Annotated in this window: 46 protein-coding genes, 7 tRNA genes and 1 pseudogene (1 of these 54 running past the window's edge); 33 read left to right on the top strand and 21 right to left on the bottom strand. The window is 47.7% G+C overall.

Annotated elements, in window-relative coordinates; translation table 11 throughout:
- The 5 genes and pseudogenes from KH703_RS07985 to thiD form a co-directional block, all read right to left on the bottom strand.
- Positions 1-72 carry the start of a hypothetical protein gene (locus KH703_RS07985; protein WP_304295357.1) on the bottom strand. 411 nt of this gene lie to the left of the window's left edge, so 72 of the gene's 483 nt are visible here — the first part of the coding sequence; its start codon is at positions 70-72; its stop codon lies beyond the left edge, outside the window.
- Positions 73-93: 21 nt separating this feature from the next.
- Positions 94-1,677 carry a tannase/feruloyl esterase family alpha/beta hydrolase gene (locus KH703_RS07980; RefSeq protein ID WP_304295356.1) on the bottom strand — a complete coding sequence of 528 codons (1,584 nt, stop codon included), beginning with the start codon at positions 1,675-1,677 and terminating at the stop codon, positions 94-96.
- Positions 1,678-1,796: 119 nt separating this feature from the next.
- Positions 1,797-2,045, bottom strand: a pseudogene (locus KH703_RS07975) (DUF1440 domain-containing protein); the annotation flags it as partial.
- A gap of 53 nt (positions 2,046-2,098) precedes the next feature.
- Positions 2,099-3,250 carry an MFS transporter gene (locus tag KH703_RS07970; protein WP_304295355.1) on the bottom strand — a complete coding sequence of 384 codons (1,152 nt, stop codon included), beginning with the start codon at positions 3,248-3,250 and terminating at the stop codon, positions 2,099-2,101.
- A 592-nt stretch (positions 3,251-3,842) separates the two neighbouring features.
- Positions 3,843-4,949, bottom strand: a complete 1,107-nt coding sequence (gene thiD / locus KH703_RS07965) for a bifunctional hydroxymethylpyrimidine kinase/phosphomethylpyrimidine kinase (protein WP_304295354.1) — start codon at positions 4,947-4,949, stop codon at positions 3,843-3,845.
- Positions 4,950-5,123: 174 nt separating this feature from the next.
- On the opposite strand from thiD, the gene KH703_RS07960 reads away from it, so the two are divergent.
- From KH703_RS07960 to KH703_RS07920, 9 genes are all read left to right on the top strand, one after another.
- Entirely contained in the window at positions 5,124-6,251 is a 1,128-nt protein-coding gene (locus KH703_RS07960) for an efflux RND transporter periplasmic adaptor subunit (RefSeq protein ID WP_304295353.1), read from the top strand.
- On the top strand, positions 6,251-9,409 hold the full coding sequence (locus tag KH703_RS07955; RefSeq protein WP_304295352.1) for an efflux RND transporter permease subunit: 3,159 nt from the start codon (positions 6,251-6,253) through the stop codon (positions 9,407-9,409). Before KH703_RS07960 ends, KH703_RS07955 begins: the two co-directional genes overlap by 1 nt.
- Entirely contained in the window at positions 9,396-10,853 is a 1,458-nt protein-coding gene (locus KH703_RS07950) for an efflux transporter outer membrane subunit (protein ID WP_304295351.1), read from the top strand. The genes KH703_RS07955 and KH703_RS07950 overlap by 14 nt, the downstream gene beginning before the upstream one ends.
- A 402-nt stretch (positions 10,854-11,255) precedes the next feature.
- Positions 11,256-11,343 (top strand) — tRNA-Ser (locus KH703_RS07945).
- 348 nt (positions 11,344-11,691) lie between these two features.
- Positions 11,692-12,645, top strand: coding sequence for a Dyp-type peroxidase (locus KH703_RS07940; RefSeq protein ID WP_304295350.1), 954 nt, complete (start codon positions 11,692-11,694; stop codon positions 12,643-12,645).
- A gap of 27 nt (positions 12,646-12,672) precedes the next feature.
- On the top strand, positions 12,673-13,287 hold the full coding sequence (locus tag KH703_RS07935; protein WP_304295349.1) for a hypothetical protein: 615 nt from the start codon (positions 12,673-12,675) through the stop codon (positions 13,285-13,287).
- Between the two features lie 79 nt (positions 13,288-13,366).
- On the top strand, positions 13,367-13,612 hold the full coding sequence (locus KH703_RS07930) for a hypothetical protein (protein ID WP_304295348.1): 246 nt from the start codon (positions 13,367-13,369) through the stop codon (positions 13,610-13,612).
- A gap of 49 nt (positions 13,613-13,661) precedes the next feature.
- Positions 13,662-13,952 carry a hypothetical protein gene (locus KH703_RS07925; RefSeq protein ID WP_304295347.1) on the top strand — a complete coding sequence of 97 codons (291 nt, stop codon included), beginning with the start codon at positions 13,662-13,664 and terminating at the stop codon, positions 13,950-13,952.
- 438 nt (positions 13,953-14,390) lie between these two features.
- Positions 14,391-15,107, top strand: coding sequence for a hypothetical protein (locus tag KH703_RS07920; protein ID WP_304295346.1), 717 nt, complete (start codon positions 14,391-14,393; stop codon positions 15,105-15,107).
- A 286-nt stretch (positions 15,108-15,393) separates the two neighbouring features.
- On the opposite strand, the gene KH703_RS07915 is transcribed toward KH703_RS07920, so the two are convergent.
- From KH703_RS07915 to KH703_RS07885, 7 genes are all read right to left on the bottom strand, one after another.
- Positions 15,394-18,120, bottom strand: coding sequence for a TonB-dependent siderophore receptor (locus KH703_RS07915; RefSeq protein WP_304295345.1), 2,727 nt, complete (start codon positions 18,118-18,120; stop codon positions 15,394-15,396).
- A gap of 327 nt (positions 18,121-18,447) precedes the next feature.
- A complete protein-coding gene (locus tag KH703_RS07910; protein ID WP_304295344.1) occupies positions 18,448-21,189 on the bottom strand; it encodes a pitrilysin family protein in 2,742 nt (913 codons plus the stop codon).
- Between the two features lie 714 nt (positions 21,190-21,903).
- Positions 21,904-21,991, bottom strand: a tRNA-Ser gene (locus KH703_RS07905).
- Positions 21,992-22,050: 59 nt separating this feature from the next.
- Positions 22,051-22,206, bottom strand: coding sequence for a hypothetical protein (locus tag KH703_RS07900; protein WP_005872732.1), 156 nt, complete (start codon positions 22,204-22,206; stop codon positions 22,051-22,053).
- Between the two features lie 20 nt (positions 22,207-22,226).
- Positions 22,227-22,300, bottom strand: a tRNA-Cys gene (locus KH703_RS07895).
- 16 nt (positions 22,301-22,316) lie between these two features.
- A tRNA-Leu gene (locus KH703_RS07890) sits at positions 22,317-22,403 on the bottom strand.
- A gap of 27 nt (positions 22,404-22,430) precedes the next feature.
- A tRNA-Gly gene (locus KH703_RS07885) sits at positions 22,431-22,505 on the bottom strand.
- A gap of 135 nt (positions 22,506-22,640) precedes the next feature.
- Between KH703_RS07885 and KH703_RS07880 the strand changes: the two genes are divergently transcribed.
- The 14 genes from KH703_RS07880 (at position 22,641) to KH703_RS07815 (ending at position 33,281) form a co-directional block, all read left to right on the top strand.
- A tRNA-Ala gene (locus tag KH703_RS07880) sits at positions 22,641-22,716 on the top strand.
- Positions 22,717-23,154: 438 nt separating this feature from the next.
- On the top strand, positions 23,155-23,292 hold the full coding sequence (locus tag KH703_RS07875; protein WP_304295343.1) for a hypothetical protein: 138 nt from the start codon (positions 23,155-23,157) through the stop codon (positions 23,290-23,292).
- Positions 23,293-23,324: 32 nt separating this feature from the next.
- Positions 23,325-23,519 (top strand): Imm40 family immunity protein, encoded by a 195-nt coding sequence (gene imm40 / locus KH703_RS07870; RefSeq protein ID WP_304295342.1) that lies wholly within the window; start codon positions 23,325-23,327, stop codon positions 23,517-23,519.
- A 122-nt stretch (positions 23,520-23,641) separates the two neighbouring features.
- Positions 23,642-24,031, top strand: coding sequence for a hypothetical protein (locus KH703_RS07865; protein WP_304295341.1), 390 nt, complete (start codon positions 23,642-23,644; stop codon positions 24,029-24,031).
- A 106-nt stretch (positions 24,032-24,137) separates the two neighbouring features.
- Entirely contained in the window at positions 24,138-24,893 is a 756-nt protein-coding gene (locus KH703_RS07860; RefSeq protein ID WP_304295340.1) for a hypothetical protein, read from the top strand.
- Positions 24,894-24,903: 10 nt separating this feature from the next.
- The gene (locus KH703_RS07855; RefSeq protein ID WP_304295339.1) at positions 24,904-25,041 is read left to right on the top strand and encodes a hypothetical protein; all 138 of its coding nucleotides are present in this window, start codon (positions 24,904-24,906) and stop codon (positions 25,039-25,041) included.
- Positions 25,042-25,293 carry a hypothetical protein gene (locus KH703_RS07850; RefSeq protein ID WP_304295338.1) on the top strand — a complete coding sequence of 84 codons (252 nt, stop codon included), beginning with the start codon at positions 25,042-25,044 and terminating at the stop codon, positions 25,291-25,293. It abuts the gene before it with no gap.
- Positions 25,293-25,838, top strand: a complete 546-nt coding sequence (locus tag KH703_RS07845) for a hypothetical protein (protein ID WP_304295337.1) — start codon at positions 25,293-25,295, stop codon at positions 25,836-25,838. Before KH703_RS07850 ends, KH703_RS07845 begins: the two co-directional genes overlap by 1 nt.
- 157 nt (positions 25,839-25,995) lie before the next feature.
- A complete protein-coding gene (locus KH703_RS07840) occupies positions 25,996-26,910 on the top strand; it encodes a DUF3137 domain-containing protein (RefSeq protein ID WP_304295336.1) in 915 nt (304 codons plus the stop codon).
- Positions 26,911-26,947: 37 nt separating this feature from the next.
- Positions 26,948-27,706: a response regulator transcription factor gene (locus tag KH703_RS07835; protein WP_304295335.1), complete on the top strand. Its 759-nt coding sequence runs from the start codon at positions 26,948-26,950 to the stop codon at positions 27,704-27,706.
- Positions 27,697-28,869, top strand: coding sequence for a PAS domain-containing sensor histidine kinase (locus KH703_RS07830; RefSeq protein WP_304295334.1), 1,173 nt, complete (start codon positions 27,697-27,699; stop codon positions 28,867-28,869). Before KH703_RS07835 ends, KH703_RS07830 begins: the two co-directional genes overlap by 10 nt.
- Positions 28,870-28,974: 105 nt before the next feature.
- The gene (locus KH703_RS07825; protein WP_304295333.1) at positions 28,975-30,366 is read left to right on the top strand and encodes a hypothetical protein; all 1,392 of its coding nucleotides are present in this window, start codon (positions 28,975-28,977) and stop codon (positions 30,364-30,366) included.
- Between the two features lie 10 nt (positions 30,367-30,376).
- Positions 30,377-31,528: an MBL fold metallo-hydrolase gene (locus tag KH703_RS07820; protein ID WP_004318461.1), complete on the top strand. Its 1,152-nt coding sequence runs from the start codon at positions 30,377-30,379 to the stop codon at positions 31,526-31,528.
- Complete coding sequence (locus KH703_RS07815; RefSeq protein ID WP_304295332.1) at positions 31,521-33,281, top strand: GTP-binding protein; 1,761 nt, start codon at positions 31,521-31,523, stop codon at positions 33,279-33,281. The genes KH703_RS07820 and KH703_RS07815 overlap by 8 nt, the downstream gene beginning before the upstream one ends.
- 207 nt (positions 33,282-33,488) lie before the next feature.
- On the opposite strand, the gene KH703_RS07810 is transcribed toward KH703_RS07815, so the two are convergent.
- From KH703_RS07810 to KH703_RS07800, 3 genes are all read right to left on the bottom strand, one after another.
- Positions 33,489-34,352: a TIGR01777 family oxidoreductase gene (locus KH703_RS07810; protein WP_304295331.1), complete on the bottom strand. Its 864-nt coding sequence runs from the start codon at positions 34,350-34,352 to the stop codon at positions 33,489-33,491.
- 229 nt (positions 34,353-34,581) lie between these two features.
- The gene (locus tag KH703_RS07805) at positions 34,582-36,954 is read right to left on the bottom strand and encodes a ribonucleoside-diphosphate reductase subunit alpha (RefSeq protein ID WP_304295330.1); all 2,373 of its coding nucleotides are present in this window, start codon (positions 36,952-36,954) and stop codon (positions 34,582-34,584) included.
- A 381-nt stretch (positions 36,955-37,335) separates the two neighbouring features.
- Entirely contained in the window at positions 37,336-38,784 is a 1,449-nt protein-coding gene (locus KH703_RS07800; RefSeq protein WP_304295329.1) for a DUF945 family protein, read from the bottom strand.
- A 137-nt stretch (positions 38,785-38,921) separates the two neighbouring features.
- On the opposite strand from KH703_RS07800, the gene KH703_RS07795 reads away from it, so the two are divergent.
- Entirely contained in the window at positions 38,922-40,553 is a 1,632-nt protein-coding gene (locus KH703_RS07795) for a CTP synthase (protein WP_304295328.1), read from the top strand.
- Positions 40,543-42,123, top strand: a complete 1,581-nt coding sequence (recJ, locus tag KH703_RS07790) for a single-stranded-DNA-specific exonuclease RecJ (protein ID WP_304295327.1) — start codon at positions 40,543-40,545, stop codon at positions 42,121-42,123. Before KH703_RS07795 ends, recJ begins: the two co-directional genes overlap by 11 nt.
- A 535-nt stretch (positions 42,124-42,658) precedes the next feature.
- Here recJ and KH703_RS07785 read toward each other — a convergent pair.
- From KH703_RS07785 to KH703_RS07765, 5 genes are all read right to left on the bottom strand, one after another.
- Entirely contained in the window at positions 42,659-42,988 is a 330-nt protein-coding gene (locus tag KH703_RS07785; protein ID WP_291939008.1) for a cupin domain-containing protein, read from the bottom strand.
- 66 nt (positions 42,989-43,054) lie between these two features.
- Positions 43,055-45,841 carry an NnrS family protein gene (locus KH703_RS07780; protein WP_304295326.1) on the bottom strand — a complete coding sequence of 929 codons (2,787 nt, stop codon included), beginning with the start codon at positions 45,839-45,841 and terminating at the stop codon, positions 43,055-43,057.
- Positions 45,834-46,523, bottom strand: a complete 690-nt coding sequence (locus KH703_RS07775) for an ATP-binding cassette domain-containing protein (RefSeq protein ID WP_304295325.1) — start codon at positions 46,521-46,523, stop codon at positions 45,834-45,836. Before KH703_RS07775 ends, KH703_RS07780 begins: the two co-directional genes overlap by 8 nt.
- A complete protein-coding gene (locus KH703_RS07770) occupies positions 46,523-47,320 on the bottom strand; it encodes an ABC transporter permease (RefSeq protein WP_304295324.1) in 798 nt (265 codons plus the stop codon). Before KH703_RS07770 ends, KH703_RS07775 begins: the two co-directional genes overlap by 1 nt.
- On the bottom strand, positions 47,314-48,273 hold the full coding sequence (locus KH703_RS07765; RefSeq protein WP_304295323.1) for an ABC transporter substrate-binding protein: 960 nt from the start codon (positions 48,271-48,273) through the stop codon (positions 47,314-47,316). The genes KH703_RS07770 and KH703_RS07765 overlap by 7 nt, the downstream gene beginning before the upstream one ends.
- 192 nt (positions 48,274-48,465) lie before the next feature.
- On the opposite strand from KH703_RS07765, the gene ilvD reads away from it, so the two are divergent.
- Complete coding sequence (gene ilvD, locus KH703_RS07760; protein ID WP_304295322.1) at positions 48,466-50,139, top strand: dihydroxy-acid dehydratase; 1,674 nt, start codon at positions 48,466-48,468, stop codon at positions 50,137-50,139.
- A 555-nt stretch (positions 50,140-50,694) separates the two neighbouring features.
- Here the strand turns inward: ilvD and KH703_RS07755 are convergent.
- Entirely contained in the window at positions 50,695-51,960 is a 1,266-nt protein-coding gene (locus KH703_RS07755; protein WP_304295321.1) for a 3-isopropylmalate dehydratase large subunit, read from the bottom strand.
- Between the two features lie 97 nt (positions 51,961-52,057).
- On the opposite strand from KH703_RS07755, the gene KH703_RS07750 reads away from it, so the two are divergent.
- The 7 genes from KH703_RS07750 (at position 52,058) to KH703_RS07720 (ending at position 57,420) form a co-directional block, all read left to right on the top strand.
- Complete coding sequence (locus KH703_RS07750) at positions 52,058-52,582, top strand: nitroreductase family protein (protein ID WP_304295320.1); 525 nt, start codon at positions 52,058-52,060, stop codon at positions 52,580-52,582.
- A 5-nt stretch (positions 52,583-52,587) separates the two neighbouring features.
- Positions 52,588-53,910, top strand: coding sequence for an NFACT RNA binding domain-containing protein (locus KH703_RS07745; RefSeq protein WP_304295319.1), 1,323 nt, complete (start codon positions 52,588-52,590; stop codon positions 53,908-53,910).
- A 49-nt stretch (positions 53,911-53,959) separates the two neighbouring features.
- Positions 53,960-54,724, top strand: a complete 765-nt coding sequence (locus KH703_RS07740; RefSeq protein ID WP_005872778.1) for a phosphatidate cytidylyltransferase — start codon at positions 53,960-53,962, stop codon at positions 54,722-54,724.
- Positions 54,718-55,803: a 1-deoxy-D-xylulose-5-phosphate reductoisomerase gene (gene dxr / locus KH703_RS07735; RefSeq protein ID WP_304295318.1), complete on the top strand. Its 1,086-nt coding sequence runs from the start codon at positions 54,718-54,720 to the stop codon at positions 55,801-55,803. Before KH703_RS07740 ends, dxr begins: the two co-directional genes overlap by 7 nt.
- A 187-nt stretch (positions 55,804-55,990) precedes the next feature.
- The gene (locus tag KH703_RS07730) at positions 55,991-56,446 is read left to right on the top strand and encodes a hypothetical protein (RefSeq protein ID WP_304295317.1); all 456 of its coding nucleotides are present in this window, start codon (positions 55,991-55,993) and stop codon (positions 56,444-56,446) included.
- Complete coding sequence (locus KH703_RS07725) at positions 56,431-57,183, top strand: DUF3137 domain-containing protein (RefSeq protein WP_304295316.1); 753 nt, start codon at positions 56,431-56,433, stop codon at positions 57,181-57,183. Before KH703_RS07730 ends, KH703_RS07725 begins: the two co-directional genes overlap by 16 nt.
- Before the next feature lie 161 nt (positions 57,184-57,344).
- Positions 57,345-57,420 (top strand) — tRNA-Val (locus tag KH703_RS07720).
- Positions 57,421-57,671: the final 251 nt, after the last annotated feature.

Genomic DNA, 57,671 nt, shown 5'->3' with positions numbered 1-57,671 from the left:
CTTTGCGTCGTGCGCCGCGCAGCCGCACAAAAACGCCGCCGCAAAGGCCGCGATTAAAATTTTGCCTCTCATCTTTACTCCTTTAAATAAATTTTATCTGCACTCAAAGCTACTCGCGCTGTTTTCGTCGCCGCCTACGTAGGTAGCCACTTTTGGATACGCGCAGACCTTGATCTGCTTACCGGTGCGGCTCGTGCTTTTGCCCAGCAGGCTAGATGGAGCCGTTCCCTGCTCGCGCCACGCTTCAAGCGCGCTTAGCGGATCGACGTCATCGATGCCGTTACCGCCGCCGCAGTGATTCATCCCAGGCAGTGCAAAAAATCGCGCAAATTCGTCCGCGTTCGCGTTGGTTTCCACTAGCTTTTTGAACCAATCGCGCTGATCCATCGCCGAAAATACGGGATCTGAGACGCCCGTTACGATAATGAGCTTACCGCCGTTAGCGCGGAAGCTATCTAGCCTGGTCGAAATCGCATCGTTTATCGCCGCGGTCTCGAACGTTCGCTCTACGTCCTTATCAAAATCAAAGCTCATCAGATCAAACTCCGGTTGCGGCGGCGTCAAGAAATAATAATTCATAGAACCCTTTGAGAGCACGATATTTCTAGCATTTGGCTCGGCGTTTTGCGAGTCGCCAAGCTTCCACATGCGCCAGCCGGGCTGATTTAGCCCGGCATCGTAAAACCAGCCGCTGTAAATTTGCTCGCCCTTGCTGTTTTTTGCGCCGTCAAAAATCGCCTTTATCGCAGAAATTTTATCTTTGGGCAGATCAAGGCCGCTAGGATCAAATTTACAACGCTCCCAAGCGCCGATGATTCCGTCTTTTAGCCCGTCTAGCGCGTCGCATTTATCTAAAACCGCCCTGCTTAGTTTATCCAAATCCTCCTGCGTAAGGGCGTTTGCGAAAATTTTATCTCCCGCGGCATTTTTAGGCGCGATCTTCATAAGCTGCCGGTTATCCCACTGCTCCGCGATCGCCGCGCGCGAAAGCCTAAAACCCGGATTTGCCGCGATTATGCCGTCAAATTCCAGCGGATACCTCTGCGCCGCCATCAGAGCCGAGCGCCCGCCGTTTGAGCAGCCCATAAAGTAGCTGTGCGCGGGCGCTTTTTTATACGCTGCAAAAACCAGCTGCTTTGAGACGCTCGCGACCTTGCCGATGGCCTGATAGGCATAGTCTAACCGCGCCTGCTGCTCAAGTCCGAACTCGGGCGTAGGCGTAGGATGTCCCGAATCGGTCGTGACTACCGCATAACCCCTCATAAGCGCAGGCGTTGCGCTGCTAGTGCGGATAGGCACGGCGCCAAGAGCCGGCGCTACGAAGCCGTCCAGACCGCCTCCGCCCTGAAATAGCAGCTTGCCGTTCCAGTCGCCTGGCAAGCGAAGCTCAAATTTTATGCCGTAATGCTTGCCGTCCGAGCCCGTGCGGGAGGCTATCTCGCCGTGAATTATGCAGTGCGGCGCGGCTTTTAGCGTCTTTTTGGCGCCTCCCGTTAGCGCAGACATCTTATCGGCGCCGATTTCGCCGCTTTGATTCCAGATCGCTTCGCTAATCTTTGTATCGTAAATTTTCGTGCCCTTTAGCGCCGCGCAAGCCCGCTCGTCAAAATCGCTCGCAAGCGCTCCCTGTAGACCCAAAGCAGCCGTAAAGGTTGCAACTAAAATTTTATATTTCATTGCCGCTCCTTTTGAAATTTTATTAAACATAATTCTAACATAAAAATTTATCGTGATTTTACTGCGTTTATAGAAAATGATGGAATTCCGCACTAAACAGGGCGAAATTCCAAATTTAGCTAGAAGAGCGAAGCGCCCGAGCGGTCCGCGGGATCGGGCTCACCCGTTACGCGATTTCGTAGATCGCGACGAAATACTTCGATCGCCCAAAACCAAACCGCGTGCCCGAAAAATTCCGAAACGTGCTCATACCACGGAAGCTGAAAAAGCGGCGGCGTAAGTCCTAAAAGCGGCAGCGTGATGCAATGTACCGCGATATTTACGACGATACCGAACGCGACGCCCTGAAATAGCGTGATTTTAGGAAATTTCTCGGTAGCGAAGTGTGCTTAATTTTAAATTTTTCTATTGTTGCAAAGAATTAAATTTCGCGCGTGCCCTTAAAGCTTGCACAGTAAAAAATCAGCAGTGCGGTAACTAACGCAGCAAAGCCGCAAAATAGCCCTTGGTAGCTTAAATATTCAAGTGCCTTGCCACCTACGGCGGTACCGATACCACCTCCGAAAAATATCGCCGTGCCTATGATCCCGGAGGATAGACCTTTGGCAGAGCCACAACGAAGCGCTGCACTTGCTAGGACCGACTGCGCGCAAACATAGCCAAATCCCAACAAAAATGTCCCTACATATGCAGTGACGGCGAAGCAACTCGCCAAAAGGCACAGCGCCGAAGCGGACGCCAAAAAGCCGAGGGATAGAATTTCTTTTGGCGGCAACTTCTCTTTTAAATATCTAGCAGCGTTTCCTGCCAAAAAGCAAGCGACGCCGTAAAGCATAAGGCAGACTCCGGCAAAATTTGAGTTCAAGCCCAACTCTTTAAGCAGATAAGCGCCTATGAATGAATACGCCCCGAGCACAATTACGCCATTACATAAAGCCAAAAAATAGCTTCTCAAAAGCGCAGCATCGCTGCGCAAGCTGGCTAGGGATTTTACGAAGCTTTCGCCTCCGCTTTTCGGAGCGTCTTTGAAATTTAGCGTAAATAGTGATACGAAAGATACCGCAGACAGCGCAGAAAAGGCTAAAAATATCTCCCTCCAAGAAAATCTAGCCACCGCCCATCCACCTAAAGCCGCACTCAGCCCCTGCCCTAAAAATACCGAGCCCAGAAATATCGCTACGATTTTTTGTCTATCCTTATCGTCATATGCATCGCCTATAACGCCGAGGCAGACGGCGATTATACCCGCCGCCGCACGTCCCTTGCAAAAACGAAATAAAACAAGCCACGCTAGACTTTTTGCAGTGGAACAAAGAAGCGTAAATATCGCCAAAAAGAGCATTAGCGAGATTAAAATTTTACCTCTGCCGTAGCGATCGCTAAGATGTCCGTATACCGGCTGAAGTAAGCCGTATGGAATCAGATATGCCGTCAAAACTGTGGAGGCGGCGCTTACCTGCACCCCAAACGTATCTGCGATGCTAGGCAGCAGTAGCGATGCGATCCAGTTATCTGCGGCAGAGATTATCCCTGAGGCGATGATTAAGAGTAGTAGTCCTTTTTTGCGGCGCATTTTAAATTCCTAAATTTACGTAATTTTAGCCATTATAACTCTTTTGCTAGAAAATTTGGAATTTTAGTAAGCTCAAAGAATATGAGTCGACAGGCATGGATCGCAAGTTTGCAGCTAGAGGGCACAATGCGGCAAGTATAGAGCAACAGTCGGCATACAATGATGCGTCTACCTTATAGGGGTGAAGGTAGACAGTAACGTGAGCAGTGAGTGCATGACCAGTTTTATATTTCTAACTCTCTTTTTTCGCGTATAAAGCCTTATGAGAAATAACGCAAATTTAACAATGCCACGAAGCAGAGCTGTAGCATAAGGCAAATAAGAAAAGCTCTAACTTGCAGCACGAACCCTACAATAAAATTCAAAAATTCTTTAAAATTCTACGCGGATTATGATGTCTAAAAATCAACCAAAATTTTAAGCGCACATACCCCATGCAACACACTTTTTAGCCACGTAATCTCATCGTTTATCACAAGTCGAGACGAGCCATTTGGACGATCTCTCGCCGCTAGGTTAAATAGGTTAAATTTAATAGCAGCGGAATTTTGGAATTTTAACGTATGAGAGACTTCAATGCGCGCTTGAACTTTTAGTCTCGAGAGATGATTTTGATTTCGTTCGCGCAAGATCCGTCAAAGTCCGCGCCGAAGGGATCTTGGACCGTGAAATAATGATCTATCGCTCCGCATCCGTGCCCGATCTGCTCACCCCAACCCAGCGCCATGCGCACGAAGCCCTTGGCATGGGCGACGGCTGCGGGCAGGCTAAGCCCCGCCGCCAGCGCGCACGCGATCGCGCTTGAGAGCGTGCAGCCCGTACCGTGGGTGTTGCGCGTAGCAATTTTAGGCGCGGAAAATTCGTAAAATTTGCCGTTTTCATACAAAATATCGACCGCTAAATTTCTCAAATCCTCGTCCTCGTCCTCGCCGCTCGGTTCAAAACCAGCGCCTAGGGAGGCTGCGGATAAATTTTGTTCAAAAGAGGGCTCCGCACTCGCCGTTAAAATTTTGCATTCATTAGTAAAATTTTCACTCGCGAAATTCGCTTGCTCCGTCAAATCTGCAAAATTTTCGCGTGCGCCATTTTCGCTCGCCTCGTGCCCAAAAGCTTTAAAATTTTGCGTCGTATCCGTATCCGCTGCGCCGCAAGCCTCACTCACGCCGGCAAGATCGCCGCCTTTAATCAAAATCGCGCCGCCGAAAAACTGCGAAATTTTAACCGCAGCGGCGCGCATATCGGCTAAACTTGAAATTTTCATCTCCGCCAAAACCTCGGCCTCGCGCACGTTGGGCGTGATAATCTCCGCCGCGGGGGCGAGCTTATATTTTATCGCATGCAGCGCGCTTTGTTTCATCAAAACTCCGCCGCTGGTAGCGACCATCACGGGATCTAAGACGACGTTTTTCGCGCCGTGCTTGCTCAGGCTCTTTGCGATGGCCTCGGCAACACCCTCATTGGAGATCATTCCGATTTTAACGGCGTCCGGAAAGATGTCGCTAAAAATCGCATCCAGCTGCGCCTCTACAAAATCTGGCGAAACGTCCAGCACGCCGAATACGCCACGCGAATTTTGCGCCGTAAGCGCCGTAATAGCGCTCATAGCAAACATCTTGTGCGCGCTAATCGTCTTGATATCGGCTTGGATGCCGGCACCGCCGCCGCTGTCTGAACCCGCGATAGTAAGAATTTTTCTCATAAAAAGCCTTTAAAATTTTAGCGCGATTATATCGAAATTCCGCTATAATTCCCCAGATATATTATTTTACGGGCTAAATTTAAGTTTTATTTATATAGTTTTTATTATAATTTACAATTTATTCGTAATAACTATTACAAATACAAAAATTTTAACCCAATTAGAGGAAATTACATGAAAAAAGTCGCCAGTTTGATTTTCGCAGCGTTTTTGGTTTCGGGCTGCTCCTATTTTGAAAAAAAGGAGGAAAGCGGCGCAAAACAAAGCGGTGAGGCTCCCGCGCTGCCGGTCGGCGTATTTATCGCCAAATCCGCCGACGTGCCGATAATTTTGAAATTTAACGGACAGACCGTGAGCGAGCTTGAGATAATGCTAAAGCCGCAGGTTTCGGGCACCATCGAAAAGCAGCTTTTCGAGCCGGGGCACAGCGTCAAAAAGGGCGACGTGCTCTACGAGATCGACCGCTCGCGCTACCAAGCGGCGTTTGACAGCGCAAACGCTAATCTGCAAAACGCCTCGGCGGACTACAAAAGAGCCAAGGCGCTAAAAGCTAGCAACACGATCTCTCAAAAGGATTTCGACACCGCAAAGGCCGCGTTTATGGTGGCTGAAGCAAATTTTAAAAGCGCAAAGATCGATCTTGACCACTCGCTCGTGACCGCGCCTTTTGACGGCATGGCGGGCGATACGCAAAAGGACGTGGGCGCGTACGTAAACGTGGGCGAGGATCTGGTGCGCCTTAGCAAATTTGATCCGATCGACGTGGAATTCGGCATCGCGGACGTCGATAGGCTAGAGCTTGATGCAAATTTAAGAAACGGGCAGTGGAAGCAGCTGGGCCGTCAGGTAAGCATAAATCTCGGCGGCAAGGACTACAACGGCACGTTAAGCTTCATCGATAGCGTCATCAATACAAACACAGCGTCAGTCAGCGCCAAAGCTCAAATTCCAAATCCAAGCTTAGAAATTCGCCCGGGCGTTTTTACTAAAGTAAGTGTCGAGGGCTTTTATCAGAAAAACGGCTTTAAAATTCCGCAAGTTGCGCTCAAGCAAGATCTTAGCAACACCGTAGTCTATGTCGTGCAAGACGGAAAGGTCGCTAAAAAAGTGGTCGAAATCGCAGCTCAAGATACCCGCACGGCGACGATCTCAAGCGGACTGCAAGACGGCGATCAGATCATTTTGGATAATTTTAAAAAGATCAACGTGGGCTCCAAGGTCACTCCGGTGCCCGCGAGCACCGATCCTTACGTAGCAGGGCAGCCTGAAGCGTCTCAGAGCAATGCGGAAAGCGGGAAATAATGTTTTCTAAATTTTTCATCAACCGCCCCGTCTTTGCCTGCGTCGTTTCGATCATCATCGTAATCGCGGGCGTTTTGGCTCTTAAAAATTCCTCCGTCGAGGAGTATCCGCAACTCACGCCGCCGCAAATCGTCGTAAGTGCTACATATAGCGGCGCGGATGCGCAAACGATAGCCGACGTCGTCGCAGCCCCTCTTGAAAACGCAATCAATGGCGTTGAAAATATGATCTATATGGAAAGCTCAGCAAGCTCCTCCGGCGATGTTCGTATCAACGTATACTTTCAAATCGGCACAAATCCAGCAGATGCGAAAGTCAATGTAAACAACCGCGTCACGCCAGCTCTTACGCTACTTCCCGACGAAGTGCGTAGGTACGGCGTAACCGTCACCGAGCGTAGCAGTACGATGCTCGAAGTGCTTGCGTTTTACGATCCTAGCGAACAGATGGATGTTGTAGAGATGCAAAACTACGTAGCTATCAACGTCGTAGATGAGCTAAAGCGCGTGCCGGGCGTCGGCGAAGCTCAAGCGCTGGGTACGAAAGACTATGCTATGAGGATCTGGGTTAAGCCTGAGCTACTTAAGAAATTTAACGTTACGACTGCCGAGATAATTGCCGCAATAAGCGAGCAAAACAGCCAATACGCCGCGGGTAAGATGGGCGAGCAGCCGATGAACTTAGGCAATCCCTACGTATATGCGATCAAGCCTGAGGGTCGTTTAAAAACCGTCGAAGAGTTTGAAAATATCATCATACGCGCGCAAAAAGATGGGAATTTCTTGCGCGTAAAAGATGTCGCCGAGGTCAAACTAGGCGGCGCAAGCTACAATATCTCGGCAAAATTTAACGGTAAAGAGATGGTGCCTGTGCTTATCTTTATGCAAAGTGGCGCCAACGCCCTAGCCGTAGTTGAAGCGGTAAATAAGCGCATAGACGAGCTTAAGCCTAATTTCCCAGGCGAGCTGACCTACGACGTCGCCTACGATACGACTAGCTTCGTAAAAGTATCGATCGAAGAGGTCATTCATACTTTCATTGAAGCGTTAATCCTCGTCATCATCGTTATGTATATGTTCTTAGGCAATCTTAGAGCGACTATCATTCCGACGCTTGCTGCGCCCGTATCGATCTGCGGCGCGTTTATCGGAATTTATGCCTTCGGATTTTCAATAAATTTAATCACTCTTTTCGCGCTTATTTTAGCTATCGGCATCGTCGTGGACGACGCCATTATCGTGATCGAAAACGTAGAGAGAATTTTGCACGAGGAACCGGATCTTAGCGTCAAAGAGGCTACCACAAAAACGATGGGCGAGATCGTAGCGCCCGTCATCTCCATCGTGCTCGTGCTTTCGGCGGTTTTTGTGCCGGTTGCGTTTATGGAGGGCTTTACCGGGGTTATGCAGAGGCAATTTGCATTAACGCTCGTAGCCTCGGTATGTTTTTCAGGCTTCGTAGCCCTTACACTAACACCCGCACTTTGCGCTCTAATCTTGCAAAAAAAGGAATCTGAGCCTTTTTTCTTTATAAGATGGTTTAATAATCTTTTTAGCATCTCAACTAAAATTTACGCCGCAGGCGTCGGCATGGTTCTTCGCCACGTACTAATCAGCCTCGTTTTTGTAGGCATCATCATCTATGCAATGATAGAGCTTCTTAAACTTACTCCGAGCGGCCTAGTGCCTAACGAAGACAAGGGCTCAATTATGGCGATGACTACGCTTCCGTCTGCATCTACGCTGCCTAGAACGGAAGCCGATCAGGATTTCATCGCAAGCATCGCTAAAAAGTATCCAAACGTAAAAGATATAACCCAAATCACGGGATACGATATGCTAGCCGGAGCGCTCAGAGAAAATGCGGGAGCTTTTTTTATGAAGCTAAAAGACTGGAAAGATCGCCCAGGCGATGAAAATTCCAACTTTGCCTTAGCCGCCGCGCTAAACGGGCAGCTCTACGGCGCCGATCGCAACTCTATGACTTACGTCGTCACGCCGCCGCCTATTATGGGTCTTTCGCTTACGGGCGGATTTGAGCTCTACGCGCAAAGCACGACGGGCAAGAGCTACGATGAAATTCGCGCAGATATGGATCGCGTAACTGCCAAAGCCAATCAACACCCAGCTCTAACGCTCGTGCGAACGACGCTAGAAACGGACTTCCCGCAGTATAAGCTCTATCTCGATAAAGAGAAGGTAAAGATGTTAGGCGTTAAGATAGCCGACATTTTCACCGTGCTAAATTCCACCATCGGGCAGTATTATATCAACGACTTTAACCTCTTGGGCCGCACGTTTAAAGTCTATATTCGCGCTACGCAAAACTATAGAGACGATCCTAACGATCTAAAATCGCTCTACGTCCGCGGCGGCAGCGGCGATCTGATACCGTTAAATTCTTTAGTGAGACTTGAGCGCTCGCTGGGTCCTGATTCCGTTAATAGATTTAATGCCTTCCCGGCAGCGCAGATTATGGGTGAGCCAAAACCCGGTTATACCTCGGGTCAGGCGATTGCAGCAATCCAAGAGGTTATAAAAGAGGAGCTTCCTAGCGGATATTCGATCGGCTGGGCGGGCTCCGCGTATCAAGAGGTCAGCGAGACGGGCAAAGGCGCGCAAGCATTCGTATTTGGAATGATCTTCGTGTTTTTGATCCTCGCGGCTCAATACGAAAGGTGGCTCATGCCGCTTGCTGTGCTTACCGCCGTGCCGTTTTCGGTATTCGGAGCGCTCGTATTTACGTATTTCCGCGGGCTGAATAATGACATATATTTTCAGATCGGACTTTTACTTCTAATCGGTCTGGCGGCGAAAAATGCAATTTTGATCGTGGAATTTGCGATGAACGAGCACCTAAATAATCATCGCTCTATCGCTGATGCCGCCATAGAAGCCGCCAGGATGAGGTTCCGCCCTATCGTGATGACGAGCCTTGCGTTCGGCCTCGGCGTGCTTCCGATGGTTATCGCTACCGGCGCGGGCGCTGCTAGCCGCCACGCGCTAGGAACCGGCGTCGTAGGCGGAATGCTCGCGGCATCTACGATCGCGATCTTTTTCGTGCCGCTATTTTTCTACCTGCTCGAAAGCTTCAACGCTTGGCTTGATAGACGCGGCAAAAAAGTCCAAACTAACGAGGTGAACGATGAAAATAAATAATGCTCTTTTAAGCGCCTTGACGCTTGGAATTTTACTCTGCGGTTGCAACTTCAAGCCCGTTACGCCGCAAAAGCAGACCGGCTTTAAGGCGGATTACGCGAGCACTAACGTTAGCACGCAGTGGTGGAAAAGCTTTAACGATCCGCAGCTAAACGCCCTGATCCAAAGCGCGCTGGAGCAAAATTCCGACCTGCAAACCGCGCTGAATAACGTCGAGTACGCGCGCGTAAATTTAGGGCTGAACAAGCTTGAATACCTGCCGAACGTAAATTTAAGCGGTAGCGCGGTGCGTCAGAATAATTTTGGCAACCAACCCGATCGCAACTCCCACGGATCGTATCAGATCGGCGCGGTGCTAAGCTACGAGATCGATTTTTGGGGGCGCGTGCGCAACAGCGTAGATTCGGCGCGATCGCGATTTAATGCGACGAAATACGACTACGAAACCGCTAAAAATACGATTACTAGCACGGTTGCGACGACCTATTTTACGCTACTAGCACTAAAGCAGCAGGAGAAAATTTTAAAAGACAGCCTAAAAAGCTATCAAGATACGCAAAACTACCGCAAAAAGCAGCTCGATGCGGGCGCGGTTAGCGAGATCGTATTTTATCAGGCCAAAGCTGCGGTGCAAAGCGCCGAGGCAAGCCTCATAAGCGTGCAAAATCAACTCTCCGCAGCTCAAACTTCGCTAAATATCCTAACGGGCAAGAGCTACGATGAAATTTTACGCGGCACGGCGCAGACCGCCGCGAAAATGCCTAGCGCTCCGCAGATTCCAAGCGGAATCCCAAGCGACGTGATCCTACATCGCCCGGATGTCGCAAGCTCGCTCGAAAATCTGCGCTCGAGCAACTTCTTAGTAGGCGTCGCCAAGGCGGGCTACTTCCCTACCTTCTCGCTTACGGGCTCGGCGGGATATGCAAGCGGCGAGTTTGACAGGCTGTTTACCACAAGCGCGAGCACGTGGAATATCGGCGGCTCGCTTGTAGGACCGCTGCTTGACTTCGGCCGCCAAAAAAGGCGCGTAGAGCTTGCAAATTTAGAGCAAAACGCGAGCTTCATCGCATACGACAAAGCTCTTAAAACCGCTTTCGGCGACGTTCGCGACGCGCTGGTGGGAGTGCAAAACGCCAAATTAAGGCAGGCAAGCCTCGCCGATCTCGTCGCTTCGCAGAGCAAAATTTATTCAAACGCCTCAAGCAGGTATCAGGCAGGCTACAGCGACCATCTGGAGTTTTTGGATTCGCAGCGAAACCTGCTTAGCGCGCAGCTAAATAAAGTGCAGGCAGATCTTGACGTGCTAAGCGCGACGGTAAACGCCTACAAGGCGCTCGGCGGCGGCTTTAGCATAGAAGATAGCGAAATAAAGGCGCTTATCGGCGCAGAGAAGGATGTGCAGCCCGATATGTCCACCTTCCCGAAGGATAGAATTTTTAATTAGCTTTAAATTTACGGGCGGCGCGAAATTTTAAAATACCCGTAAATTTAAAGCGCAGCTCGGTTTTTACGGCGCAAGCGGATGTACGAAAGAAAAATCTGCTTGCGCTTTTTAAATTTAGCCCCGCGGCGGGCGATAAGTCCAAATTTCAAAGATAATCTAAATTTTAAAATGGCCGCAGCAAGGTAACATCGTCGCTCGGCTAGAAAGCGCGAAGCGGACTGGCTTAGCGGCTCGATAGAATTTCTAGGCAGCACGGCAGAATTTTAAGCGGCACGATAAAATTCCAAACGCTGCGGTAAAATTCTAAGCGCCTCATTTTAAATTTAAAGATAAAACGGATTGCGCGCCGAGACAGAATTTGGCAAAATTTTAGATTTTCGCTATAATCGCGACTTTTAATTTAGATGGGTGTCCGAGCGGTTGAAGGAGCACGCCTGGAACGCGTGTAAAGTGCAAGCTTTCGAGGGTTCGAATCCCTTCCCATCTGCCACTACTTCAATTCATACTCTTAGACTCAAGCGCCTCAATCGCAAAAAAAGCTTCGAGACGGCAGCGCTCGTTGGCAGCAAACGGCTCTCATCCGCGCAAATAAAATTCCACGCTTTTAAATCATCGTTCCGTCGCTGAAATAAAATTTCGCGCGTTGCGCCTTAAAATTTCATAAAATTCCACTCTGCGGCATTCTACTCATTTCAAATTTAGATCTGGGGGCTACGCTTGCAAAATTCTATCCACAAAATTTCGTACCTAAATCCTGCGCAAATTCCACCCAAACGCGCGTTATTTACCGATATTTCGCTAAAATTCCTTTTAAAATTTCACTTTGAAGGAGAGAAAAATGAACGAAGAAAAAAGTTGCGCCTGTGCGCATGTCAAATCCCAAAACGTAACCGACGCACCAGGCAACAACACCGTATTTATGACCTGGCGTTTTAGCGCAGGCAAAGCCGCCTGCAAAAAGGCTTTCGAGAACCTTTGCACTATAGTGGCAAATTTAAATAAAACCGCCATTATAAGATTTGGTGCAAATAGCGAGGTCAGCTGCGTGCTCGGCGTGGGCTTTGAAGCGTGGAAAATGCTCGGCTTGCCGAAGCCTTTGCCGAAAGAGCTAAAAAATTTTGAAGAGATTAGAGGTGACAAGCACACTGCGCCCGCTACTGGCGGCGATATTCATATCCACATTAGAGCCCAAAATCAGGCCGTTTGCTACGATATGGCGAGCGAGATCAGAGCCGCGCTAAAGGATGTCGCGACGTGCGAGGAGGAGATCTGCGGCTTCAAATACTACGACGGGCGCGCTATCATCGGCTTCGTGGACGGCACCGAAAACCCTCAGGGCGCAGATCGCGACTTTTTCGCCAAGGTAGGCGACGAAGATGCGGCTTATAAGGGCGGCAGCTATCTTTTCGTGCAAAAATACATCCACGATATGAGCGCATGGAATGCCGCGGGCGTCGCCGAGCAGGAGCGCGTCATCGGGCGTAGCAAACAAAACGACATCGAGATGAGCGAGGATATAAAACCTAGCAACTCGCACTCCGCCGCAGCCAACGTCGGCGACGACAAAAAGGTCGTGCGCGACAATATGCCGTTTATGCAGGGCGGCGAGACGGGAACCTACTTCATCGCCTACGCAAGCACCTTTAGCACGCTGGAGTTAATGCTTGAGAGCATGTTTATCGGCCGCCCGCGAGGCAACTACGACCGGCTGCTTGATTTTAGCGTCGCAAAGACGGGCGCGCTCTTTTTTGCTCCGACCTTCGATATGCTGCAGGCTTATAGCGCAGAGTAAATTTAGCTTTAAATTTAAAGGCACGCGATGTTTTGCGATCTAAGCCCGTATCAGAGCAGGCGCTGCAAAGAGATCATAGAGGGCAAAGTCGAAAATAGTGAAAACATCAGGGGTCTGATAGAGTTCATAGACGCTAAATTTAAAACTCGAGCGATCAGCGCTTTTTACGGCGCGGGCAAGGACTCGGCGTGGCTTAAGATCGTGCTTCGCTTCGATAAAGATGCCGCAAAAATCACCGATAAAAAGTGCATCGAGCGCTACCTCGCCCGTACGCCGCTTTGCGCGAACCTAAACGGGCTAAGGAATTTTTATATCTCGGTCGAGTCCTTCGAGTCGCAGATTCGCACCGATCTGATCCAAGGCGCGGTAGAGGAGCTGCTTCGAAACCGAAGCGAGCTTTTAGCGCCGCTTAAAATTTGGTATATTGCAGCGGTGTCCGACGCGCCCGTAGTTTTTTATTTCACGAGACAAGACGCGGCACACCGCGAAGGGGGCGGAAAGATAGAGCGGCTGATAAGAAATTTTATAGAGAAAGCGCAGGACGCTAAATATCTGAGCCACATGGAATTTAAGCTGTTTTTTGACAGCAAGGAGTTCGTGGATCTTGAGTGCGGCGGAAATTTGTTCTATTATTTTAAATAAAATTTTGTAAAGGAGCGAAAATGGATGCGAAGCTTTACAGAAGGTAACGCAGCTCTCGCGAGGGCTTGAGGAGGGCGGCGTGCAGAGCCTAAAAGCAGCACTTGAGGGCGAAGGCGACGAGGTTAGCAAGACGCAAGCTCGCGTGATCTTAGGCGAATACTTCGTGATGAAGGGCGAGCCCGCGCAGGCTAGGGAGTGTCTAGGACCCGTGGCGCAAGACGCCGAGCGACTACGAGATCAATACGATGACCTACTGGACGATGAAATTTGCAGAGCCGATATGCTTTTGGATATGATCGAGCGCTTCGGGTTTTTGGCGAAATAAAATGGCTCGCGATATGCAGCGGCAGAGATAAAATTTTAAGATCGGAGCGATGCCAAAATACTCATTTGAAACCATAGAGAAAATGCTACTAAAATGCGTAGCCGAGGGCGGTGAGCCCGAGCTTGGCTTTCGCCTGCGCGGCACGGAATACATGATCATCGCCTATGCGGATCGCTGCTCGTTTCAAAGATGCGCGGACGAGACAGGCGCAAACGCAAGCGGCGAGCGGTATTTCGCCACGTTGCGAGAGCTCTACGGTGCACCGCAAATAGACGGACGCTCGCTAGAGGAGCTTTGGGGCGAGGCGGATGATTTTTATTGCTTTGATTTCGAGCTGTGAGATCGCGAGATTTTGTGCGGCGATACGGTAAGCGCACGCAGTGCCGATACGCGGCGCGGACAAATTTTAACGAAATAAAATTTTAAAAGGACACAAGCGCGCTCTACTTGGGATTGCATCGCTAAGGCGTACGGCGAGGTCGGTAAATTTAGTGCGAGATTTGAAGGTCATGAGATAGCAATGGGTGGCCGAGCCTAGGCGGGCTGCGGCTTTGTGCGAGCGCGGAGCTTTTGCGAGAGGGCAATTTAAATTTTCGCAGCGGCTTTGATGGCGATACAGACGTATAAGTGCTGCCGAATGATTTAAAATTTTAAGCGCAACGGAAGCGATAATGCGAATGAAAACGCGCTGTTTGACGATGAAATCAAAAGCTAAATTTAACAGCGCAAAACGCCCGAGCCGCTAGCGATAAATTTTAAAACAGGAACAAAAAATTTAATGAAAAATTTTAACGATGAGCCGAAAGAATCGCAATCTAAACAAGATAGCGCCGAGCGCCGAAATTCGCCGAAATTCGACAATAAACCCCTCGTCGTCAAAGACTACAACATAATAGTATTCTTTATTTATAACCTATTCTTCGCCCCTTTAGCGGTACCGGTGTTTCTGTATATAGGGGATATTTTCCCATACTATACGCCGTTTGTTCCTGTAGTATTCGCCGTCGTGTCCTATCTCAACAGCGCCCATACGCGCTTTGTTCATCTGACGAACAGGAACATCAGCTACATCAATAAAGGCAAAATCACGAAATCTATAAAATTTGATGAGATATCGCTCATAAAGCTCACCGCTACGCCGTTATTCGGACATATCGTGTCGGCTAGAAATTCCGCAGACATTGTGCTTTCATTTATCGTGATAGCCGTCGCATTTGCCGGATTTTTACAAAGCCTTAGAGGATTTATAATTTTTATTATGAGCCTGACGGCATTGGTTTTGCCGTTTTTCATCTCTAAACTGATTTTTTCAAAGATCACGGAGGGGAAATTTAGCTTCCGTGCGATCGATACTTTGATCATCTGTGATGGCAAGGGCGAATTTATCAGTTTTATGATGAGCGAGGAGGATTTTGAAAGAGTTTGCCGCTACATGCTAAAAGAGCGGCGGATCAGCCCGTCAAAATTTCAAAAGCAGTTTGTGATATTTCAATGAAAAGGCTTATTAAGCGATATCGGCGTTAAAATTTAAAAAGTTGTTTCGACTTCTTAGGTTTGGGCGTAAATTTTATAATTTCGCGTGCGTTAAAATTTTACGGCTTGCACGTTAAATAATACGATACGCACGCTAAAATTTTACAGCGCGGTGCGGAATTTTATGGCTTTGCGGCATGCGGCATACAGATAAATTTAAAATTCCGCAAAATGCCGCAAATTTCAGAAAATTTCACGAAATTTCGCGGAGCCGTGAAATTTTAAAAGCTCCGCAAATTTAGCTTACGCTACCACCGAATGCCCGCCTCCAGCCAAAACTGCCTGCCCGCCTCATAGACCAAATCGAGCGAGGTGTCGCTGCTAAGTCTTGCTTTGTTGCGCTTATTTAGGACGTTGTAGATGTCTAAATTCGTAAAAAATTCTACCTCGCCCGCCATCTTTTTAGCGTATCCGATGCGCGCATCCCAGCTGTAGCTTTTGCCGAGATTTACCTTTTCGTATTTATCGTATCTGGCAGGATACTTGCCCGCGGGCGTCCTGCCCGTGCGAGCGATTGCTTCTTGCGAGCCTTTAAATGATAGAAAGTTATTCACGCTGATGCCATAGCTTGGAATTTTCGTGATGATGTTTAGGCTCGCAGTCCAAGGCCTAGCATAGTCCTGCGCCGGCAGCTCCGATAACCTCATCAACTTTCCGTCGTATTCGACGATCTTTTCATCTTCAAGCGTTTCTCTATCAAGCGATATGTCATAAAGGGTGTTGTTCGTTTTCATCTTGATGTGTTCAAAGCCTAGCTCAAAGCCATTTAGCGTACCGAAGGCCTCATAATCATCGATCGTTTTAACGCCGAAGGTTAAAATTTTATTTTCGCTTCTGCCGTCATTAGTAAAGGTTTGATAGTTGTTTTGGTAGTTCGGATTCGGCGCTAGACCTAGATCTCTTCGCGTAGATTTGATGATCTGATCCCTGCCCTTGCGGCTTACATATTTGCCGAAAAACTCAAAATTCCCAAGCTTTTGCTTTGCCCCAAATACCAGCTCATCCTCATAAGGTACCTTTAGCTCGTTAAATTTAGTTAGAGATGGGTCTTTTGGCAGTTGCGTCCAGTTTTGCGTATAGGCATTGCGCGGGCGCGTGTAGGTAGTGGCGAGACCCTCTCGACCTTCTCTTAATTTATAGGTAAAGAGATTGCGTCCGTAGTAGCGGTTTGCGCCGAAGCTAATGATCGAATCGCCGTCGCCAAAAATATCGTAGTAGCTGTTAAATCTCGGCGCCGCAGTTGTTTGCTTCATATAATCGTCCCTATTCAATCTTACGCCCGGTCGTAAAGTAAGATCGCCTATTTTTATCTCATCTTCCAAATAAACCGCCAAGCTTTTCATATCCACCTTAGTATTGCCCTTGTAATAGCTTTTTCGCGTAAAAAACTGGCCGCTTCTACCACGCCTCGCAAAAGAATCGTCTATCGAGCAGAGCTCATCATCAGGATCGCAAACATTTACGCCCGCAGGTAGCGGTGCTATTCCGCCAGCGGTCATAAACTCTTTTCTTACGTTAAATTTAGCCTCTTGCTTTTTAAACTCAAAGCCTGTGATAAATCTATGCTTACTGCCGCCGAGATCAAATTCATTAAACTCCAGATCCGCGTTGTATGAAAGGCTCTTTTGAGTCTGATCGAGATCGCCGTAGCCACCCTCTATCGCCGAAGCAGATAAAATTTTACTGCCCCAATTCTTTACGTTTGAGTATTGCCAAGCCCTGTAATATTCATTCTCGGCATCGCGCGAACTCTCCAGCTTGCTGTAGGATAAAATTTGATTAAATCTAGCAAAATCGCCATCGTAGTCGGTTTTAAGCGCTAAATTTAAACCGCCCGATTTCATATCAGCGTAGGAGTCTTTGACGTGGTCGTTAAACATCTTGTTTCGCTCGGGCGCGTAGGTTACGCTAGGCGTGATAGTTAGGCGGTCGCTTGCATACCAAAGCGCTTTTAGGAAGTAGTTGTCAATATTTCGCCTCTGAACTCGCTCGGTGATGGTCGTATCTGCGTTGTATCTTCTGTCGTAGGCCTTGAGCGGAATTTTACTTCTAGTGTTAGTGTAGCCGAACATCAAACCCAGATCCTCGGTAACGGTGCCCTCTAAATTTAATCTCGTGATCCACTTATCGAATCTCGGCTGATTTAGTGGCGTAGCGGAGTTTTCAAAGCTCTGTTCATCGCCGTAGATATGGTATCTAGTCCAGCTATCCTCGGTATGCTGCATTGAAAACTTGCCGTGAAAGCCCGCGCGCGGATCTCGCGTCTTGACCTCCACTACGCCGCCGGTAAATCCGCCGTATTTGGCGGAGACGCCGCTATCGTGCACCTCCACGCTTCGTAAAAAATCGCTATCGATCGCCATACCTTGCGAAACGGAATTCATCGTATCAAACGCCGAAAAGCGCGTAGGATTGCCACCCGGATTTCTAGCGGGATCGAGATCGTTATTCATATTCGCGCCGTCAAGTATAAAGTTATTTTGCCAATACTTCGCGCCGTTAATGCTTATGTTTGCGGGGCTGATCTCGCCGAGCGTCGTGCTCTGGCGGTTTGTGGAGCTGAATTGCACGTTTGGATTGGTACGCAAAAGCTGCACGAAATCGCCGTTGCCGCTAGGCATCGACTCGATCATCGTCCTGCTTATCTTTTGCGTACCGCCGTAGCTGTCGCCGACGCTCGTCAGACTCGAGTCGATGTTGCCGACGACTACTATTTCGGGGAATTTATAACTATTTGTCATCGCAGCCGAGCTCTGCGCGCTTTTGTTTTCTTTGGTAGCAACGCTTCTTGTTGCGTTATTTTCAGACGAATCCTGCGCGACGCTTAGACCGCAAAGACACGCCGCGACTATTAAGGAGCGTGCAAGCCCCCCCCCGCAGCGATTTTGAGTGGATTTCTCGCCTTTTACGGAAGCGGAATAATTGCGGCCTGCGCCGCTTTTACATGGCTTACAGGCCCAAAAACCAACAATCATTTTTTTCTCCTTTTTTGAAAATAAAAATTAAGACTGAGGAAATTTAGCCAATAATATTTTAAATTTCAATAAAAGTGATAACAATTATACGACTTATGCAAACAATAGAAAAAATGTAACAAAATAGCGGTATATCGGCGAGATAAATCTATTCCAAAATAAAATTTATCTAAAATCTACGCGCAGTGCAGATAGGTTTAATTGAGCTTTATTCTTGAGTTCGTTTTTAAACTGAAATTTACGGAGATAAAATTTGCCGTGCAAGCGCCGTTAAATTTAAACTCGCCGAGTAAATTTAACGAGCAAAATTTAAATGCGCCGAGCTCGTTAAAATTTCGGCGCGTTTATCCTCACCGTCTCATCGGTGTCAAAAATATATGTCTGCGCCGCCTCCGCGATATCCTTCAGCGAGATGGAATTTATGATCTTTTCAAAGGTCTTAAAATCGGCGATCTCCTCATTCCAAAGCGCGTATTTTACGAGCGCGTCGTTCCAAAACTCAGGGCTTTCGCGAGCGATACGCGCCGTGATGATCTGAGATTTTTTAAAATTTTCAAGATGCCGCGCTACGTCCGATCCGCCGCCTGCGATTTCTGCAAAAATTTCTCTAATTGCGGATAAAATTTGATCCGTATTTTGCGGCGCGCAGGAAAACGAAATATGAAGACTCGAGTGCTCGTACGGGATGCGGCTTAGACTCGAAGCGACCGAAAAGCCGTAAGTACGCCCCTCATCCTCTCTGATGCGCTCCCTAAGTGCTTCCTGAAGCACCGAAGCTAGAGCTGAAATTTTTATTGCATTTTCAAGCGAGTATGGAGCGGATCTGTTTATCGCGGTAAGCGCGACGTCGCTTCTAGGGGAGTTTTGATAGTTGCGCATAAAAACGTGCCGTCCGCTTAAGCTGCGAATTCCGTCGTCTTGAAAATCCTCGCGTTCGCCGCGAGCGGGCAGGTTCGCCAGATATTTTTTTATGAGGGCTTCGGCATCTTTTAACTCAAAATCGCCGCTAAGTACGAAAGTGTAGGATGCAGCGTTGCTAAATTTATCATAGACGATCTTTTTTAACTCTTCCGCGTTAAGAGCTTTGATCTGCGCGGCGCTTAGCGGGCGCATTCGCGCATTGCCGCCGTAAAAAAACTCGCTAAATTCCCTGCTAAATTTATATCCGGGCAGTTTCTCGTTTCGCGCAAGCTCGTCGAGCGATTTGATCTTTAAATTTTGCAGCGCCTTCTCGTCCACGCGCGGAGAGCTAATCTCTAAGTTTATTGCTTCCAGCAGCCATTTTAAATCCCGCGAGCCGCAGCTTCCGTAAAATCCGTGCGAAAATGCGGAGATGTTTTTGCGGTAATTCACCTGCCGCCCGCTTAAAATTTGCGAAATTTCATAATTGTTAAACTCGCCTGCACCGCTTTCGTTTGAAAGCATCGCGGCAAAACTACCAAGCCCTGGATGCGCTAGATTGGACATTCCGCCTCTGCTTACCGCGGCAAACGAGATGAAATCCTTGCGCGTCTTAAGCGGCTTTAAGATCACGGTCGCGTTATTTTCAAGCAGGTAGGTATAAAATTTAAATTGCGGCTCAAAGCTCTTGCTTAAAATTTTACCTTCAGGCAGGTTTTTAGAAACCAAGCTACCCGGCAGCTTTTTATGCGCGGCATGCGTATTTATCGCCCTGGCGCCGCTTTGCAGCTTCTTAAATTTAGCCTCATCCAGATTATATCCTGAGCCGCTAAAAACGCTTACGTGCACCTCGCTTAGATCTGTCAGGCGCCTAAATTCTAAATTTAGCTCCTCTAGGCTGATCTCGCGCAGCAATTTTACCTCCAAATCACGCTGTTTTGCGGCGCTAGGCAGAACGGCTCCCGATTTTACGGCATGAAGAATCTCTCTTGCAAAAAACGCGGAATTTGCGCTTTTTCTGCGCTCGAAGGCGCTGTGCCGCGAGCTGATCAAGGCATCCTTTGCTAGGGCGAAATCGCGCGCATCAAAGCCGCTATCTCGCAAGCCTTTGATTAGCCCGAGCGCCTGCGAGATCGCGCCGTCAAAATCTCCGCCCAAAACGGCGACGTCAAAGCTATAGATCGTTTTTTGAAACTGCAAATTCGATCTGGAAAAATTAACTCGCAGCAGCGCGCCTTCGCTAGCTTTTGCCCGCTCATAAATCGTAGAGATGAGGCTTGAGATAAGCTCGCTTTTTAAAATTTTTCTCGCATTCGCCTCGCTGCTTGGGGGCGCAAATTCCTCCCAAAACGAAATTTTGACCGAATTTAGCGATGTTTCGTTCGTATCGTAATTGTAAATTTTCAAACCCTGCCTAGGCGGAATTGCCATATTCGGGCGGGCGTAGGAGCTTGTATTTTTAAGAGGCGAAAAATTTTGCTTTAGCAGTTTTAAAATTTTATCCCTTTTAAAATCGCCCACGGCTATAAATTTCATAGATCTGGGCTGGTAAATTTTTTGATAAAGCTCCTTGATTCGCTGCGCGCTTACGGATTTTACGACCGCCATATCGCCGATCGGCGCACGATTAAAATACGCGCTGTCGCCGTAAAGCTCCTCATCCATCCGCTCGTAAAGCTTTGCGATCGGCGTATCGCGGCTGCGCGCCTCCTCGATTATGACGCCTCTTTCTTTTACGAGCTCGAGCGGATTGAACTCCACTCCGTCCGCAATCGAAGTAAAAATTTTAAAAACGTCCTTTAAATTTTCTTCGCTAACGGCGATGCTAAGCGTGTAAATCGTGCTGTCGTAGCCCGTCTGCGCATTTACGTCGGCGCCGAATTTCACGCCCAGGCTCTGCAATTTTTTGATGAGCTCGTTTTTACTAAAATCGCGACTTCCGTTAAAGGACATATGCTCGATGAAGTGCACAAGCCCGCGCTCATTGGGGCTCTCGTCGATCGAGCCCGCATCCACGACCAGATAGAAAACGGCGGAATTTTTAGGCACGGAATTTTCTAAAATGTAGTATTTAAGCCCGTTTGGCAGCGCCCCTCGTAGGGCGGCTCCGTCCCACTCAAGCGCAAAAGCTCCCGCACAAAGCAGTAAAAATAGTAAAATTTTTCGCATTTAAGCCTTTCATTTATTTCTGGTAAAATTCCGTCTCGCAGATATTTCGGCAGACTTTTCTCTTTCGGCTTATCAAGCTGCCTACCTGCGCCATTTTTTGGATTTGCTCGCCTCGACCCGTTAGCCCGCAATATTTCTTAAATTTGCCAACTTTTAAGCCGCCTGTTCGCACGCCGATTTCGGTATACTTCGCTAGTTCACTGACTCTAGCTCCATACCGAGTAGCTTCTCTCATTTTGTGCATCGCCCGAATCGTCAAATGCGTCGATTTTTATCTGCGCGGCGGCGCGACAGCATGGCGGCGCGGGCGCAAATTTTAAAATTTACTTGCACCCGGGCTAAATTTAAAAAGCGCGAATCGGTAAATTTTAAAATTTTACGCCAAGCGCGGCGGGCTGCTAAGCTTTGAAATTTCATAGCTAAATTTCGCAATTATCTTTCACAGTCGCTTTTATGGCGAAACAGACATTTAAATTTTACATCGCCTTACTCTCGCTACGCGCTGTTTTAGCACGTAGCGATCAAATAAGCCGCTGACGCGCAATCTTAGCATATTCACCGTATGACGTTTTAGCGCTCCGTCTATAAAAGTGCCACCCCGAACTGCCGTTTGCTGCGAGATAAAATTTTAGCCTAAAGAGCATTAAATGAAAATTAGTATAAATAAAATGTGAAATTTTTGAAGTTAAAAGGGAATTTCGGATTAGATTAAAATGGCCGGGAGATAGGGATTCGAACCCCAGGAGGCTTTCACCTCAACGGTTTTCAAGACCGCCGCTTTCGACCGCTCAGCCATCTCCCGATTAAAGGCGGGCAAGACCCCGCCGTAGATTCGCGTAGATCAAGACCTGCGCGTGCAATTTATTCGGTTTTTTCTCCGACCCACTCGGCGCCGTTATGAACCTTTTCTTTGGTCCATTGAGCCGCGTTGCGCGAGTCCTCTTTTACGCCGTGCCAAGTATTAGAGCACCCGCTAAAAGCCATCAATGCCAAAAGAGCCGCTAGTATGTATCTCATAATAACTCCTTTTTAGGATCTGGAGGCGACACCCGGATTCGAACCGGGGATCAAAGCTTTGCAGGCTCATGCCTTACCACTTGGCTATGTCGCCGCGCCGGCTTATTAGGTGGTGCCCGGAGCCGGACTTGAACCGGCACGGAAAAAATTCCGAGGGATTTTAAGTCCCTTGCGTCTACCGATTCCGCCATCCGGGCACGTTTAATACAAAACAGAATGTAAAATGGAGCGGGAAACGAGAGTCGAACTCGCGACATCAACCATGGCAAGGTTGCGCTCTACCACTGAGCTATTCCCGCGCAAAGAAATGAAATATTACCCAATGCAAGCTTAAAATTTCATTTTATAGCGGCTTTTGCGGAGAAAATTTTGGCGTAGCGCCGGAATTTAAAAATTTTGTAAGTAAAATAATGTAAAATTACAAAATCTTTATTGGGGTTATAGCTCAGCTGGGAGAGCGCTTGAATGGCATTCAAGAGGTCGGCGGTTCGATCCCGCTTAACTCCACCATTTAAGTTACTTTTAATTTTAAATCTCTTTTACTTCCTTTAAATACCGATATCTAGGGCTTTTAGTAATTTTTATTATTTTTGTTTCTTTTTATGTTTTAATTATTCTAAAATAATTCAGTTAGTTATTAGGTTAGTTAAAACCTATTAAGTTAGTTTTGCAGAAAGAGTGATAAATAAGCCCCCTTTGGTGTATATATCGCATAAAAAGCTAAAAAAGGTATAAACGAGAATCACATAGCGAATGTCGTTAAGATGAACTAAAAATATATACTTTCATCTTTTGACGAGCGCGATATAAATACGATAAAGTATAGTGATATTTTAGAATTTTAAACCAAAATAATCCGAGTACTAGTCGTATCGAAACGCTTCATCACCTAATAAATGATATAGAAAAGTCTTTGCAATAAATTAAATTTTAATGAAAGGAGAGATTATGTCAGTTGAAGAAGATGGCGCGGCATTTACAGATGAGGATTTTGTAAATATAGTGCCGCAGGATCTTTTAGAGCGCGGTATAAACTTAAGAGAGAAGCTTGGTTTTTTGAAATCGCTTGGAAATTTGACGATGTAATGGAGGTGCTAAAAATCACAAGAGGCAAAGGTATGATTATCCTAGGAGGAGACGTATATCGTCTAAGCGGCAATGAGCCCATCATCACATACGACGGCTGGATTACCAACAGGGGAGTTAATAATGCATTCGAAGTGGCGATCCAATATATAACTAATTATCGCGCTAAAAACGGAGATGACTTTGCATATTGCCTAACTATTTGTCCTGGGCGGGTGCCCAAATGAAAATTTTGGCTTTCAATACAGAATATGTTGGTTTTGCTCATCTTCGGATAAATATAAAAATATGCACCGAACTAAATGCTAATGTATGCGTAGATGGGATATAAAAGATTTTAGGAGCATTTTTGAAAGGCAACGAAGTAGTTTTAATACTATCGATCGAAAGCGATAGAGATCTATCCGAGGCAATAAGCAGCAACGGCATATCTGCAACAAAAACCTGGCGCAAGGGAGATTTGAAACCAAAAGGCTCTATTTTAAAATACAGAAATTTTGGCTTTAGCATAGAGGAAAAATTTTATGATATATCTTCTGCGGGAGATCTAATTAAAAAATTCTTGGCAGATATAAATGTCGCGAGGAGTATAAAATTACAAAGCGTAAAAAAGCTGCTAAGAGTCGAGATTTACAGCTACGGTAACTTGCCGAGTCTATACTACGATACGGACTTGCTAAGGCCATTATCTGATAACGATATAAATTTAGATAATGACGTGTATTTTTTAGATGAATGAGTTTGAATCGTTAGTGAGGTATATTTATCGATGAAATTCTTAGGCTTTGATTGGGCAAAAGGCAACAAACTGTCCCTAGAATTTCATATAAGGATAATTTAAAACCATGAAACCGGTAAGAATTGTAATGACGATATTTTTTATTATCCTATCGTCTTTTAATTTTCATAAGCTATTAACGGAGGGCGGTTATCGCGGAGGCAAAGTCTATGTCGTAGCCACAACCCAATCCGTCATTATGCAACTACTACTTATCATAGGATTGATCCTGTATTTGATATATCTGATAAGAGTAAAAGAGCATTATAAGCCAAGCTCAAATTTTATGCTTTCTAAAAAGGAGGACAAAATGAACTTATCGAATAGAATAAAGGCGCTAAAGGCGCAGCTTAAACTGCAAAAGCCGGAAATTATAACAAATCCTGTACAGAAGGATAAGTTTGTCGAACAAGATCTGTGTGGTAAAGAACTGTGCGATTTAGACCATAGCACGATCAAACTTTTATCGGGAGATTTGAGTGTCTTTAATGACTATGCTTTTAGGTATTATATCCTGGATTTTATTGATTTTTACGAGCGTTTCGGCGATGAGGCGATTATAGAAGATATGTTTATTCAGGCATTTGCACCACCTATGCGGCGAGCACGAGCGAAACAATTTAGCAGGGATGAGGTAAAAATAATCATAGATTTTTTACAAAAACACTATGAAAATATTACAAGAATTACGCATTCCAAGAAATATAAAAAGTTAAAACCCTACGAACAAGAAGAAATTTATATACCATTCAAACATTTTGAAAAAGAGATAAAAAATGCGATAAAATTTTGGGAGAAGTATTATAAGGGCAAAAATTTATAAGGATTGGCAAATGTGCTTAACAAAGACCGATTTGGGCAAGTATGAGGAATATATCTATTTCTTTATAGAGAAAAACAGGGCGTATTTTAACGCCTATCAAGAGCAGATATTTCCTTTCGATATGGAGTATATACCTAGCTTATTGTGATTGCTTGCATCTTTTGCAGAAACTACGATTAAAATTTTTGATGATTTGGACGAAAAGACAAGAAATGAAATTTTTGATTTTGTGGAAAAGGGGGCGGCAAGCGAAGATGAATACATCGGCACGGCGTTTTGTACCGGCTTTATTGAAACAATTGTAAACATTGCGAAAGAGGACGAATATAAGATAATTAGCAAATATTTTAGAAATGAGACACAAGAATATGCCGCCGCTTGGATGAAATTTGGCGAGTAATGACAAGAAATTTTAAAAAGAATTTGCATAGCATCACGCAGCAAAAAGGGCTTTTAAAGACGACGGCAATGATAAAAAGCATTATAGACCCAACTAATTTCGATATAGAATTTAGAAAAATAAGCAGAAATAAAAGAGGCGTAGCCAGATCGAGAATAGATTTTGAAAATATCGATGTAGATGCTAAAATAAGGCTAGTTATATTTTTAATTTCAAAAGCAAGCCACTTAGATAGCGTAGTTTATAAAATTCTTTTTTGGGAAAGAGATGAGAAAATAGAGGAGTATCTTCTTAAAAATATGAAGGGGCAATACACAAAAGCTAAGCCTTATAAAAACGGCGCCAGAGCGGGCATTATTTTTATAAAAGAAAAGACGCTTGAGCCAAATTTTTTGAGATCCATACTGCTGCGCCATTTTAATTTTGAGCTGGCAAAAGAGCCCTCTTTGAACATTAGAGTTCAGTTAGCCGTAAACAATAAAGAGAAATTTTCGATTTTATTTGATATATACGATGACCGAGGCTGCTATGTGTATTACTTTTAAAATTTTATAATGAAAATATTTGAGGAAAGAGATATTTTCTAAAATTTCGTATCTTTTAGTCCTAGCAGAATAAATATAGTACCTCTCTATGCGATGAGCTTGATTTAATCCCATTTTTCGCTATAATGAATGTCAAATTTCACTCACGGGGATAGCGATGAGCCTTGTTTCTTACGAATTAAAAAAACAAAAGCTGGATGGAGCGCGCAATGTGGCGCTTTGGAAGGCGCGTGGCGGCGTGGCGGCAGTAGTACTGGCGCTGTTTATTGCTATGCGCAAGGATTTCGGAGATTTCTCATTCCTGTTTTTATTAGTGTTGCTAGCTCTTGCTTATCCTGCTTACAAATACCTAGCCGTGCGCATTTCGCGTAAATTTGAAGCGCTCAGTGAGGAGGCTTTTAAAAACGAATTTTTGCTTTGGATCGCAAAGGAGCTGCGTCTTACCTTTCAGCCTTTCGGCGCGTTTTTACTCGATGAAATTTATAAAAACCCGCTCCGCAAAGAGGCAAATCTATGCACTTGTAAGCACGCTATAGTGGGCAAGACGCCCGAATTTGGCATAAAAATCGGCGACATCTGCCTAAGCCGCGATTTCGATAAAAACAGAGAAAATCGAGTATTTGAACTGGATAAAATTTTGCATCTTAAAAAGAAGGATGATACTGCGATCTTCGACGGGCTTTTTGCAAAATTCGATTTTAACGAGACTTTCGATAGTAAAATTTTAGTCGTACCGCGCGGGGAGTTCATCTTCGGCGCATCGGATCTGAAGCTACTCAAAGACAGCCCGCACCTAAGCGCATCGTTTGATGTTTATCTCAACAATCCCGCCGCCGCCGCGTTTTTGCAAAACAAAAAAATTTTAGAAAATATGCAGACGATCACCCTAAATTTGTTCGGTAAAACAGAGCTCTATCTGGGCGAAAACAGCCTCGTAATCGGCGTTGAAAATAGCGAAATTTTCAAATCCGCGCCGAGCTCGCAAAGCGCAAAACTGCTCGAAAGCCTAAATAAAATGATCGAGATCGCTAAAATTTTTGCCTATCTCAAAAAGCTCGGGCAGGTAGAGTAGAGATATTTCGATTTAAAATTTAAAGCTCAAAGCGCAATTGCAGCGGGCAGAACAAAATTACGATACGTATAAATTTAAAGAGAGGAGGGGCTGCATTATGGATATAAACGAGATAAAAGCCCAAACCCACAACATGCGCGCCCTATATGTCGAAGATGATAATGAGGTAAGGCGGCAGACTGCAAAAATTTTAAAACTATTCTTTCATCAAGTTATCGACTGCGGCGACGCGCGGGAAGGTATCGAGAAATTTAAAGCGAGCAAAGCAGGTATTGTTTTTACCGATATCAATATGCCGGGCATTAACGGGCTTGAAATGATAGAGCGGATCAAACAGATCGATCCTTTGGTAAAAACGGTCATCTTCTCAGCCCATGACGAGTCTAAATTTTTCACTAAAGCGATATCCATCGGCGTGGACGGCTATATTCTAAAGCCTTTTACGACTGAGGATCTACTAAGCGTGCTTGAAAAAATCACGCAAAGCATCGAAACGAAACCGGGAAAGCTTGCCTATTTAAGCGGCGATTTCGTGTGGGATAAGCAGAGTTTAACCCTATGCAAGGCGGGCGAAATTATCAAGCTAACCAAAAACGAAACCTCTTTGTTGCAGCTGCTTTTAAGCTCTAGCGGACGGATCGCAAGCGGCCTTGAGATAGAAAACGAGTTGTTCGAGGACTGCGATGAGTATGACGACAAACGGGTAAGAAATATCATATCCAGATTTCACCGAAAAATCGGCTATAAGCTGATAGAAAATATCTACTCACAAGGATACAGGATAAAATGGCGATAGTAGACATCAAGAAAAATCATCAGAGATTTGAGACGATATTTTCAAATTCCGGCGTCGGCATCTTCATCGTGGACAAGAAAAGAAATATTATGGAGTGCAACGAGACCTTTTGTAAAATTTTCGGCTACGAATACGACGAGATCATCGGTAAATCCGCGCAAACCATACATCTAAGCGAAGAAAAATACTTGCATTTCGCAGACATCGCCTTTAATAAAGTAAGGAAAAACGAGGCTCTGCAGCTAAATTACGAGCTAAGACATAAAAGCGGCAAAGGGCTTTGGATTAGAATTTCGGGCGACTCCATATCGGGAAACGACGAGGTGCTTTGGATAGTGGTAGATATCACTAAAAGAGTGATGGCGGAGAAGAAATTAAAGCAAAGCAGGCTAAAGGTCAAACGGCTAAATTTAACGCTCAACCACGAGATCGAAGAGCAGCTAAAGCTCATAAGGCGCCAAGACGAGCAGCTGCAGTATCAATCAAGGCTCGCTCAGATGGGCGAAATTTTAAATATGATAGCGCATCAGTGGAGGCAACCGCTATCTGCCATCTCGGCTACGGCTTCGTATCTAAGCACTAGCTGCTTGATGGCAGATATTTTTGATAAAACGGCTCTTTTGGAGGAGCTAGGCAAGATCGAGCAGTATTCCAAGCACCTATCCGAAACGATCGACGAGTTTAGAAATTTCTTTAAGCCCGCTAAGATCAAGGAAGTTACGAGCCTGGAGGAGCTTTGCAATATGGCGATAAATATCGCAAAAGCGATACTGCAAAACCAAAAGATTAAAATTTACGCGAAATACGGCTGCAACCAGACTCTGCTCACATATAAAAACGAGGTTTCGCAGGTTATTTTAAACATCATAAAAAACGCGCAGGACGCCTTTTTAGAAAGAAATATCGACGATGGGGTTATCGAAATTTCAACCTACATCGAAAAGTCCTATCTTTGCTTAAGTGTAAAAGATAACGCCGGCGGCATCAAAAAGGAGATCGCGGATAAAATTTTCGATCTGTATTTTTCTACCAAAGCCAGCAAAAACGGCACCGGTATCGGGCTATACATGTCAAAGATCATCATCGAAGATCACTGCAAGGGCTCGCTCGTTGTGGAGAGCCTAAAGAACGGTTCAAATTTCATAATCAAACTTCCGAAATGAAGCTTTTCTGAGACAATTTAAAATTTAATCCAAATTTACGCTACAAATGGGCTGCACTCTTTTTATATAATTAACAAAGATTAAATTTTATGTAAGGAGGGAGCGATGAGCGAACCTGAAGACAAAATTTATCTGGAGGAGCGGAAGCTTGTTAGAAGATATTCTCCGCTCACATCGGTGCTTATAAACACTCTGTTTTTGTTTGTGGTGTTTTACGCATCGTGGTGGATCTTTCAAGATCCTAGGGGACTGATGAGGATGTATACCCCTTACGTGGGATATATGTGGTGCAGGTGGCTACTTGTAGTTATCATCTGGATAGCGTATATTTTTGATTTTTGGCCTTTTAAAAGAGAGTGGCTCTATACGGCGGGGCCAGCGAAAAAGGGCATTATCTTTACGGTGATGGTATTTTTTACCTTCTTCGTATTCTTAAAGATATTCTTCGAATTTATTTTAGGCGAGCTTGCCATATCGTATTTTAGTCCGCGAAGGCTCGCGGAGCTTGGCATAACCGATTTTTACGCCCTTGAATACTCGGCTCAGGCCATTTTGATGTTTGCCGCTATCGCGTCGTGGCTCAGCCCCTCTTGGGTAGTGGCTGCGGATAATTCGCCGTGGCAGAAGCTAAAGCAGCCCGTTAAAGGCTTTACCGTTTTTATCTGGACCTTTTTGCTAAGTATGATCGTGTATTTCGTATTTTTCCACTCGCAAATGGGAATTTTATTCGATCCGTGGCAAAAATACACATCCATTACTCCGCCTTGGTGGCACAACTTCGCCGATACCGTGCACGGAAATTTCAATATCGCGTGGATTATGTGCTGTACCGTTATGGTCTGGGTGTATGAAACCATCTGGGAGAGGTATCCTTTTAGCCTTATTAAGACGAACTGGCTTAGAAGGGTGGCGTCATTTTTCGGCATTATAGCGATGGCGTTTTGCTTTTCGTTCTTCTTTTACTATTTGCAAGAGCTCATCTGGGGCGTGCATATTAGAGGTGACAGGAGGCTTTTTGCGCCCGATTGGCGCTGGCTGCACGTAGGCGAGATAGCTATATTTTGGCTGGTGCCGGTGCTGTTTATTAAATTTTACTGCAACAACGCGGTTAATAAATTTTCAAAGCCCGTCAATATCCTTCTTAGAACGATCATAAGTATGGTAGCGGCTATCGTCCTATACTATGTCTATTATCAAGTCTCTCACTTTTTGCTAGGCACCCAAAAGGGCTTTTCGCATCCGCAACAATTCCCGATGATTCCGATGATCTGGTTTATCAACGTCATGCTGATAAATTACTGGTTTATGGACGGCTGGCCGGGCTGGAAGCTTGCCGGCAAGAAGGAAGAGGCGGAGGAAGCAGACGAGGAAGACGATTTTGGAAATAAAAATTCCATCAAAGGTTTGGTAGCGGGCTTTATCATAGGCGTGATCATCTATCTCGCCGTAGTTTATCTAGCGCCTGCCGTGGGCAATATGCTTACAATTTTTAAATAAAGGATCTGAGATGAATGAAGCTAGAAGAGATTTTATAAAAGGCGGCGCGGCGGGCATAGGGCTCGGGGCGCTCGCATCGATGGGAGTGTTTTCATACTCTCCTGCGAGAGAATTTTTTCTTCCGGATGAAGTGCGAAAGATGACCGATTTTGGCGCGATCAAAAGCGTCGAGGTTACTAATATCTCCGAAACGAGCTGGTTTGACAACTCGATGCTGATGGGAGATATTAAAGGCGCAGGCGGACTGCTAGTCAATCAATATCTATTTAACTGGCCGCCGTTCGGTAACGGCAAAGGGCTTGCCAAAGGCAGCTACGAAGAGGGAATTTCACAAATCAAGCATCTTCTACCCGATAAGATCGATGAGGCGTGGGAGGTAACCAAAAAACTTTCCGTAAATCCCGATAACGCGGGCGGCTACTCCGCTTTGATAGAGATAGAGCGGCTAAACGGCGAAAAGAAAAAATATCTGCTTGATTGCGGCTGGTCATATAAGTGGATGCACGAGTGTTTTAAGCGGGAGGGGATCGATAAGATGCTGCAAAGCGGCGAAATAGACACCCTCATAATGTCGCACGAGCACTACGATCACTTTTGGGCGCTACCCGTCGTTTTAAAGTATAAGCCCGACATCAGGATCATAATCCACGAAGGCTTTTACCCGGAGGGCAGACAATATATCAAAGATTCAGGCCATAAAGGCGAGCTTGTAGTGTTTAAAAAAGGTAGAAACGAGATCGAGCCCGGAATGTGTACGTTTTGCTACGATTGCCCTATCATTACGAGAGTTTTTGGCGAGCAGTCGATATTCGTAAACGTCAAAGATAAAGGTCTTGTAAGTATCACCGGATGCTGCCATCAGGGCATCATTACCTTTTCCGATTCCGCGCACAAGGAGCTTAAGTACGATAACGATCAGCTCTATGGTCTTTACGGCGGACTTCATATCTCGCCGTTTGACGACTGGGATCCAAAATACGACGATCTGGTTATCGGGCTGAAAAGATGGAACTACCAAGTCATGGCGTGCAACCACTGCACGGGTCTGCTGACCGTGCAAAAATTCGTCCGCGAGGGCTATCCGATCGTAAAGGGCACGGCTAGATTTAGAACCAAAACGTCCGATTATCTGGGCAACGGCGACAAGGTTAAATTTGGATAGAAGCATGGAATTTCAAGATATTTTTCCTTTGAAATTTAGATACTCGTTTGAGGATTACAGGTCGCTTATGAGATGTATATTGATGAAGTCTCTTTACGATAGCGACGTAAAATCCTCAAGCAGGTATCAGGGGATGTATAAGGGGAACTATTTTAATGAATGCTGGAGCATAAAATTTGGCTTTTACAGCGGAATTTACGGCATCGTTTTGCGGGAGGTGAAAGAGGGCGCGGGCGTATTTGAGCTTTATTATTTCCCCTCCGCAAACGATGAGCTGCTCGGTAGCGTCTCGCTTTTTGAAGCCGTTTTAGCCGGAGGGCCGGAGTTTTTAACAAAAGTGCGAAATTTCTCCGCGCACGAGGAGCTTTTAAATAACTTCTGCGTCGCTACGATCTATTTAAAGCCGCAAGAGTGGGGCTTGGCGCTATCTTTTAAAACAAAGCTCAGAGATAGGTCGTATGCAAAGGACGGTGTGCGCGTAGAGGGTAAGCAGATCATCGCAAAAGAGGGGCTCGATAAAAATTTCCCCTGCTTTAGGGTATCGCTTGCGTTTATGAACTTTTTGCATATCGCGCTTTGCAAAATTTACGAGCCGCGCTACGAGAGCTTTGAAATTTACAAAAAAGCGGCTCGCGCCGTGATCTACGACAAAGAGCGCAACTTAGAAATCAAAGCAGATCCGCTCTGCGGCGAAATTTTTGTAAATTTAATCTACGGCGAGGATGCGGACGACGGGCGCATTAAATTTGACGATAGATCTTTTAAGAAGCTGTCCGGCTCGGCAGCTTTGTTTAAATTTTTGCTACGCTTAGCCAAGGAGGATAAAAAACAAATTTTTATGCAAGGCGGCGAGCGGCCGAATTTCTTCATCATTACCGGCTATCTGGGCTCGGGCAAGACGAAATTTATCCAAAATTTCATCGAGCATGAAACGGCGCAAAATAGATTTACCGGCATCATCCAAAACGAGATCGGCAAAATAGGCCTTGACGGCGCGCTGCTGGACGCTAAATACGCGCTCGTAGAGATCGACGAGGGGTGCGTTTGCTGCTCCATGGCGGGGCAGATCAAGCTTGCGATCTCGCAGCTCAAGCCCAAAAAGCCCGACAGTATCGTGCTTGAAACCACGGGCGTCGCCAATCCTTTCAATATCTTAAGCGAGCTAAACGAGATAAAAGACGAGGTCAATCTATGCGCCATCGTCACCGTCGTGGATGGGGCAAATTTTTTAAAAGAGCGCGGCAGATCAAAAATAATGCTCGAGCAGATCAAGGCCGCCGACGTCATAGTGCTCAATAAAATCGATCTGATCTCGCCCGAGCAGAAGGAGCGGATACGGCAAATTTTGATCCAAAACAACCGCTGCGCCGAGATATTCGAGACGATAGGCGCCGAGCTAAATCCAAACTATCTGCTCTACCGCCAGAGCGACACCTCGTATATGGCGTCCGTCCTGCTCGAGGGCAAAATGCATGCGACGCACGAAGACGAGGGGATAGTCTCGTTTAAAAAGGATCTTCCTGAGGCCATCGATAGGCAAAATTTCATCAAATTTATGAGCGATATGCCGGAAAATTTTTACCGCATCAAGGGGCTTGCGAGCTTTAAAGATGATGAAGCGCAATACGTCGTGCAGTTCGTAAACGGTAAATTTGAGATAACGCCTTTTAGCGACCGCAAATGCTGCGATAATTTTTTGGTTTTCATCGGGCGAGGGATAAAGCAGAGCGCTTTTTCAACCGATCTTTTTTAGGGCTTAGAGATCAAATTGCTTTGATTTGTAGGGCAAATTTGTGCGCATTTTGGACGGTGATGCGGCACGACTTTATAAAAACGATAAAGCACCGCCGCCAAACATTAAATTTAAACACAAGTTGACTCGAACTCTTGCGGTAAATTTCCGGAATTTATCACTACGCTAGGATTTTATGTGGTGTACGGTTTGCCATTGAAAAGTCCTTTAGGTAATTTGTTTTACTTTAAAACGTTGTCCCAAAACATCCTCAAGCGCGGTTTTTAGATCGCCAAATTTAAAGATAAATCCGCTTTTTATCAAGGCCTTGGGATAGACTTTTGCTCCTTCAAGCAGTACGCCGGATCCCTCGCCCAGCATCAAATTTAGCGCAAATTTAGGCACTTTAAAAAACGTCGGTCGCCCCAAAACCTCGCCCAAAATTTGAGTAAATTCGCCGTTTGTACTAGGAGTCGGCGAAACGAGATTAAAAACGCCGCTTTGGCGGTTTTGCAAGGTAAATTTAAACGCCTCTAGCAAATCAGCGATGTGAATCCAGCAAAACGCCTGCTCGCCGCTACCGATCTTGCCGCCAAGACCGAGCCTAAATGCCGGCAGCATCTTAGCCAGCGCGCCGCCTCGTCCCAGCACCACGCCTAGGCGAAATATCGCCGTTTGCGTCCGCGCCTTAGCGGCCTCGCTCTCCCACTCGCATGCTAGCTCGCCCAAAAATCCGCGGTCAAATTTGACCGAGCTCTCGTCGTGACCAAGCCCGTTTTCATATATCCCCACGGCTGAAGCGCTGATGAAAAAGGGCGGGTTTTCTAGCTCGTTTATAGCGCAAACCAGCGTGCGCGTAGTCTCTATCCTGCTTGCGCGAAGGCGCTTTTTATAGGCCTCGCTCCACCTTGCGGCGATAGAAGCGCCGGCTAAATTTATAACCGCGTCGCAGCCTTTGATGAGGTCTTTGAGTGCGTTTTTGTCGGCGTAGGCGGCCCTTGGGATAGCTACTATCTCGTGCCCCTGGGCTCTAAAAAAGCGGCAGAGTTCGCCGCCGATAAATCCGCTTGCGCCGTTTACGGCTATTTTCATATTTTTTGCCTTTTTGATAAATTTACTTTTACGCGGACGGTCAAATTTGACGCGACGCGGATTTAAAAATCGGCTTTAACTTAAAGTCCGAAGCCGAGCCGTTTTGCTTAAATTTGACGGCAAGACCTGCGCTTAAATTCGCCCGTCAAATTTACTTTCTAAAATACTCTTTTACGCCGTTTTCGCCCTCTAATTGCGAGCGTAAATTTTCTAGCGCGGCAAATAAAATTTACTGACACCCCTCGCACTCGATCGAGCGATCCGCGACGTTGTTTAGCTTCTCGCTATCTGGGCTTTCAGAGCGCAGGTAGTAGGTCGATTTTAGCCCCAGCTGCCATGCAAGCGTGTAAATTTCGCTCAGATAGCCGCCGCTTGCCTTATCTAGGCTCATGAAGATATTTAGGCTCTGGCCTTGATCGATCCATTTTTGGCGGATGGCGCCCGCCTTTACGAGTAGGCGCTGATCGAGCTCGTACGCAGGTACGTACGCCTGCCACGTTTTCGGGCTTAAATTCGGCACGACGACCGGGATCATGCCGCTTAGGTTGTGCTCGAACCATTTGCGCTTATACACCGGCTCGATCGTCTGCGTGGTGCCTACGAGTATGCTGATGCTCGATGTCGGCGCGATCGCCATCAGGTAGCCGTTTCGCATGCCGTCGCGCTTTACTTTCTCGCGCAGTCCGTCCCAGTCGCAGCTGCTCTGCTCAAAAAGCCCACCGCGCTTAACGAGCGCTTTGGCGTTTTCGTTCGCTAAATCGATCGGGAAAACTCCTTCGCTCCACTTCGAGCCCGCGAAATCAGGGTACCTGCCCTTTTCTACGGCTAAATTTGAACTTGCTTTGATCGCGTTAAAGCTCACGTTTTCCATTATCCTATCGATCAGCTCGAAGTGCTCGTAGCTGCCCCACTTCACGCCGCGCTCGGCAAGCATCTGCGCCTCGCCCATTACGCCGAGCCCTATCGCGCGGGTTTTTAGATTGGTGTGTTTGACCTTGGCGTGCGGGTAAAAATTTAGATCGATGACGTTATCGAGCATCCGCACGGCGATCGGCATCACGCGAGCTATCTCCTCGCGGCTGTTGATTTTGCTTAAATTTACGCTTGCGAGGTTGCAAACCGCCGTTGCGCCCTCGTTGCAGCCCTTTTCTACGATAAAAATTTCTTTGCCGCCCAGCGCGTCTAGCGCGGTGATCTTTTTCGCCTTTTTTACGATGCCCGCGTCGGTTCTTATATCTTCGTTTTCCTCAAACAGCCTCTCGCTGCCGTCGGCAAATACGACTTTGATTTTGTAGTGGTTCGGCGCCGTGTTTTGAAAGATCTCCGTGCATAAATTTGAGCTCCTGATTAAGCCTTGATGCGCGTTTGGATTGATGCGGTTGGCATTATCTTTGAAGCACAAAAAGGGCATTCCGGTCTCAAAATAGCTCGTTAAAATTTTCTTCCAAAGCTCCTTTGCCAGGATGGTGGATTTTGAAATTTTATCATCGGCCTCGTACTGTTCGTAGCGCGCTTCAAATTCCGCGCCATATAGATCACTTAGATCGCTTACTTCTGCAGGATCGAAGAGCGTCCACTTGCCGCCGCTTTGAAGCCTTTTCATAAACAGATCGTTTATCCACAGCGCGGGGAAAATTTCATGCGCGCGGCGCCTCTCCTCGCCCGAGTTTTTGCGCAGATCTAAAAAGTCGCTCACGTCCATATGCCACGGCTCGATATACACGGCGATAGCGCCTTTGCGCGTGCCCAGCTGATCGACGGCGACGGCGATGTCGTTCGTGATCTTTAAAAACGGGATGATGCCGCCCGCGGCGTTTTTATGTCCGTCGATGCTGCCGCCCATCGCGCGCACCTTGCACCAGTCCCAGCCGATGCCGCCGCCGAATTTACTCAGAAGCGCCATCTCCTTATAGCTATCAAAAATCCCTTCGATATTATCGGGCGTGCTTCCTACGTAGCAGCTGCTTAGCTGATGTCGCGTCGTGCGGGCGTTTGAGAGCGTCGGAGTAGCCAGCATGACTTCAAATTTAGATATGAGATCGTAAAATTTCTTCGCCCAGCTCTGGCAATCAAGCTCGTTTTGTGCGATGAACATCGCGATCGCCATAAACATCTGCTGCGGAAGCTCGATCGGCGCGCCGCTTTTATCCTTGATGAGGTAGCGATCGTAAAGCGTCTTGATGCCGAGGTAGTTAAACTGCAAATCGCGCTGCGGTTGCAAGTAAGAATTTAGATCCTCAAGATCGTATTTTTCCTTTAAGCCGAGCATTATGCGACCCGCCGCTTCGCCGCGAGCGAAGTAATCCCCCAGGCTGTTGTAGCCGCTAAAGCCCGTTACTTTGTGATATAGATCGTATAAAAATAACCGCGCGGCGACGAAGGTCCAGTTCGGGCGGTCCACGTCAATCTTCTCGACCGCGGTTTTGATGAGGGTTTGCTGAATCTCCTCCGTGGTGATCATATCGCGAAACTGGATCTTTGCGTCCACCTCAAGCTCGCTAAGGCTTACGTTTTCCAGCCCCTCTACCGCCTCGCTCGTGTATTTTTTGATCTTGCTTACGTCAAGTTCCTCGGTTCTGCCGTTGCGTTTGATTACTTTCATATCGTTCCTTGAAATTTAAAAATGCAAATTTAGCGTTAGTTTCCCAACATAAAATACGTCGTCAAAAGAGGCGGCGCAATAAATGCCTCAAATCCGCCGTCTTTTAAATTTACGCTAGCTGCGCTGCAAAGTCGCGCATTATAGCCAAAATTGCTTAAGTCTATCTGTCATTGTAGGTATGAGATTTTGGCTTGTAAATTTTCAAATTTAGCGAAGTGGGCGGAAACGATGCGGTAAAATTTGAGCGGAATTTTATGGCGCCGCTGCGAAATTATGCAGGTAAAAATTTACGCGAAGCTTTGCGAAATTCTGCGCCGAAAAAGCAAGAAACAAAAAGAGCTTTGCAAGCGGATTTAAAATTTGCTCGCAAAGCTTTAAAATTTAATTGTGCGGTAGTGGGATAGGCTTTCCGTTTAAGATCATAGAGTTGCTTGCTTTATCGAAGCTAAACTCCATCTTAACCCCATCTCCGTCTGGCTTAAGAAACTGCGAGCCGTAAACTTCCGCCATCGGCGCAAAATCGCGCAAGCTGTCATAAGGCGATAGGAAGTCCGTGATGGTCGTATTTATCGTAGCTTTGCCATCCAAGCTCATACGCTTAAAAAGCTGCGTCTCATCGATGTAGCCGCCTAATAGCGCGCTTGCGTTAAAAGCAAATTTCTTGCCGAGGCTATTTTCAAACGAAAAATCATTCACGTTGATTTTCATATCATCTTTTAGCAGCTTCATAAAAAGCTCTTTATTTTCCGCTAATTTTTCGCCTTCTTGCGGATTTGAGATAACAGACAGATATTTTTCGAAAAGTGCGGCGCTAAAGCTGGTATCGACGCCCAAATGGATGTTTCGCACTAGCACGTCGGCGATTTTTAGGCTTTGGGCTTTATCGCTTTCGTTGAAATTTAAAATTCCATCTTTTACACGGTAGCTACCTTCTGTGCTCATATCCGTAACTACGACGAAGCGCTGCTTATCTACAGTTACGACTAGCTCTTTTGTGCTGCCTGCAAAATCTATGTCATTTAAAAAGAGCTTGGTTATATTGTCGTCTAGATCTTGGATGCCGTTTTTAAAGTTTGCCTCATAGATAAGATCCTTCATATCAAGACCCGAATCCTTGCCGTCGTCTATAAAAATTTCACCGATTTTAAAGCCCAAGGCTTTTATCGTTTTTCCGCTCATATCGCTCGTGCCGTTTAGGCTAAGGCCTGCAAGACGTCCTATTCCGCCATCTTCGAGCACATTTATATCGGCTAGCTTTGCGCTAAATTTAACCTCTGTAGGTCCGTAGTTTAGATGCGTGCTAAGCGGCGCGTCAGTCTTAAACAGCTTCTTGCAAGGCTCCGCGTAATATGGCGTCTTAATCGTTAAAATTCCGTCGCTCTCAAATCCATCCGCAGCGTTTTTTACACTATGCTTGATAGTGTAGTCATAGCGAAAAGCAAAATCCTCCGGGAAAATTTTAGCAGGATCCGGCTCGTCCGTATCGTTGCTATCTTGCGCGCCTGCTTTTTCCTTTAGCTTGCTAAAGCCCTCGGCAAGGCTTTTTTGTAGTTTCTCTTTTTTTACTACGCCCTCGATAAAGCCACTTGAGTTGCTATCTCCAGGATAAAATTTAGCGCTTTTAGTCTCGAAAATTTCGTTTCTAGCGATAAATTCTGCAATCTGCTGCTCAATCGCCGCGCTGGCACTCTTGCCGACCGCACCGTCAACCGTTTTGGTTATGCTATCGTTTACACTTTTAGCTACGCCCGTTTTAGCGTCCTTTGTCGCTACAAAAACGCCCACTATAAGCGCTACGATGACCACTAAAGCCGCGATGATCTTTTTCATCATCTCTCCTTTAAATTTAAAATTTATTTGGGTCGTATTTTGCCGTAAATTTCTAAAATTTTCAAATTCTAGCTTAGTGTGCTTTAACCTAAAAGAAGTTATAATCGCGGCATTAATATCAAAATTTAGGAAAACCTATGGCAAAGCAAACGAAATATATTTTCGTCACCGGCGGAGTGCTGAGCTCGCTGGGTAAGGGCATTGCGGCGGCGTCGATCGCGACGCTTTTAAAGCACGCGGGGCTTAAAGTGCGCATCCTAAAGGCGGATCCCTATATCAACGTCGATCCCGGCACCATGAGTCCGCTGGAGCACGGAGAGGTTTTCGTCACCGACGACGGCGCGGAGACCGATCTGGATTTGGGGCACTATGAGCGGTTCTTGGATGAAAATTTAAGCCAAGACAACAACTTCACCACGGGCAAAGTTTACAGCTCCGTCATCGAAAAGGAGCGCAGGGGCGATTATCTGGGCAAGACGATACAGGTGATCCCTCACATCGTAGGCGAGATCGTGCGCCGCATAAAAAAGGCAGGCGAGGGCAACGACGTGCTGATCGTCGAGATCGGCGGCACCGTGGGCGACATCGAGGGACTGCCCTTTTTAGAGGCAATCCGCGCGATGAGAGTGGAGCTTGGTAGGGTAAATACGATGAATATCCACCTCACGCTCGTGCCTTTCATCAAGGTAGCAGGCGAGCTCAAAACCAAGCCCACGCAGCACAGCGTAGGCGAGCTGCGCCGCATCGGTATCAGCCCCGATATGATAATCTGCCGCTCCGAAATGCCGCTAAATCGCGCGCTTAAAGATAAGATCGCGCTAAGCTGCGGCGTGGATAAAAACTGCGTCATCGAAAGCCCCGATAGCGCGAGCATCTATCAGATCCCGCTTGCGTTTTTGAAACAGGATATTTTAACGCCGATCGCGGAGACTTTAAACTTAAACAAGCTCGAAGTAGATATGAGCAACTGGGACAGCCTAGTTAAGCGCGTCATCGTGCCTACGAACGAAACCACGATCGCCTTCGTCGGCAAATATATCGATCTGAAAGAAAGCTATAAATCCCTCACCGAGGGGATCATCCACGCGGGCGCGACACTTGATACACGGATAAGCTTAAAGTGGGTAGATAGCGAAAAAATTGAAGCTGCAAATGTGGATGAAATTTTCCGCGACGTAAACGGAATTTTGGTCGCGGGCGGCTTCGGCTCGCGCGGGATAGAGGGTAAAATTTTAGCCATAAACTACGCGCGGGTGCATAAGGTGCCATTTTTGGGCATTTGCCTCGGGATGCAGCTTGCGATGGTGGAGTTTGCGCGCAACGTCTTAAAACTGAAAAACGCCAACTCCTCGGAATTTGACCCGCAGACCGAAGATCCGGTGATCTACCTCATCGACAGCTTTATCGACGCGAGCGGCAAAAAGCAGATCCGCACGCACAAATCCCCTATGGGCGGCACTATGCGGCTGGGCGGCTATGACTGCGATGTCAAAAAGGGCTCGCTTTTGGGTAAAATTTACGGCGAGCAAAAAACCATCCGCGAGCGCCACCGCCACCGCTACGAAGCCAATCCGAAGTACCGCGCCGAGTTTGAAAAGCACGGTCTTATCGTCTGCGGCGAGAGCGACGGGCTTATCGAAGCGGTCGAGCTAAAAAACCATCCGTTTTTTCTGGGCGTGCAGTTTCACCCGGAATTTACTAGCCGTTTAGTGCGCCCAAATCCCGCTATTTTGGGCTTTATCGAAGCATCTATAAAAAATGCTAGGTAAAAATGAGATAAGGGAAATTTTAAAATCGAGATTTGCGGGCGATCGACACAATAAAATTTCTGAAATTCCCTTACCTTGCGAGCTGAAGGATACCTATAAGGCGGCTTTGCGCATAAAAACTGCCATCGAAGAAAACCAGCGCATAGCCGTAGTCGGCGATTACGACGTCGACGGTATCGTAAGCACCGTCATAATGAGCGATTTTTTCAATCAAATAGGCGCGGATTACGTTATCAAGATCCCGAACCGCTTCACCGACGGATACGGGCTAAACAGCGAGATCATAGGCGAGCTTGAGGATGTGGATCTCATCATCACCGTAGATAACGGCACCTCCGCGACGGAAGCCGCCGAAATTTGCGCGCAAAAGGGGATCGATCTCATCATCACCGATCATCACATGCCTCCGCCCGTGCTGCCCAGAGCTTATGCGATAATCAATCCGAAGCAGCCCGATTGCACCTTCCCAAATATCGAAATTTGCGGCGCGCAGGTGGCGTGGTATCTCGTAGGCGCGCTAAAAGAAACCCTCGGCGTGAACTACGATATGGCAAGCTCGATGGATATCCTCATCATCGCCATAATCGCCGATATGATGGAGCTGCGCGATATGAACCGCGCGCTTTTGCGCTTCGGCATCAAGCGGCTAAATAGTTCGAACCGCGCCTGCTTCAAGGCGATCAAGGAGCATTATTTCAAAAAACACTTCGAATTTGACGATATCAGCTACACGATCGCGCCGCTAATTAACTGCACGGGGCGGATGGACGATGCGACGATGTCGTATAACTTTTTATGCGCCAAAAATATCAGAGAGGCAAACCACTACCTAGAGACGATAAATTCGATCAACAACTCGCGCAAAGAGGAGGAGAAAAACCTCTACGACGAGATCGTAAAAAGCGTCGATCCGAGCGACAACGTCATCGTCGTGTGGGGTCCGCAGTGGCACGAAGGGATCATCGGCATCGTCGCAAGCCGCCTAAGCAAGACCTACAAAAAGCCCGCGATCGTCTTTAGCGTGAGCGACTCGCGCGCTAAAGGAAGCGCACGCAGTATCGGTAAATTTGACATTTTAGAGCTGATCTCCTCGCAAAGCGAAATTTTAACGACCTTCGGCGGACATAAAGGCGCTGCGGGCGTGGGGATCGATCCTGCGCTACTTCAGGAGTTTAAGCGGCGCGTAAATGAGCGCATTACGCCCAAAGACCTGAGCGATTTTAGCGCGCAAGACGATCTACTGGGCGAGCTGGACGCGTCGCAGATAGACTTTGAGCTGCTTGAAATTTTAGAATTTTACGAGCCGTACGGGCAGAAAAATCCGCGCCCGCTCTTTTGTATCAAAGGCGCGCGCGCCCGCAATATCAGGGAGATCGGCAAGGAGGGCAAGCATATCAAAATGGCGCTTGATAAAAACGGCGGCAGCGTCGAGGCGCTGTTTTTTAACTACGACTTTTTGCCGCACGCCGGCGAGCGAGTGGACGCGATCTTTACGATTAGCAAAAACAACTTCCGCGGCACGATCACGCCAGAGCTCATCATCAAGGAGCTAACCCCGAGCGAAAGCTAAATTTTAAAATTTAGGCCGGCTTGGCGTACATTTCGCGCCGGACACGGCCTGTAAATTTAACTCTCGATCTACGAGTTCGGCGCACATTGCGCACTCGGCGGGTTTGCCCTACTACAGCGTCCATCTGCTCTAATCGCCCGATATGTATTGCACGCCCGGCGCATTGCCCTATTACAGCGCCTATCTGCTCGACTAGCTTGGCGCGCATTTGCATGCTCGGCGCGACTTTGAAATTTAACGCGCGAGCTATGGATTTGACTTGCGATGCGAGCTCAAGCGTGCGATTTCGGGGCTCGGCACGGCGCGCAAACGCGATGCGTTATTTTCAGCTCCCGCACGGTTTGCAAAACAGACGAAATTTTTGGGCGCGGTAAAAGTAAAATTTAAACGTTTTTGAAATTTTAAAATTTTGCGAGGGCGAGCGGGGGCGGTCTGAAACAGACAGAAGGGCCCTGCAAATGGAATTTCGGATAAAATTTTATGAAGCGGCGGGCGGGCTAAATTTTAAAATTTGACCCGCCCTTAAACTTAGAGGCTAAAAAACCACCACTAAAAACCACTTAAACGGCACCGGCGCGAAGATCGCGTGCGGCAAGCCCGCAGGCATTACGATGCTTTGCCCCGCTTTTACGCGGTGCTTCTGCCCGTCGATCGTGAAATCGCCCTCCCCCTCAAGCACATAAACGAACGCGTCGCCGTCGGATTTGTGCGAGCTGATCTCCTCGCCGCCGTCGAAGGCAAAAAGCGTCATATTCAGCGCAGGATTTTGCGCGAGAGTGCGCGAAATCACCTTATGAGGGGATACTTCGACTAGCGAAGCAAGCTCTACGGCCTTAGCGGCGTCGATATTTTTGATGTGTTGCATAAGCTCTCCTTGAAATGAAATTTGATCGATTGTAGCTAAAATTTAGCAAGCTCGCTTTGATGAGCATCAATCCGGATCCGCGCTGAAAGGATTTTTCAGAAAGATCGGGACGAAATTTATCAGATATAGCGCGACCGCGGCGATGAAAAGCGCCGAGGGGATCATCACGTATAAAATAAAGCTCTCGCCCGCAAAAACGGCTCTTAAAACCCCCGCGAGTAGAGCTAAAACGAGCGCCGCGCGGCTTAGGCGCGGGAAGTTTAGCGGCGAAATTCCGCTGTGGCGCTGGCCGGCGATCATTCCTACGAATAGTATCGCTCCATACATATAGCAGATCGCGATGACGTGCAGCGGCGCGGCAGCGTATCCCCCGCGTATCAGCTCCCAGCCCAACCACGCATAGCCCGCCGCGCACGCAGCCTGCAACGCGTAGTAAAACGCCATATAGTGGCGGCTTAGAATTTCTACGTAGTGCAGCTCGCGAAGTTTCGCCAAAAACAAAAGCCCGATGCCAAGCGCGATAAACCCGCACGTCGCCTCGCTTAAAAAGGGCGTCGCGAGCGCCAAAGCGAAGGCGAGGAAAGCGGCTAAATTTTTGTAGATAAAATTTGGAATAAAAACGGCGTCCTTCAGCCCGCCCTCTCTTAGCGCTTCGTTGCCGATAACTACGCTTATGCGGTAGCTTACGACGGCGATTGCCGCGACGTTGATATGCACGAAGCTAAGCAAAAACTTCTCATCCGCGCTCGCGCCGTAGGCCGCAGAGCAGGCGCAAAACGCCGCTAAGACCGCCAGGATGCTCAAATTATTCGAGTTTTTATCCAGCCACAAAAGCCATGCCGCAAAGATGAAAAATATCGCCCAAAACAGCGCGACAATCGCCGCTGCAAGCCGTAAATTTAAAAAGCTCGCGATAAAAGCCGCGATCAGGCAGGCGGCAAAGGCGAGCGAAACGGGCTTTAGCGAACCCTCGAAGTTCGTCCAATCGGGCAGCGCGGTAAGCAAAAACGCCGCGTAGATGCACGAAGGCGCCAAAAATAGAAAGTAAAACTTATGAGCGCCGACATAATCGATCGCCAGCGCATCCGGCGCTAGGAAGCTAAGCGCGCCCAGCGCCGCAAAAAAGCAGGCGCAAAGAACGAAGGCGCGCATCGGATGGGAGAAAAAATTCCTCGCGCGCTCGTCTTTAAATTTAGGCGCGTAAAAGCCTAGCTCTTGCCGCTGCGCCGGGCACGGCTCGGAATTTTTGAGCTCCTGCGGCGAAACAGGCTCGGTTCCATTTTGCGTGGAATTGGTCTTAAAATTCCGATCGGAATTTTTAATGCTTTGCGAGAAGTTTTGAACAGAACTCGGCTCGGCGCTTCCGCCGCTTTGCAAGAAATCCTGCGCGAAATTTCGATATTTGAAGCTTTGCGCGCGGGCGGATTTGAAATTTTGACTTTGATCGGAGCTTTTAACGCTTTGCAAGAAGCTTAGCAATAAATTCCGTTCGGAATTTTTACCATCCCGCGAGAAGTCCTGAGCGGAATTTTGATTTTTAAATCCTCGCGCAGGCTCCGCCTCCAAATTTCGATCGGATTTTTTGACACTCTGCGAAAGATTCTGCTCGGAGTCCCCAACTCTCTGTAAGAGATCTAGCTCGAAATTTTGCTTGAAATTCTTAGTACTCTGCGGGAATTTCGGCTCAAGATTTCGGTCGTAATTTTTGACGCTCTGCGAGAAACTTGGCTCAAAATTTCGGTCCGAATTCCCGAAGCCTTGCATAGACCCGGCTTCCCTGCCGCGAGCGGAATTTTTACAATTTTGCGCGGGCTCGGCTTCCAAGCTCCAAGTAAAATCTTTAAAATTTTCTGCGAAATCAGGGGCGAAACGTTTGAAATTTTGCGCAAATTCGCAATTTCTGTATCCGAGGTCGGGTCCGCACGGCGCACCGACCGCGCCCTCAGAGAGAAATCCGTGCGTCGCGAGAATTTTACTTTCAGAGCCTAGTCTACGCAGCACCCGGGTCTCGCGCCCAAAACCAGTCAAATTGCGCGGCTCGGCGCTCTTATCGGAATCTTTATCGGCGCGGATTTGCTTTTTTAAATTTACAAATTGCGAGGCGGCGAGGTTAAATTTCTTCAAATTTACGGGATCAAAATTCTTAAAATCGCGCGCGTCGTGTAAATTTAAAAAATTCCGCACCGCACAAAACGTGCCTAGAGCGGGATTTCGCTCGCTACCTAGCCCACTTGCATCGCAAAACAGCGAGCGGTAGGCGCTCAATCTGCATGCATCAAAACCGCAACGCGGAAAGGCGTCTCGGTTCGCGCCAAATTTGCAGTACAAATGGACGCCCTGCTTCGTGCCAACGCGCCGTAAGCAAACGCCTGCATTGAAGTTGCGCTGCGAGCGTCCGCTCATACTAGATTGCAAACGGCCGTTCGTGCTAGAGCTGCGTCGCAAGATGGCACTCGCGCTAGAGCCGCAGTATGTATCGCTGCTAAATTTCGTCGAATTTTGTGCTACAAAACCGCAGCACACTGCGCCATTCAAGAGCACGCTCGCACTATAATCGTAGTTCGCATGGCTGCGCAGTTCGTATTTCGGTACGGCAAAACCACGGCGCCCGGTGTCCTGCAAGAACCTGTGTCCGCCCGCGCCGAAATCGCGACATATAGTACTTTGTAAGAGCCCGTGTCTGCGTATGCCTAGATCGTCGCATCTAGCGCTCGGCAAACGCCCGTGATTGCACACGCATGGATCGCGATACGCACCAAATCTTCGCTTGCTCGCGTCTGGGCCACAACGTAAGTTTAAATTTCGTGCGGAACCTCCCTGTTTGCGCGCATTAAAGATAAAATTTCTACTCATAATAGCTCACTCCCCCAAACTGTTCGCTTACCACGCGCTCTTCGTACCGCTCGTCGCGCGCGCTTAGCGGCTCGTCCAGGCTCACGACGCGCCTAAGCCCCATCCCTTTGGGCTCAAGCTCTATGATCTCGTGGCTTAGACGTGTGGCTTCGAAGCGGTCGTGGGTCACCAAAAGGCAGGCAAGCCCCTCGCGCTCGATCTTTGAAACTAAAATTTCGATCAGCACGCCGCGCAGATCGCGATCTAGACCTACAAACGGCTCATCAAGCAGCGCCAGATCACAGCCGCTAAGGATCGTGCGCAAAAACGCCGTACGCTTTTGCATGCCGCCGCTTAGCTCGCGCGGGAATTTATTCAGATCGCTCGGGCTTAGCCCGATCTTCGCGGCAAGGGCGTAAATTTCGTTCACGCCCGCGGGGCTAAAAATTTCGATATTTTTAAGCGCCGTGAGGTTCGGCAGCAGGCGGTTTTCTTGAAACAAAAAGCTGATTTTTTTAAAGCCGTTTTCGATCTGCCCGCTTTTTTTATCCTCCAGCCCGCAGACCAGCCGCAAAAGCGAGGTCTTGCCGCAGCCGCTGGGGCCAAAAAGCGTCTTTACTGCGCCCTCGCGCAGCTGCAGCGAAAAATCGGAAATTATAACGTCGCGCAGAATTTCATAGCGCAGATTTGAAATTTTTAGCATCATCTGCTCCACGGCATCAGTAAAATTTCAAGCGGCTTGGTCACGAGATAATCGAAAAGCGCCGTAAAGGCTATGACTAGGCACACATACGCCATAACCTCGACCGTATCGATATTTACGCGCGCTTCGGCTATCTTTGCGCCGATGCCGTCGTTCGCGCCCAAAAGCTCCGCCATCACAAGCACCTTCGCGCCGTTGCTGACCGCGACGTAAATCGCGGGAAGCAGCCGCTCGATCAGGTGCGGCGCGTAGAGGTAGCGCAGTTTTTTTAAAATTGAGCTTTTGTAGCTGTCGAAAAGCTCGGTGTATTCGGTGCTCACGCTAGCCATCGCCTGCGCCGCGGACGCAAAAGTCATCGGCGCGACGACGATAACGACGGTAAAAAGCACGCTTGTATCGCCGAAATGAAACCAAAATATCGCAAGTACGATCCAAACGATAGGCGGCGTCGAAAGAAGCACGGTAATTAGCGGGTTTAAAAAGGCTCGCAGGCTTTTAAAATACCCAGCCGCAAGCCCGCTGCAAATCCCCGCAAAAAGCGCGAGGAAGGTGCCTGCAAGCGCGCGCTTAAGCGACAGAGCTAGATCGTTTGCGGCGAAATTTTTTAAAATTTCGCACGCTTTAGAAAAAACAGCCGCGGGCTGGGGAAGAATGAGCGGCCCGTAAGCCTCGCTCGCCACCTGCCAGACGGCTATAAAAAAGCATACCGCGCCCAAGCTCGCAAAGCCGCCCCACAGATAGTCTATGACGTAAAACGCGGGGTTTTGGGCTTTGCGAATTTTATCGATTTTTAACATAGAAAAAACTCGTCCTTAGGCATCGCGCCGCCGATGAGCTTGGGGTTAAATTCCATCAGAATTTCATAAAATTTCAAAAGCTCGTCCTTGATCTCGCTAGGCTTTTTGACGCACAAATTCGACGTATCGATGCTCATAAATATTGCAGGCGGCGGCGCAGGAAAGAAATTCGTTCCGATCGCGGCGGCGCTTTGTTTGTTCGCTTTGATCCACGCAAGCGCGTCTGTCAAATCGGCATTTAAAATTTCAAAATCCGCCTTTTTCGCGGCGTAAAAATCGGTATCTGCGATGATGCCCGCTTGCGGGATGACGGACTTTGCTGAAAACGCCTGCGCCCACATATCGCTTAAATTTGCCCCTCGCTGCACGTCGATGCCCGATTTTTTGCCCTTCAGGACCATAGCGCTTGCTAGCGGCTCGACCGTGATCGCGATGTCGTAGTCCTTGGCCAAAAACAGCTGCGCGCTCTCTGCGGGGCTGGCGGTGTAGTCGATGTTTAGCCCGCTAATGCCCTGCTTTTTCGCTATGGCTCGCACGATGATGTCTAGCATATCGTTTTTAAAAGGCATGACGATCTTTTTGCCCTTCAGCTGAGCAAATTCCGTTATCTTCTCGCCCTTGCTCATCACGAAATTTAGCCCCTCGGTGAGGATATTTACCATGCCAATCTTGCGCCCTTGATTTGCGAGGTTCACCCCCACGTTGCTCGGGCTCATCATAACCTTGTACTCGCCGTTTGCCACGCCCGCGCGCAGCTGATCGGGATCGCGCCAAAGCTCAAGCCTGGCGTCGTATTTTTTGCCGATCTGCCCCTGCATGCACGCAACGCCGATGATGAGGCTAGGCATCGCGGGCGCGCCGTAGATAGCGAAGGCCTCCTTTGCAAAAAGAGGGCTAGCAAGCCCGCTAGCCGCCAACGCGGACGTTAGTTTTAAGAAATTTCTTCTTTGCATCTTCTCCTCTTTTCATTCCTGCCAAACGGCAAGATTTTGATAATCGATGTGCAATTATATCAAAAACAGGAGTGATTCGGTTTGATTAAGCTCAATAGTCCGGTTTTAAATTTTAATGCGCAAAATTCAAAACGTCCCGCAGCGGTAAAATTTTATGCTAAAATGGAGAAAATTTCAATTCAAGGACATAAAATGAGAAGCGACATCATCAAAAAAGGCTATACGCGCGCGCCGCACAGAAGCTTGTTAAGAGCGACAGGGCTAAAGGACGAGGACTTTGAAAAGCCATTTATCGGCGTAGCAAATAGCTTTATCGAGATCATCCCGGGGCACTTTTTCCTCAACAAATACTCCGAAATTTTAAAAGACGAGATCCGCAAAAACGGCTGCGTGCCGTTTGAGTTTAATTGCATCGGCGTGGACGACGGCATCGCGATGGGGCATAGCGGGATGCTTTATAGCCTACCTAGCCGCGAGCTCATCGCAAACTCGATCGAAACGGTTATGAATGCGCACGCCCTGGACGCTCTCGTCTGCATGCCAAACTGCGATAAAATCGTACCCGGCATGGTAATGGGCGCGCTTCGCGTGAACGTGCCGACGGTTTTTGTTAGCGGCGGCCCGATGAAAAAGGGCTACACTAAAAAAGGCGAGCCGATCGACCTATCTACGGCGTTTGAGGCGGTGGGTAAATTTGAAACCAAAGAGATCAGCGCCGAGGAGCTAAAAGAGATCGAGTGCGCCGCCTGTCCGAGCGGAGGCAGCTGCTCGGGGATGTTTACGGCAAACTCGATGAATACGCTGTGCGAAGCGATGGGTATCGCGCTAAAAGGTAACGGCACCGTACCGGCGCTTACGCCGGAGCGCGAGGAGCTTATCAGGCAGGCTGGACGTCGCATCTGCCAAATCGCGCTCGATGAAAAATACAAAATCCGCAACATCGTGAACGAAAAATCGATCCAAAACGCCCTCGTAGTCGATATGGCGATGGGCGGCAGCAGCAACACCGTGCTGCATATCCTGGCTATCGCGCGCGAAGCTGGGGTAAATTTACAGATCGCAGGGCTCAACGAGATCAGCCGCAAGATCGCGCATATCGCCAAAATCAGCCCGAGCCTACCAAACGTGCATATGGAGGACATCGACCGCGCGGGCGGCCTAAGCGCCGTGATAAACGAAATTTCGCGCCGCGACAACGGACTGCTGGACTTAGGCGCGCCGACGGTCACGGGCGAGAGCCTAGGCGAGCGCGTCGGAGCTAGCGCCATAAAAGACGAATCGGTCATCCGCAAGGTCGAAAACGCCTACTCGCAGGTCGGCGGGCTGGCGATTTTATTTGGAAATTTAGCCGAGCAGGGCTGCGTCATCAAGACTGCGGGCATCATCGGCGAGCGCAAATTTAGCGGCAAGGCGATCTGCTTTAACAGCCAAGACGAAGCGATAGAAGGGATCTCAAGCGGCAAGGTAAACAAAGGCGACGTGGTCGTCATCCGCTACGAAGGGCCGCGCGGAGGTCCGGGCATGCAGGAGATGCTAAGCCCAACGAGCCTAATCATGGGGCGAGGGCTGGGTGCGGACGTGGCTCTCATCACGGACGGCAGATTTAGCGGCGCGACGAGGGGACTAAGCGTCGGGCACGTGAGCCCCGAAGCTGCCGAGGGCGGCATGATCGGATTGCTAGAGGACGGCGATATCATCGACATCGACGTGGATACGTACGCGATAAACGTGCGCCTAAGCGAAGCCGAGATCGCAGAGCGCAGAGCTAAATTTAAGCCGATCGAAAAACCGCTGCCGTACCGCTGGCTGCGAATGTATCGCAAGCTGGTAACGAACGCTAGCAACGGAGCGATTTTGGAGGCGTAAGGCGTCTTAAATTTTAAATACGCCGCCGTAAATTTGAGCAAAACTTACGGCGGTTTTATTAAATTTACGCGTAGGCTTTCGGCTCTAAATTTTAAAAATTTAACCTAAGCGAACGCTTGGTGCGTATCAATGTAGGCGCCAATGGGATATTTATTTGAAATTTTACTTATTACGCAAACAAGCCGAGCGAAGCGGAAACCTAAATTTAAACTCTGCACGTTGGCATTTTTAAGTATAAATTTTACTCTAACGTACTTGTTAAAGTAAAACTCTGCCAAGTAGAATTTCAAAATTTACGTGATTACGCCGATAGTGGTATTTAAAATCCGCAAGGTTTTAATAACAAAGCCTCGCGGTGGGTGAAAGCGGAATTTTAATAGTGAAATTTTGTAGATGACGAGGTGAAATTTTGCCGCAAAATTTCAACAAAAAAGCCAGCTGCTCTTGTCATCTATTATTCTACTCGCCAAGTCCTAGAGTGCCACCAGAATTCTTCCGTTTATGCCCAAAATTTACGACGCAAGCGAATTGAAAATAAAAGGCGGCTTTCTAAATTTACAAATCCCTTGGGTCGGCGATCTTGCCTGCGACGGCGCTAGCTGCGGCGACGGCGGAGTTTGCCAGATACACTTCGCTCGTTCTATCGCCCATGCGGCCGACGAAATTTCGATTTGTCGTGCTTACGCAGCGCTCGCCCACGCCCAAAATCCCCATATAGCCGCCCAGGCACGCGCCGCAGGTCGGGTTGCTCACGACTGCGCCCGCCTCGACGAAAATATCCCACAGCCCCTCTTTTTGCGCGGCCAAGGCGATCTTTTGCGTCGCAGGCGTGATGATGAGGCGGGTTTTGCGCGCGACCTTGCGACCTTTTAAAATTTGCGCGGCGATCCGCAGATCGGAGAGCCTGCCGTTGGTGCAGCTACCGATAAAGACCTGATCGACGGCGATGTCATCGCGCACCGCCTCGCGCACGCTCTTGCCGTTGCTAGGCAGGAATGGATACGCGATCACCGGATCAAGCTTGCTAACGTCGATTTCTAAAATTTGCTCATAGTTCGCGCCCTCGTCAGAGTAGTGAAATTTCGGCTCGGCGCGTAAGCTTTTATCCGCCAAAAATTCCTTCGTGATCTCATCGACCGCGACGATACCGCTCTTGCCGCCCGCTTCGATCGCCATATTGCAAAGCGAAAATCTGCTATCCATATCCAGATGCTCCAGCGCGTCGCCGCAGAACTCCAAAGCCTTGTAGCGCGCGCCGTCCACGCCGATAAGGCGGATCACTTCTAGGATCAGATCCTTGCCGTAGATGTGCGGTGCGGGCTTGCCGCAAAAGATCACTTTAATCGTAGGCGGCACTTTGAACCAATTCTTGCCCGTTATCATCGCGAAAGCTAGATCGGTGCTGCCCATGCCCGTCGCAAAGGCCCCCAGCGCGCCGTGGGTACAGGTGTGGCTGTCCGCGCCGATGATGACGTCGCCGGGCACTACGAGCCCCTTTTCAGGCATCAGCGCGTGCTCGATACCCATATCCTTTTCGTCGAAATAGTTTTTCAAATCGTGCTTGTAAGCAAACTCGCGTGAAATTTTAGCTTGGTTTGCGCTCAAAATATCCTTCGTAGGGATATAGTGATCCATCACGATCGCAAAGCCGTCCGGGTTGGCGAGCTTTTTTGCGCCACTAAGCTCAAACTGCTTGATAGAAATCGGCGTCGTGATGTCGTTGCCGATGACCATATCAATGGCGCTTTCGATGATCTGCCCCGCAAAAACCGCCTCACCCACGTGCTCGCTAAAAATTTTCTCCGTGATCGTCTGCTTCATAAAATCTCCTTCGTATCGGTTAAATTTGCGCGATTTTAGCTAAAAAATCATAAATTTTTGCAATTTTATGTATAATTGAGCCGCAAGGAGCGAGACGATGGAAATTTTAGATATTTTTGCAAACCGCAGAAGCGTAAGAAAATACGCACAGGGGCCGCTTGAGGACGAGGCGCTGGATAAAATTTTAAAAGCGGGCCTGCTTGCGCCGTCGGGACGCGCGCTCCGCCCGTGGGAATTCATCCTCGTGCGCGACAAACGAATGCTTGAACGGCTAAGCGCGTGCCGCAGCAGCGGAGCGGATATGCTAAAACAGGCCGCGGCCGCGATCGTCGTGATCGCAGATGAGCAGAAGCAAGACGTCTGGATCGAAGACTGCTCGGTAGCGCTAGGCTACATGCACCTTGCCGCAAGCGCGCTAAATCTTGGCAGCTGCTGGGTGCAGGTAAGATTGCGCGCCGCTGCGGACGGACGCAACTGCGAGGAGTTTTTGCGCGAGGCGCTGGGCTTTCCGCCAAATTTCAAAGCAGAAGCGATATTAGCCCTCGGCATACCGCAGCGCAGCCCGAGCCCGCACGATCTGCAGAAGCTAAATTTAAGCAAAATCCACAAAGAGAAATTTTAACGCGTATGAAGTATCAAAATTTAATTCAAATTTGCGAGTATCTACGCGCCAAACGCTTCCTTTCGCACATTAAACGCGTAGGAGATAACCTTTTTAAAGTTTGCTTCGACGGCGACGAGACGCTGTTTTTTGATATGAATAAATCAGGCTGCAATATCCACGAAAATGACGCTTTTACCGAAGGTAAGGTTTACGCGGCGCCCTTTGACGTGCTACTTGCTAAGCGCTTCGTAAAATCGCGCATCACTTCCGTTAGCGTGCCAGAAAATAATAGAATTCTATGCCTTAGCGTAAGCCAAAACGCAATCTACAAAACCCAAAGCTCAAATATCTACTTCGAATTTACCGGGCGATTTACCAACGTAATAATCACCGATGAAAACGATGTGATTTTAGAGGCACTGCGGCACTTCGAAACGGAATTTAGACAGATCAAGGTAGGAAGAAAACTCCGTCATCTGCCGCCTGCAAATATTAAAGAAGCCCCCGTGCCAAAAATTTCGGACTTTAGGACATTTTTTCGCGCGGAATTTAACGCGCTAAATGCGGATCGCTTAAACTCACTCAAATCAGCAAAAATCACGGCACTAAATAAAAAGCTAGACTCGGTGCACGAAGCTCTAAGCTCTTTGCAAAGCAGCGCCGAACTACTGCGAAGCGCCGAGCTTTTAAGTGCAAAAGCTGCCTTGCTAAAGGAAAATATCTATAAAATTCCAACCAGCGCGCGAGAATTTACGCTGCAAAACAGAAACGCTCAAGCGGTAGAATTTAAGCTGCAAAAACCTGCAAGCGCCGCTTTGGGCGAGCTTTACTCCGAGGCAAAGCGTCTGCGCCAAAAGGCTGCAAATATACATATCGAAGAGCAAAATTTAAAGGAGAAACTCGCGTTTTATGAGAATTTAAAATCGCTCATTCTTGCCACACAGGATGCACACGAGATCGAAATTCTAATGCCTAAGCGCACGCAAACTAGGCAAAAAAGCAAGGAAAAAAATAGCGAATATGTAGCGAGCTTTTATCTCGGGGGTTTTAAAATAAGCGTCGGTAAAAACGAAAAAGGCAATGAGTTCTTACTAAAAAATAGCTCCAAATCCGACTATTGGTTTCATCTTAAGGATATTCCAAGCGCCCACGTCATCGTAAAGACAAATAAACAAAGTCTAAGCGAAGAGGTGATCGAATTCGCCGCTAAAATTTGCGTTAGCTTCAGTGCAAGCGGCAGCGGAAAATATCTCGTCGATTACACCAAACGTCAAAATGTCAAAATCAACGAAGGTGCTTTCGTAAACTACGTAAATTTTAAAACAATCAGCGTTTTAAAGCCGTAATAAGCGAGCTTGCAGTATAATTATTCAAAATAAATTCCAAGGAAATTCTATGAAGCAAAGAATAATCACGGCAAGCATTTTACTCGCCGTATTTTTAGCTCTAATTCTTATAAACGCCAGGTGGCTAAATTTCGCCGTATTTGCGCTGATACTCGTGCTTGCATTTTTTGAAAGCCTCAAGTTATGGGGTCTGGAGGAAACTAGCAAAAAGTGGCTCGCGCTAGCAATCGCGTTTTTTGCGCTGCTACCATTTACGCAGACCGATGAGCCTTTCGTCTCAGCACTAAAAGTTAGCATCCTGATGATCCTATGCGTCGCCTCTGTCGTGGCCTTTACCAAGGGCCCTAGCCTAAAGATCACGCTTCCTTTTATCTATCCCGTTGCGCCGATATTTTTTATGTGGGCGGCTTATGATGATTTCGGGGAAGTTTTTCACTTCGTTTGGCTGATCTTTATTATCGTAGCTAGCGATAGCGGCGCATATTTTATCGGAAGAGCCTTCGGCAAAACTCCGCTAAGCGCTAGCTCGCCGAATAAAACCGTAGAAGGCGTGCTAGGTGGTCTTGCACTCGCGCTTATCGTTAGCCTCATTTATGCGCGCATCTTTACCAATATGCCGCCGCTTGAAATTTTAGGAAAAACCATCATCATAGCAATTTTTGGCGTATTCGGTGATCTGTTTGAGAGCTACCTAAAACGCGCGGCGGGTCTTAAAGATAGCGGCGCGCTCTTTCCCGGGCACGGCGGGATCTTAGACCGCATCGACGGCTATATGTTCGGCGCGATCGCGATGGCGATAGTCTATTCATGGTAGTTTTAGGTTCCACGGGCTCTATCGGCACAAACACCCTAGACGTAGCCGCTCGCAGCGGCAGTATGATCGAAGCGCTTAGCTGCGGGCGCAATATCAAGCTTTTAAACGAACAGATCGCAAAATTTCACCCAAAGTTCGTCTGTATCGCGGACGCACAGCAGAAAAGCGAGGTAGATCACGAGCGCGTATTTTGCGGCGCGGATGGAATTTTGCAAATGCTTGCAGAGTGCAAAAGCACGACCGTGGTAAACGCTCTTGTAGGCTTTGCGGGTATGATGCCTAGTCTAAAAACCCAAGAGCTCGGAAAGAGGCTGTGTCTCGCCAACAAAGAAAGCCTCGTCGTCGGCGGGAAATTTCTGCAAACGGATAAAATTTACCCGATCGACAGCGAGCATTTCGGACTGAAATTTTTACTTAGCAATGCCAAAATCCCCGTTTCGCGCCTAATCATCACGGCTAGCGGCGGCGCGTTTTATGACGTGCCGCTAACGCAGCTGGGTTCGCTCACGCCGCAAAACGCCCTCAAGCACCCCAACTGGAAGATGGGCGCGAAGATCACGATCGACAGCGCCACGATGGCGAATAAGCTCTTTGAGGTGATCGAGGCGTTTTGGCTCTACGGCACGCGCGAGATCGATGCGCTTATCGAGCGCACCTCGCAGATCCACGCGCTGGTCGAATTCGCAGACGGCTCCACGACGGCGCATATTAGCAGGGCTGACATGCGCCTAGCTATCGCGCACGCGCTGCTTGGCGGTGACGTACGGGAGCAGATCACTGCGCCCGTGGATCTGTACGCGCTACGACCGATAGAATTTAAGCCGATCGACGAGATGAAATTTCAAATCTTTACCCTCAAAGACGCGCTGTTAGCAAACCCCGATCTCGGCGTCGTCATCAACGCCGCGAACGAAGCGGGCGTAAATGCGTTTTTGCAGCAGCGGTGCCGCTTCACCGACATTGCGCGTGTCGTGCTAAAGTGCGTGGAGAAATTTAACTCGCCTAGCGTGACGGATGCAGAAGCGCTTGTAGCGGTGGATGCGAGCGTACGAGCGTATGCAAACGAACTGCTGAAATAAGTTTTTCCAATCACGGGATTTATGCTACAAGTTGAGCTTGGCGGCAAATTTCACTGCGCACGGCTCGCGCAAGCAGCCGTAAAATTTAGCGGCTCTAAAACAGCGTGCGCCTATTGCGCCGTATCGGGCGCAGATTTATGCTGTGCCGTAAAGTTGCGCCATTAAATTTAATAATTAGAGGTTGGGCGTGGATATTAAAACCGTCATAGAGTTAGAAAAGCAGCGCAAACGGCTTAAGAAAAGTCGCAAGCTTTGGAAAATTTTAAGTTATCTCGTAGCGTTTGCGGTTTTCGGTCCTATGCTTGCGCTCGCATTGATAATCATCTTTCTTAATTTTCCAAAACTCGATCTCAGCGTAGAAAGTTTATTTCTTTTAGTCGCGTCTATTTTAGCAATAATCAGTACGAGAGATGAATTTTACGAGTGGATTTTCGAGCGCAAAACCGAGCGATTTTTGATGCGCTACAAAGAGCTTTATCTCAAGCCCTATATCGAGAGCCTGGGCTTTTCGTATAAAATGGGCGCACTTTTTCAGGAAAAAGAGGTAAGGGCAAGCGAGATATTTGACGGATTTGATAGATTTCGCGCGGATGATCTGGTTTGCGCGAACGTGGACGGAGTGGATTTATGTTTTGCGACATAAGGCTGGAAAAGGATGTCGGTACGGGAATTCCATTTATTTTTAAAAATAATTATGCCGCATTTTTCGAAGGACCCTTTTTCGTGGCAAATTTTAATAAAAAAATCCGTTCCGACGTTTTTGTCTTCTCGAATACGACACTGCCGCCGTCCGAGTTGCGGCACAAACTACTGGGTGGTCGCGAAATCCCGATAGATAACGCGGACTTCAATCAAAATTTTACGATTTATGCAAACGACGCAATGACGGTTATGTATGTTCTGACGCCCGCGCTGATGGAGAAAATTTTATCTCTTAAACAGCTCGTGAAATCGAATATCTCGCTGAGCTTCAAGCAAAATAAAATTTACATCGCGATAGCTCGAGGCGCCGATAGTTTCGAGCCGAGCCTGGATCAGCCGATACTTAATGCCCGCATCGCAAAGGATATCAAGGCGGATCTGGACGCGATGCTGCAAATCGTAAAAATTTTAAAGCTGAATGAAAAATTTAGACGTCTTAGCCAGGTGCAAGGCGGAGCGAGGCGAGCGAGCAAAATAAGACAGGGCAAGGCAAGGCGAGTAGATGAAACGAGGCGGGGTGAAGCAAAGCGACTAGATAAAACAAAGTGGAGCAGAATAGGCTGCTGGGGCGAAACACGCGAGCGTCGTGCAAGCGCGATAAAATTTCACGCGGGATTGCGAAATTTTAGTAATGGGATGAAATTCCGCGTGGGATTGCAAATTTTAGTAGCGGGATAGAATTTCGCGCGGGGTTTCGGCAATATCGTGAAATTTCGCGTAGAATTCGACGGGGTTTTACGTCGCGGCGAAATCTTGTATAGAATTTCGGCGGAATTTCACGAAAAGTTAAAATTTGCTTGCTATTGAGAGATTTTTTTGATATACTGCCGTTTCTTTTTGGCCCCGTAACTCAGTTGGTAGAGTGTCACCTTGACATGGTGGAAGTCGTTGGTTCGAGTCCAATCGGGACCACCATTTAAGCTATCTTTAAGTTTTAATCACTTCTTTTTACTTCTTTTTAATTCCCATATATAGGTGCCTATCTTGCATCACGATTATTTTTCTTTCCTTTTATTTTTGTTTGTAATCTAATTACTTCCAAAAAATAAGTGTTTTATTAGGGGCCTTTCAATTGCAATATCAAAGCCTAACAAATCGAGAATTTTAAAATTTATAAAATTAAAGGAGGAGCAATGAATAATCTAAAACTCATACAAAACTGGTAC

The organism is Campylobacter gracilis, from assembly GCF_018374135.1.
GTDB classification, from domain to species: domain Bacteria; phylum Campylobacterota; class Campylobacteria; order Campylobacterales; family Campylobacteraceae; genus Campylobacter_B; species Campylobacter_B gracilis_A.
Note: the sequence above shows the minus strand (reverse complement) of the source record. Positions and strands in the feature narration are given on the sequence as shown.

Excerpts from the sequence above, each read along its gene's own strand:
- KH703_RS07980 (WP_304295356.1), bottom strand. The coding sequence starts at position 1,677 with ATGAAATATAAAATTTTAGTTGCAACCTTTACGGCTGCTTTGGGTCTA.
- KH703_RS07960 (WP_304295353.1), top strand. The coding sequence starts at position 5,124 with ATGAAAAAAGTCGCCAGTTTGATTTTCGCAGCGTTTTTGGTTTCGGGC.
- KH703_RS07840 (WP_304295336.1), top strand. The coding sequence starts at position 25,996 with ATGAGCCTTGTTTCTTACGAATTAAAAAAACAAAAGCTGGATGGAGCG.
- KH703_RS07775 (WP_304295325.1), bottom strand. The coding sequence starts at position 46,523 with ATGCTAAAAATTTCAAATCTGCGCTATGAAATTCTGCGCGACGTTATA.
- KH703_RS07825 (WP_304295333.1), top strand. The coding sequence starts at position 28,975 with ATGAGCGAACCTGAAGACAAAATTTATCTGGAGGAGCGGAAGCTTGTT.
- KH703_RS07875 (WP_304295343.1), top strand. The coding sequence starts at position 23,155 with ATGTCAGTTGAAGAAGATGGCGCGGCATTTACAGATGAGGATTTTGTA.
- KH703_RS07820 (WP_004318461.1), top strand. The coding sequence starts at position 30,377 with ATGAATGAAGCTAGAAGAGATTTTATAAAAGGCGGCGCGGCGGGCATA.
- KH703_RS07780 (WP_304295326.1), bottom strand. The coding sequence starts at position 45,841 with ATGAGTAGAAATTTTATCTTTAATGCGCGCAAACAGGGAGGTTCCGCA.
- KH703_RS07855 (WP_304295339.1), top strand. The coding sequence starts at position 24,904 with ATGTGCTTAACAAAGACCGATTTGGGCAAGTATGAGGAATATATCTAT.
- dxr (WP_304295318.1), top strand. The coding sequence starts at position 54,718 with ATGGTAGTTTTAGGTTCCACGGGCTCTATCGGCACAAACACCCTAGAC.
- KH703_RS07740 (WP_005872778.1), top strand. The coding sequence starts at position 53,960 with ATGAAGCAAAGAATAATCACGGCAAGCATTTTACTCGCCGTATTTTTA.
- KH703_RS07900 (WP_005872732.1), bottom strand. The coding sequence starts at position 22,206 with ATGAGATACATACTAGCGGCTCTTTTGGCATTGATGGCTTTTAGCGGG.
- KH703_RS07910 (WP_304295344.1), bottom strand. The coding sequence starts at position 21,189 with ATGCGAAAAATTTTACTATTTTTACTGCTTTGTGCGGGAGCTTTTGCG.
- KH703_RS07925 (WP_304295347.1), top strand. The coding sequence starts at position 13,662 with ATGCCAAAATACTCATTTGAAACCATAGAGAAAATGCTACTAAAATGC.
- KH703_RS07765 (WP_304295323.1), bottom strand. The coding sequence starts at position 48,273 with ATGCAAAGAAGAAATTTCTTAAAACTAACGTCCGCGTTGGCGGCTAGC.
- KH703_RS07940 (WP_304295350.1), top strand. The coding sequence starts at position 11,692 with ATGAACGAAGAAAAAAGTTGCGCCTGTGCGCATGTCAAATCCCAAAAC.
- KH703_RS07970 (WP_304295355.1), bottom strand. The coding sequence starts at position 3,250 with ATGCGCCGCAAAAAAGGACTACTACTCTTAATCATCGCCTCAGGGATA.
- ilvD (WP_304295322.1), top strand. The coding sequence starts at position 48,466 with ATGAGAAGCGACATCATCAAAAAAGGCTATACGCGCGCGCCGCACAGA.
- KH703_RS07915 (WP_304295345.1), bottom strand. The coding sequence starts at position 18,120 with ATGATTGTTGGTTTTTGGGCCTGTAAGCCATGTAAAAGCGGCGCAGGC.
- KH703_RS07955 (WP_304295352.1), top strand. The coding sequence starts at position 6,251 with ATGTTTTCTAAATTTTTCATCAACCGCCCCGTCTTTGCCTGCGTCGTT.
- KH703_RS07950 (WP_304295351.1), top strand. The coding sequence starts at position 9,396 with ATGAAAATAAATAATGCTCTTTTAAGCGCCTTGACGCTTGGAATTTTA.
- KH703_RS07830 (WP_304295334.1), top strand. The coding sequence starts at position 27,697 with ATGGCGATAGTAGACATCAAGAAAAATCATCAGAGATTTGAGACGATA.
- recJ (WP_304295327.1), top strand. The coding sequence starts at position 40,543 with ATGCTAGGTAAAAATGAGATAAGGGAAATTTTAAAATCGAGATTTGCG.
- KH703_RS07745 (WP_304295319.1), top strand. The coding sequence starts at position 52,588 with ATGAAGTATCAAAATTTAATTCAAATTTGCGAGTATCTACGCGCCAAA.
- imm40 (WP_304295342.1), top strand. The coding sequence starts at position 23,325 with ATGATTATCCTAGGAGGAGACGTATATCGTCTAAGCGGCAATGAGCCC.
- KH703_RS07860 (WP_304295340.1), top strand. The coding sequence starts at position 24,138 with ATGAAACCGGTAAGAATTGTAATGACGATATTTTTTATTATCCTATCG.
- KH703_RS07785 (WP_291939008.1), bottom strand. The coding sequence starts at position 42,988 with ATGCAACACATCAAAAATATCGACGCCGCTAAGGCCGTAGAGCTTGCT.
- KH703_RS07800 (WP_304295329.1), bottom strand. The coding sequence starts at position 38,784 with ATGAAAAAGATCATCGCGGCTTTAGTGGTCATCGTAGCGCTTATAGTG.
- KH703_RS07920 (WP_304295346.1), top strand. The coding sequence starts at position 14,391 with ATGAAAAATTTTAACGATGAGCCGAAAGAATCGCAATCTAAACAAGAT.
- KH703_RS07750 (WP_304295320.1), top strand. The coding sequence starts at position 52,058 with ATGGAAATTTTAGATATTTTTGCAAACCGCAGAAGCGTAAGAAAATAC.
- thiD (WP_304295354.1), bottom strand. The coding sequence starts at position 4,949 with ATGAGAAAAATTCTTACTATCGCGGGTTCAGACAGCGGCGGCGGTGCC.
- KH703_RS07770 (WP_304295324.1), bottom strand. The coding sequence starts at position 47,320 with ATGTTAAAAATCGATAAAATTCGCAAAGCCCAAAACCCCGCGTTTTAC.
- KH703_RS07725 (WP_304295316.1), top strand. The coding sequence starts at position 56,431 with ATGTTTTGCGACATAAGGCTGGAAAAGGATGTCGGTACGGGAATTCCA.
- KH703_RS07805 (WP_304295330.1), bottom strand. The coding sequence starts at position 36,954 with ATGAAAGTAATCAAACGCAACGGCAGAACCGAGGAACTTGACGTAAGC.
- KH703_RS07935 (WP_304295349.1), top strand. The coding sequence starts at position 12,673 with ATGTTTTGCGATCTAAGCCCGTATCAGAGCAGGCGCTGCAAAGAGATC.
- KH703_RS07795 (WP_304295328.1), top strand. The coding sequence starts at position 38,922 with ATGGCAAAGCAAACGAAATATATTTTCGTCACCGGCGGAGTGCTGAGC.
- KH703_RS07845 (WP_304295337.1), top strand. The coding sequence starts at position 25,293 with ATGACAAGAAATTTTAAAAAGAATTTGCATAGCATCACGCAGCAAAAA.
- KH703_RS07810 (WP_304295331.1), bottom strand. The coding sequence starts at position 34,352 with ATGAAAATAGCCGTAAACGGCGCAAGCGGATTTATCGGCGGCGAACTC.
- KH703_RS07755 (WP_304295321.1), bottom strand. The coding sequence starts at position 51,960 with ATGAAGCAGACGATCACGGAGAAAATTTTTAGCGAGCACGTGGGTGAG.